Source organism: Veillonella sp. (assembly GCF_041333735.1).
Taxonomy (GTDB): Bacteria; Bacillota; Negativicutes; order Veillonellales; family Veillonellaceae; genus Veillonella.
Genome location: NZ_JBGKFB010000001.1, coordinates 1370172 through 1427842, shown reverse-complemented (window position 1 = coordinate 1427842; position 57671 = coordinate 1370172). Strand labels below are relative to the sequence as shown.

The 57671-nt window shown below is 39.0% G+C and carries 48 protein-coding genes (2 of these 48 cut by a window edge); 2 read left to right on the top strand and 46 right to left on the bottom strand.

Features of this window, described 5'->3' with window-relative positions; all coding sequences use genetic code 11:
• Positions 1-377 carry the 5' portion of an ECF transporter S component gene (locus ACDF53_RS06515; RefSeq protein WP_119208505.1) on the bottom strand. Its footprint begins 151 nt before the window's first position, so 377 of the gene's 528 nt are visible here — the first part of the coding sequence; it begins with the start codon at positions 375-377; its stop codon lies off the left edge, out of view.
• A 191-nt stretch (positions 378-568) separates the two neighbouring features.
• Positions 569-2743, bottom strand: a complete 2175-nt coding sequence (locus tag ACDF53_RS06510) for a heavy metal translocating P-type ATPase (RefSeq protein WP_370816197.1) — start codon at positions 2741-2743, stop codon at positions 569-571.
• 342 nt (positions 2744-3085) lie between these two features.
• Between ACDF53_RS06510 and ACDF53_RS06505 the strand changes: the two genes are divergently transcribed.
• The gene (locus tag ACDF53_RS06505) at positions 3086-3739 is read left to right on the top strand and encodes a YigZ family protein (protein ID WP_370815785.1); all 654 of its coding nucleotides are present in this window, start codon (positions 3086-3088) and stop codon (positions 3737-3739) included.
• A 23-nt stretch (positions 3740-3762) separates the two neighbouring features.
• Here ACDF53_RS06505 and ACDF53_RS06500 read toward each other — a convergent pair whose 3' ends face one another.
• Complete coding sequence (locus tag ACDF53_RS06500) at positions 3763-3951, bottom strand: hypothetical protein (protein ID WP_370815784.1); 189 nt, start codon at positions 3949-3951, stop codon at positions 3763-3765.
• Positions 3952-4147: 196 nt separating this feature from the next.
• On the opposite strand from ACDF53_RS06500, the gene ACDF53_RS06495 reads away from it, so the two are divergent.
• On the top strand, positions 4148-5038 hold the full coding sequence (locus tag ACDF53_RS06495; protein WP_156719924.1) for a LysR family transcriptional regulator: 891 nt from the start codon (positions 4148-4150) through the stop codon (positions 5036-5038).
• Positions 5039-5255: 217 nt separating this feature from the next.
• On the opposite strand, the gene ACDF53_RS06490 is transcribed toward ACDF53_RS06495, so the two are convergent.
• The 43 genes from ACDF53_RS06490 to ACDF53_RS06280 form a co-directional block, all read right to left on the bottom strand.
• Positions 5256-6209: a dihydroorotate dehydrogenase gene (locus ACDF53_RS06490; RefSeq protein ID WP_370815783.1), complete on the bottom strand. Its 954-nt coding sequence runs from the start codon at positions 6207-6209 to the stop codon at positions 5256-5258.
• Positions 6209-6976, bottom strand: a complete 768-nt coding sequence (locus tag ACDF53_RS06485; RefSeq protein ID WP_370815782.1) for a dihydroorotate dehydrogenase electron transfer subunit — start codon at positions 6974-6976, stop codon at positions 6209-6211. The genes ACDF53_RS06490 and ACDF53_RS06485 overlap by 1 nt, the downstream gene beginning before the upstream one ends.
• A 4-nt stretch (positions 6977-6980) precedes the next feature.
• Complete coding sequence (gene carB / locus ACDF53_RS06480) at positions 6981-10181, bottom strand: carbamoyl-phosphate synthase large subunit (RefSeq protein ID WP_370815781.1); 3201 nt, start codon at positions 10179-10181, stop codon at positions 6981-6983.
• A gap of 1 nt (position 10182) precedes the next feature.
• Positions 10183-11250 (bottom strand): glutamine-hydrolyzing carbamoyl-phosphate synthase small subunit, encoded by a 1068-nt coding sequence (gene carA / locus ACDF53_RS06475; protein ID WP_005387324.1) that lies wholly within the window; start codon positions 11248-11250, stop codon positions 10183-10185.
• Complete coding sequence (locus tag ACDF53_RS06470) at positions 11250-12536, bottom strand: dihydroorotase (RefSeq protein ID WP_039969456.1); 1287 nt, start codon at positions 12534-12536, stop codon at positions 11250-11252. Before ACDF53_RS06470 ends, carA begins: the two co-directional genes overlap by 1 nt.
• Positions 12520-13470, bottom strand: coding sequence for an aspartate carbamoyltransferase catalytic subunit (locus tag ACDF53_RS06465; protein ID WP_105090313.1), 951 nt, complete (start codon positions 13468-13470; stop codon positions 12520-12522). Before ACDF53_RS06465 ends, ACDF53_RS06470 begins: the two co-directional genes overlap by 17 nt.
• A gap of 353 nt (positions 13471-13823) precedes the next feature.
• Positions 13824-17111, bottom strand: a complete 3288-nt coding sequence (locus ACDF53_RS06460; protein WP_370815780.1) for an ATPase — start codon at positions 17109-17111, stop codon at positions 13824-13826.
• A 12-nt stretch (positions 17112-17123) separates the two neighbouring features.
• Positions 17124-18071, bottom strand: a complete 948-nt coding sequence (gene whiA, locus ACDF53_RS06455; protein WP_105086207.1) for a DNA-binding protein WhiA — start codon at positions 18069-18071, stop codon at positions 17124-17126.
• Positions 18072-18086: 15 nt separating this feature from the next.
• Entirely contained in the window at positions 18087-19436 is a 1350-nt protein-coding gene (gene yvcK, locus ACDF53_RS06450; protein WP_370815779.1) for a uridine diphosphate-N-acetylglucosamine-binding protein YvcK, read from the bottom strand.
• Positions 19437-19448: 12 nt separating this feature from the next.
• Positions 19449-20363: an RNase adapter RapZ gene (gene rapZ, locus ACDF53_RS06445; protein WP_213467077.1), complete on the bottom strand. Its 915-nt coding sequence runs from the start codon at positions 20361-20363 to the stop codon at positions 19449-19451.
• Between the two features lie 12 nt (positions 20364-20375).
• Complete coding sequence (locus ACDF53_RS06440; RefSeq protein WP_370815778.1) at positions 20376-21188, bottom strand: Cof-type HAD-IIB family hydrolase; 813 nt, start codon at positions 21186-21188, stop codon at positions 20376-20378.
• A 165-nt stretch (positions 21189-21353) separates the two neighbouring features.
• Positions 21354-22604, bottom strand: coding sequence for an S-layer homology domain-containing protein (locus ACDF53_RS06435; RefSeq protein WP_370815777.1), 1251 nt, complete (start codon positions 22602-22604; stop codon positions 21354-21356).
• Between the two features lie 610 nt (positions 22605-23214).
• Positions 23215-24483 carry an S-layer homology domain-containing protein gene (locus ACDF53_RS06430; protein ID WP_370815776.1) on the bottom strand — a complete coding sequence of 423 codons (1269 nt, stop codon included), beginning with the start codon at positions 24481-24483 and terminating at the stop codon, positions 23215-23217.
• A gap of 470 nt (positions 24484-24953) precedes the next feature.
• Positions 24954-25526: a signal peptidase I gene (gene lepB, locus ACDF53_RS06425; protein WP_370815775.1), complete on the bottom strand. Its 573-nt coding sequence runs from the start codon at positions 25524-25526 to the stop codon at positions 24954-24956.
• Positions 25527-25535: 9 nt separating this feature from the next.
• Positions 25536-26405 (bottom strand): YitT family protein, encoded by an 870-nt coding sequence (locus ACDF53_RS06420; protein ID WP_370815774.1) that lies wholly within the window; start codon positions 26403-26405, stop codon positions 25536-25538.
• A complete protein-coding gene (locus tag ACDF53_RS06415) occupies positions 26395-26922 on the bottom strand; it encodes a hypothetical protein (protein ID WP_370815773.1) in 528 nt (175 codons plus the stop codon). The genes ACDF53_RS06420 and ACDF53_RS06415 overlap by 11 nt, the downstream gene beginning before the upstream one ends.
• A 115-nt stretch (positions 26923-27037) precedes the next feature.
• Complete coding sequence (locus ACDF53_RS06410; protein ID WP_119207014.1) at positions 27038-28252, bottom strand: DUF3084 domain-containing protein; 1215 nt, start codon at positions 28250-28252, stop codon at positions 27038-27040.
• A gap of 86 nt (positions 28253-28338) precedes the next feature.
• Complete coding sequence (locus tag ACDF53_RS06405) at positions 28339-29430, bottom strand: LptF/LptG family permease (protein WP_005387304.1); 1092 nt, start codon at positions 29428-29430, stop codon at positions 28339-28341.
• Positions 29431-29439: 9 nt separating this feature from the next.
• The gene (gene lptB, locus ACDF53_RS06400; protein ID WP_370815772.1) at positions 29440-30159 is read right to left on the bottom strand and encodes an LPS export ABC transporter ATP-binding protein; all 720 of its coding nucleotides are present in this window, start codon (positions 30157-30159) and stop codon (positions 29440-29442) included.
• 9 nt (positions 30160-30168) lie between these two features.
• Positions 30169-30888 (bottom strand): LptA/OstA family protein, encoded by a 720-nt coding sequence (locus ACDF53_RS06395; protein ID WP_296006441.1) that lies wholly within the window; start codon positions 30886-30888, stop codon positions 30169-30171.
• Between the two features lie 14 nt (positions 30889-30902).
• The gene (gene lptC, locus ACDF53_RS06390; protein ID WP_005387299.1) at positions 30903-31439 is read right to left on the bottom strand and encodes an LPS export ABC transporter periplasmic protein LptC; all 537 of its coding nucleotides are present in this window, start codon (positions 31437-31439) and stop codon (positions 30903-30905) included.
• Positions 31426-32358 carry a lysophospholipid acyltransferase family protein gene (locus ACDF53_RS06385; protein WP_039969452.1) on the bottom strand — a complete coding sequence of 311 codons (933 nt, stop codon included), beginning with the start codon at positions 32356-32358 and terminating at the stop codon, positions 31426-31428. The genes lptC and ACDF53_RS06385 overlap by 14 nt, the downstream gene beginning before the upstream one ends.
• Before the next feature lie 13 nt (positions 32359-32371).
• Positions 32372-32893: an HAD family hydrolase gene (locus ACDF53_RS06380; RefSeq protein WP_227720977.1), complete on the bottom strand. Its 522-nt coding sequence runs from the start codon at positions 32891-32893 to the stop codon at positions 32372-32374.
• On the bottom strand, positions 32893-33864 hold the full coding sequence (locus tag ACDF53_RS06375; protein ID WP_370815771.1) for an SIS domain-containing protein: 972 nt from the start codon (positions 33862-33864) through the stop codon (positions 32893-32895). The genes ACDF53_RS06380 and ACDF53_RS06375 overlap by 1 nt, the downstream gene beginning before the upstream one ends.
• Before the next feature lie 12 nt (positions 33865-33876).
• Entirely contained in the window at positions 33877-34695 is an 819-nt protein-coding gene (gene kdsA, locus ACDF53_RS06370; protein ID WP_370815770.1) for a 3-deoxy-8-phosphooctulonate synthase, read from the bottom strand.
• Positions 34696-35427: a 3-deoxy-manno-octulosonate cytidylyltransferase gene (kdsB, locus tag ACDF53_RS06365; protein WP_370815769.1), complete on the bottom strand. Its 732-nt coding sequence runs from the start codon at positions 35425-35427 to the stop codon at positions 34696-34698.
• A 44-nt stretch (positions 35428-35471) separates the two neighbouring features.
• Positions 35472-36584, bottom strand: coding sequence for a tetraacyldisaccharide 4'-kinase (lpxK, locus tag ACDF53_RS06360; protein WP_370815768.1), 1113 nt, complete (start codon positions 36582-36584; stop codon positions 35472-35474).
• Between the two features lie 56 nt (positions 36585-36640).
• A complete protein-coding gene (locus ACDF53_RS06355) occupies positions 36641-37945 on the bottom strand; it encodes a 3-deoxy-D-manno-octulosonic acid transferase (protein WP_370815767.1) in 1305 nt (434 codons plus the stop codon).
• Between the two features lie 2 nt (positions 37946-37947).
• Positions 37948-39678: a lipid A export permease/ATP-binding protein MsbA gene (gene msbA, locus ACDF53_RS06350; RefSeq protein ID WP_370815766.1), complete on the bottom strand. Its 1731-nt coding sequence runs from the start codon at positions 39676-39678 to the stop codon at positions 37948-37950.
• Entirely contained in the window at positions 39671-40813 is a 1143-nt protein-coding gene (lpxB, locus tag ACDF53_RS06345) for a lipid-A-disaccharide synthase (RefSeq protein WP_370815765.1), read from the bottom strand. Before lpxB ends, msbA begins: the two co-directional genes overlap by 8 nt.
• Positions 40813-41649 (bottom strand): LpxI family protein, encoded by an 837-nt coding sequence (locus ACDF53_RS06340; RefSeq protein WP_370815764.1) that lies wholly within the window; start codon positions 41647-41649, stop codon positions 40813-40815. Before ACDF53_RS06340 ends, lpxB begins: the two co-directional genes overlap by 1 nt.
• A 339-nt stretch (positions 41650-41988) precedes the next feature.
• Entirely contained in the window at positions 41989-42801 is an 813-nt protein-coding gene (gene lpxA / locus ACDF53_RS06335) for an acyl-ACP--UDP-N-acetylglucosamine O-acyltransferase (RefSeq protein ID WP_295204813.1), read from the bottom strand.
• A gap of 19 nt (positions 42802-42820) precedes the next feature.
• A complete protein-coding gene (gene fabZ / locus ACDF53_RS06330) occupies positions 42821-43246 on the bottom strand; it encodes a 3-hydroxyacyl-ACP dehydratase FabZ (RefSeq protein WP_004695477.1) in 426 nt (141 codons plus the stop codon).
• A complete protein-coding gene (lpxC, locus tag ACDF53_RS06325; protein WP_370815763.1) occupies positions 43243-44082 on the bottom strand; it encodes a UDP-3-O-acyl-N-acetylglucosamine deacetylase in 840 nt (279 codons plus the stop codon). Before lpxC ends, fabZ begins: the two co-directional genes overlap by 4 nt.
• Before the next feature lie 262 nt (positions 44083-44344).
• Positions 44345-45247, bottom strand: a complete 903-nt coding sequence (locus ACDF53_RS06320; RefSeq protein ID WP_370815762.1) for a lysophospholipid acyltransferase family protein — start codon at positions 45245-45247, stop codon at positions 44345-44347.
• A 6-nt stretch (positions 45248-45253) separates the two neighbouring features.
• Positions 45254-46285: a UDP-3-O-(3-hydroxymyristoyl)glucosamine N-acyltransferase gene (lpxD, locus tag ACDF53_RS06315; RefSeq protein ID WP_227720984.1), complete on the bottom strand. Its 1032-nt coding sequence runs from the start codon at positions 46283-46285 to the stop codon at positions 45254-45256.
• 31 nt (positions 46286-46316) lie between these two features.
• Positions 46317-46847: a hypothetical protein gene (locus tag ACDF53_RS06310; RefSeq protein ID WP_370815761.1), complete on the bottom strand. Its 531-nt coding sequence runs from the start codon at positions 46845-46847 to the stop codon at positions 46317-46319.
• Positions 46848-46858: 11 nt separating this feature from the next.
• The gene (locus ACDF53_RS06305; RefSeq protein WP_370815760.1) at positions 46859-47830 is read right to left on the bottom strand and encodes a hypothetical protein; all 972 of its coding nucleotides are present in this window, start codon (positions 47828-47830) and stop codon (positions 46859-46861) included.
• A gap of 29 nt (positions 47831-47859) precedes the next feature.
• Entirely contained in the window at positions 47860-48348 is a 489-nt protein-coding gene (locus tag ACDF53_RS06300) for an OmpH family outer membrane protein (RefSeq protein WP_295792582.1), read from the bottom strand.
• 107 nt (positions 48349-48455) lie between these two features.
• Entirely contained in the window at positions 48456-50660 is a 2205-nt protein-coding gene (locus tag ACDF53_RS06295) for an outer membrane protein assembly factor (protein WP_370815759.1), read from the bottom strand.
• Between the two features lie 177 nt (positions 50661-50837).
• On the bottom strand, positions 50838-55124 hold the full coding sequence (locus ACDF53_RS06290) for a translocation/assembly module TamB domain-containing protein (RefSeq protein ID WP_370815758.1): 4287 nt from the start codon (positions 55122-55124) through the stop codon (positions 50838-50840).
• A 254-nt stretch (positions 55125-55378) separates the two neighbouring features.
• Entirely contained in the window at positions 55379-56857 is a 1479-nt protein-coding gene (locus ACDF53_RS06285; protein ID WP_370815757.1) for a TolC family protein, read from the bottom strand.
• Between the two features lie 42 nt (positions 56858-56899).
• Positions 56900-57671, bottom strand: partial view of an MlaD family protein gene (locus ACDF53_RS06280; RefSeq protein ID WP_370815756.1) — the 3' portion only. The gene runs 488 nt beyond the window's last position; the window shows 772 of its 1260 coding nt (coding positions 489-1260); its start codon lies beyond the right edge, outside the window; the stop codon is at positions 56900-56902.

Here is a 57671-nt window from a genome sequence, read left to right as displayed (position 1 = left end):
AAATAACCAAATGCAGTCCAAATTGTACCAATAATAAGAGCAATCAAAATACGTGTAAAGGATGCTGTGGGCTTTGTAATGGATGGTGGCAAGTAACCTGCTGTCATACCACCTACAATAAGACCCGCAATACCTTTAATAAAGAAAGAGAATACAATGTATTGCGTATGTCCACCAAAGAGATCAAATAATGCGGAACCAATAGCCGCACCTAAACCACCATATAAACCGCCAAAAAGAATGGATGATGTAAATAATGCAGCAGATCCTAAGTGAACCATTGCACCACCCGGTATTTCGATGCGAATTGTTGTTGCTACTGCACATAAGGCAGCAATAAATCCGATATATACAATATCGCGCGTCTTTAATTTCATAATCTAGCTCCTCTCTTTTAGCTGAATAACTATATTTAGTATAACAAATCTCACTCTGTCTAAAAACACTAATTTCATAGGATTTAAATATATAGTCAGATTTAAAATAAAGCACCTATACCATGGTATAGGTGCTTTATAAACTTTAATCAACTCTATCAAATATTATATGTTATAAGATACAAATTAAATTAAATCTTAGCTCGTTTCAAACGAAGAGAGTTACCCACAACGGTTACAGAGCTAAATGCCATTGCTGTGCCTGCAATCATAGGATTTAATGCACCGATAGCAGCCAATGGAATACCAATGCAGTTAAAGATCAATGCCCAGAATAGATTTTGTTTAATATTTGTCATTGTCTTACAACTGAGGCGTACAGCTTGTACTAATGTATGCAAGTCATTTCTTACAAGAACAATATCTGCTGCTTCTACAGCAATATCAGTACCACTACCGATAGCAAAACCAATATCTGCAGTTACGAGAGCTGGCGCATCGTTGATACCGTCACCAACCATACCAACTACAAGGCCTTTATCTTGCAACTCTATTACCTTGCTAGCCTTATCTTGAGGTAATACTTCAGCAATTACATGAGTAATACCCGCTTGTTTTGCAATATATTGAGCAGTACGACGATTATCACCTGTGAGCATCCATACATCAATACCTTGAGCATGTAATTCTTTGACAACATCAATGGTTTCTGGACGTAATTCATCTTCTACAGCCCATAAGGCACTGATAATGCCATCTACAGCGAGAACAGATACAGATGCACCTTGTTCTTCATAGTGTAAAATATCATCTTGGACGGCACTTAAATCATAACCTAATTCAGACATCCAGCGACTATGACCAAGTTGTACCGACACGCCTTGATAAGCGCCTTGCAAACCTTTACCAGGTACATCACCAAAGCTTTCAAGTTCTACAGCTTTACCTTTATAACCATGATCTTCGCCATAATAAACCATGGCCTTTGCAATTGGATGCGATGTACCACTTTCAAGGGCCATCATTAGGGACATATTTATACTTTCATCACCATTATAATTTTTGAAAGCCGTTACATCGAGAACACCTTGTGTAAGAGTGCCAGTTTTATCCATAACGATGGCATCGAGTTTACCAGCTTTTTCAAGATATTCTGCACTCTTGATGAGAACACCATGCTCCGCACCTAAGCCAGAGCCTACCATAATAGATGTTGGTGTAGCGAGACCAAGTGCACAAGGACAAGCGATAACAAGCACTGCTGTAGCATTAATGAGAGCTACATTAATAGAGTCGCCCATAATGAAGTACCATACGAGGCCGGTCAAAACAGCAAGGCCAATAACGGCAGGCACAAAATATTGAGCAACAATATCTGCAATACGTTGAATGCTTGCTTTAGAGGTTTGCGCTTCCTCTACGACCTTGATGATTTGAGAGAGCATTGTATCAGAGCCGATACGTTTTGCTTCCATTGTGAAAGCACCGCTCAAGTTAATAGTCGCACCGATAACATCAGATCCCACTTGTTTTTCTACAGGCAAACTTTCACCGGTAAGCATAGCTTCATCTACAGTAGAATAGCCTTCAGTAATAGTACCATCTACTGGAATTTTTTCGCCTGCACGAACTTGTAAAATATCACCTGCTACAACCTTAGATGTAGGAATATCTACGAACTCACCGTCACGCAATACATGAGCTGTTGCTGGTTGCAAGGCAATCAATTTTTGAAGTGCTTCAGAGGTACGCCCCTTGGCAATTTCTTCTAAAAGTTTGCCAAGAAGAATGAATGTAATGAGCCAAGCTGAGGTTTCAAAGTAAATGCCATGAGGCCCAAGTTCTGGATGGAACTGCCAATTATAAATACTGAATAGATAAGCAACAGTCGTACCCATTACAACGAGAACATCCATGGTAAGGGCGCCATTCTTTACCGCACTCCACGCACTCTTATAGAACATAAGGCCAGGGCCGAACTGAGCAATGGTAGCAAGAATGAACTCTACCCATACTGGCAAGGCTTGAATGCCAAAACGATGTAATGTCATGTTAATCATCATCGGTACGGCCATACAAGCAGCAATGATAAGACGCGTAATATGAGGTTTTAAATTAACCTTTTCTATTTCTTGCTTCGTTTCATCTGCCTCTTTAGCACCGAAACCAATATTTGTAATGGCATCAATAACTTGTTGTGATTCTACATTAGAACCGTCTTTGTAGTCAACGCTGCCTTTACGAGTGAGTAGATTAACCTTTACAGATTCTACACCATCGATCTTAGAAACAACATTTTCAACACGCTTTACACAAGCAGCACAGTGCATACCTGTAATATCAAACTCTTGTTTCTTCTTACTCATCATATCACTTCTTTCTACTAGAATTTCAAAAATATATGTCCTATATATCTATATAAGTCAGAAACTCATAGTAGACATATCATACATCGGTAATAGAGTATTTATAAACACGTATAGTTTATTATATGAACACCTTTACATGAGTATTCATTCATGCGACTCTCTTCCATAATAACATAAATTCTCATTACGTCAATATCCTACCAAATCTAGAGGGTTATTTCCTTTTTCTAAGGGAATTAATCTCCTGCCACCTATACACCTATACATAGTATAAAAAAATAGATTATAATAAAGTGATGATGAATAAACATAAACTTTGATTCCAAAGGAGGTGAATCTATGTGTGAATCAATAAGCCCTATTGTAGAATTCACTTCGGTAGCGAAGGAATTTCGCCATGAATATGTTGTGGAGAAATCGCGTTTTATCACAACTGTATACCCTTGTTCTACAGAAGAGGATGCGCAGGCTTTTATTAACCGCATCAACAAAGAATTTTGGGATGCCCGTCATAATTGTACAGCCTTTGCATTAGGACCAAAGCAAGAGCAACAGCGCTCTTCTGACAATGGTGAACCATCTGGTACGGCAGGCAAACCTATGTTAGAAGTACTCAAAAAAACTGGTATTACCAATGTAGCAGTCGTAGTAACGCGCTATTTTGGAGGTATCAAATTAGGTGCAGGTGGTTTGATTCGTGCATATTCACACTCTGTTGCGGAAACCTTACGTCTTGCCCCTAAAGAACTACACACAACACGAACTCAGTTGCAGGCTACCATCGACTATTCCTTATATGGAGCCATTGAAAGATACGTGCAAGATCAAAAATTACATTATGAAGCAAACTTTGGCGAGCATGTAGATATAACCATCTTAGTACCACCAGCTGATGTAGAGCGTATACAAAAAGAGCTCCAAGACATGAGTCATGGAGCTGCTACTTGTACTATATTAGATTCTATTGAAGTGGTGCTACCGCTAGAACAATAATCTAACTGATACACACATAGTAATTAGTTTTCGCTATGAACTAAGCCACTTACGCCTTGAGCAAGTTCATGACGTTTTTCTGTAGTTAATGGATGAGGCCATACGCGTTCAATTTGTTTTTTACGACTAACACCTGCATTATGTGCAGTCATTAATCTACGTGCTTCCCAGTTACGAATTGCTTTACTTAATGTTCTTTTTACTACGCCCATGATAGTACCTACTTTCTCAATCACTGTTATTATATTAAAAATTGTGATAAGGATAGAAAGTTTATTTTAAACACATTATTCTTTCTCTTTCCTTGATGAATATAGTATATACGCTATTTTATCAAAAGTGAAATTACTGTTACTTAGTTCGTTATAATTTTTATTTATCTTATTTTGTGTATAATAGGGAGATTCTATGGATACATCTTACTACCACAATTTTATTACCCTCGTTCAAACGGGCAATATGACGCAGGCCGCAGAGATTCTTCATATTACACAACCAGCTTTAAGTAAACAATTAAAGTATTTAGAAGCTGAATTTGGAGCTCAACTCATCAATATCAAGCGCGGCCAACGAGGATCAAACTTACAACTGACTGATGCTGGTAAAATTTTCTATGAAAAAGCCCAACAACTATGCTCCATTGAAGAATCTACATATAATGCAGTACAACAGTTGAACTCACGTATTGAAGGTACATTGCGAATCGCTACGTCTGCATCGCGCTCCACACCAATCGTACAACAATACTTACCAGCCTTTTCCATGAAATACCCATCAGTTCACTTCGAAATCTACGAAGGACTAATGACTAATGTGGTCAATCAACTTATTAATGGTAATGCAGAGCTGGGAATTGCAAACATTCAAATGGTAGACACTGATAAATTTGATATCCTTCTTACTCAAGAGGAACATTTATACGCTATTTTCCGCCGTGATGTATTCTGGATAGATCGTGAACATGATACCATCACATGGGATGATATCAAAAAGTGTCCTTTATCCCTCTCTGGTGGATCTGTGCGAATGATTATGCAGTCTAGCTTAACTGACATGGATCAACTGAATGCTGTTGCCATCACTACAACTAAGAGCTCTGCCATCGAATGGGCATCCTCTGGGAGAACTGTGTCTTTAGTTCCTATGGATGCAAAAGAGCTCATTAACCATCGTAAAATGGCCCGTATCAAGTTGCCAGAATTCTCAGGCGATTTTAAAAAAGCATTTATTACGCTTAAAGGCCATGCTTTATCCCCTGTAGCACAGCAATTTATTGATTTCTACAAAGCATATGTTTAAACCATGTGATAGAAATTCATATGATATGGGATTTATAACTTATGATATTGTATTTATAACTTATCGTATAAGATTTTGTACAGTTATGAACATTAATACAATACATAAAAGAAGACCTAGTACATAATGTACTAGGTCTTTTTATCTTTATATGTTGTAAACCATCTAGTCTATAAATATAAACATATAGTATTAAAGGTCTATCAAATATAAACTATTATTTCTCTTGATGTACAGCACCTACTATATCAGTAATGCTGTTAAGATTATATTGTTCCACATAATCGCCCATTTCTCGAGCAATACGAGAAATAGCTGTTGGATCTACCATCGTAGCAACCCCAACTTGAACTGCTTGAGCACCAGCCATCATAAATTCAATAGCATCAGTACCTGTCATAATGCCACCAAGGCCCATAATAGGAATATTAACCCCTTTATACACTTGGTGCACCATGCGAAGTGCTACCGGTTTCACAGCTGGCCCAGATAAACCACCATAAATATTACCCAAAACAGGTTTACGACGATGGATATCTATGGCCATACCAAGAATTGTATTGATGAGACTTACCCCATCACCGCCACCAGCTTCTACAGCCTTTGCGATTTCCACAATGTCAGTTACATTCGGTGAAAGTTTTACAATAACAGGCTTATCTGTTACCTTACGAACAGCTTTAGTTACTTGTTCTACTACCTTAGGATCTACACCAAACGCCATGCCTTCACAAGCAACATTTGGACAAGATACATTAACCTCGAGGCCCGCAATACCATCTACAGATAGAGTTTCTGCCATCCATGCAAATTCCTCTACCGTGCCAGCAGACATATTCGCTAACAATGGTACATCGTATTTCTTGAGGTCTGGCAAAATATCTGTTACAAAATGTTCTGCCCCAGGATTTTCAAGGCCAATACAGTTTAAGACACCAGACGGTGTTTCTGCGATACGAGTTCCTGGATTGCCATGACGACCTTTAGGTGTTAAACCTTTTACGGAAATAGCACCTACCTCATTACTAAGGTCTAAATAACCAGCATACTCAGGACCATTACCAAAGGTGCCAGATGCAGCAATAATAGGATTTTTCATCTTAATACCGCAGTAATCAACGGCAAGCTTTGGATTAGGCGTAACGGTGTTATTTAAATCGCGTTCACTCATTAAAAGAACACCTCCTCAGCTGGGAATACAGGACCATCTTTACAAACTTTGTAACGTTTGCCACCTGCACCATCACAAGCACAACCTAAACAACCACCAGTGCCACAGCCCATACGTTCTTCAAGAGATACTTGGCAAGGTACGTTGAGCTCTTTCGCTACTTGTGCCACACCTTTCATCATCGGTGTAGGACCGCAAGTCATAACAGATGTGAAAGTATTAGCATTAATCAGCTCAGGCATGATTGCTGTAGGGAACCCTTTCGTACCTACGCTACCATCATCAGTTGTGATGTGCACTTTAACAGGCGTATCTTTGAATAGATCTGCCCAGAAGGTTTCGCTTTCATTTCTAAAACCAAGAATAACTTGTGCCTCTTCCCCTTCTTTCAAATGGGATGCGATACATAGCATTGGTGCAATGCCAACGCCACCGCCAACGAGAAGCATATTCTTAGATGTTACAAATGGTTCACCTAAAGGTCCTAAACAATCTAGTGTATCGCCAGGTACGAGACGTGTCATAATTTCAGTCCCCTTACCTACGACGCGATACAAAAGGGTAATAATACCCTTTTGTGCATCGAATCCAGCATAGCTAATAGGGCGACGCAATAACGGCGCCGTAGAGTCCGCTACGCGAACATTACAAAACTGTCCTACCTTTACTTCTGCTGCTTGTTTTGGTGCGTGAATATCCATAATCCACACATCAGAGCCTATTTGCTCATTGCGAACGACTTCGCCCTGTTCTACATAGCCACTCATGGTTTTACTCCAATTCAAAATCTTGTAATGCTTCTACATTGTAGTTAGCATCATCTTTACGATTAGCTACAACGCGCAATACTTCACGAGCTGTATCAAGGCTTGTTAAGCATGGTGTACCCATTTCTACAGCGAGACGACGCAATTGGAAGCCTTCACGTTCTGGGCGTTTACCTGCAGTCAATGTGTTAAGTACAAGATCGACTTTATCTTGGCGAATGTGGTCAGCACAGTTGTCATCACCTTCAGAAATTTTGTTAACTACCTTGCAGTCAACGCCATGTTCTTTGAAGTATTTACCAGTACCACCAGTTGCTTCGATGTGATAGCCCAATTCGATGAAGCCTTTTGCCAATTGGCTAGCTTCCTCTTTATCGCGGTCTGCTACGGTCATAAGAATTGTACCATCTTCTGGGATACGCATATTGGCACCATTGATAGCTTTAAACAATGCTTCAGAATAAGTACGACCAATACCCATAACTTCACCAGTAGATTTCATTTCAGGTCCAAGAGCGATTTCTACAAGGCCCATTTTGGAGAAGGAGAATACAGGTGCTTTTACAGCTACATATGGTTTATTAGGCACAAGACCAAGTGGCAAGCCCAAATCTTTTAAGCTTTCACCAAGAGCAATGCGCGTTGCACATTCTACCATATTGATGCCTGTAACCTTAGAAATGAATGGTACAGTACGGCTAGAACGAGGGTTAACTTCGATTACGTTAAGTTCACCGTCAGCCACGATATATTGAATATTAAGTACACCTTTAACATTAAGGCCTACTGCAATACGACGTGTATAGTCCACAATTTGATCAATCAATTCTTGGCTCAAATGTTGAGCAGGATAAACGGCCATGGAGTCACCAGAGTGAACACCGGCGCGTTCGATTTGTTCCATAATACCAGGGATACATACGTCAGTACCATCGGAAATAGCGTCAACCTCTACCTCCATACCAACCATATAACGGTCGATAAGAACAGGATGTTCCTTGGATGCAACTACGGCTTCCTTCATGTATACATCAAGCTCTTTATCGTTGTATACGATTTCCATAGCACGGCCGCCCAATACATAAGAAGGACGTACAATCAATGGATATTTCAAGTTTTTAGCTGCTGCTTGTGCTTCTTCATCAGAGGTTACAAGCGCACCTACTGGACGTGGAATACCAAGTTTTGCCAACAATTCATCAAAGCGTTCACGATCTTCTGCCATATCGATGCTATCTACGGATGTACCAAGGATTTTTACACCGCGCTTAGCTAATGGACCTGCCAAGTTAATTGCTGTTTGACCACCAAACTGAGCAATAACGCCAGCTGGTTTTTCTTTATCGATAATTTCCATTACATCGTCCACTGTTAATGGTTCGAAGTACAAGGAATCAGAAATATCAAAGTCAGTAGACACTGTTTCTGGGTTATTGTTGATCATAATGGATTGGTAACCCGCTTTACGAAGTGCCCAAGAGGAATGTACGGAGCAGTAGTCAAACTCTACGCCTTGACCGATACGAATCGGACCGGAACCAAGTACGACAACGGATTTTTCACCGAGTGGTTTAACTTCGTCTTCTTGTGCATAAGCACTGTAGTAGTACGGTGTTTTAGATTCGAATTCGGCAGCACATGTATCTACATATTTATATGTTGGAAGTATGTTCCATTCTTTACGTTTTGCACGAACTTCATCTACCGTTGTATTAGCATAACGAGCGATAACAGAATCAGTGAAGGAATAACGTTTTGCTTTGCGCAATACTTCTTCTGTTAAGCCATGTTCAGCCAATGCTTTTTCTACATTAACAATATTTTTAATTTTTTCAATAAAGAATGTATCAATTTTTGTAATGTAATGAATTTTCTCTACACTAATGCCCTTACGAAGTGCTTCTGCTACAACATAGATACGTTCATCATCTACTAAATGCAAACGTTCAATCAATTGTTCCATGGACTCATGAGAGATTTTCTTAAGCTCAATATGGTCTAAACCAATTTCCAAGGAACGAATTGCTTTAAGCAAGGAGCCTTCCAAGGAGCGGTCGATAGCCATAACTTCGCCAGTAGCCTTCATTTGAGTGCCCAATGTGCGGTCTGCCAAATTGAATTTTTCAAATGGCCAACGTGGGAACTTAGTTACTACATAGTCCAGAGTAGGCTCGAAGCATGCTTTTGTTTCGCCTGTTACAGCATTTGTAATTTGATCCAATGTCATGCCTACTGCAATTTTTGCAGCTACCTTCGCAATTGGATAACCAGTTGCTTTAGATGCTAATGCAGAGGAACGGGATACACGAGGGTTTACTTCGATAACGATATATTCATTGCTATTTGGATTCAAAGCGTATTGTACGTTACAACCACCTTCGATTTTCAAGTAACGAATGATTTCTACAGATGCAGTACGAAGCATTTGGTATTGAATATCGTTCAATGTTTGGCTAGGTGCTACAACGATGGAGTCACCAGTATGTACGCCTACAGGGTCGATATTTTCCATATTACATACGATGATACAGTTATCTGCACTATCGCGCATTACTTCGTATTCGATTTCTTTCCAGCCTGCTACAGAACGTTCTGCTAGGATTTGGTGAATTGGTGAAAGTTTCAAACCACGACGTGTGATTTCATACATTTCATCTTCGTTATGCGCAATACCGCCCCCAGTACCGCCCAATGTGTAAGCAGGACGGATGATGATAGGATAACCAATGCGATTAGCAAAGGCTACGGCTTCTTCAAGATCGTTAAAGATATCAGATTCAGGAACTGGTTGATTGATTTCCTTCATCGCTTCTTTGAAGAGCTCACGGTCTTCAGCTTGTTTAATAGCTTCCAGAGTTGTACCTAGAAGTTTTACACCGTATTCTTCTAATACGCCAGCTTCAGACAATTGTACGGCCATATTAAGACCTACTTGGCCACCCAATGTAGCCAATAAGCCCCAAGGACGTTCTTTTTTAATTACTTCTGTTACGAATTCAAGACTAATCGGTTCTACATATACGCGGTCTGCAATATCTGTATCGGTCATAATTGTAGCAGGATTGGAGTTAACCAATACTACTTTATAACCTTCTTCACGAAGGGAACGGCATGCTTGTGTACCAGCATAGTCAAACTCTGCAGCTTGGCCGATAATAATTGGACCAGAACCAATTACAAGTACTTTTTTTGCTTCTGTGGTCATATTATTTTCCCTTTCTCATTAAGTCTTCAAATTCGTCAAATAAATATAGATTATCAGTAGGTCCTGGGGATGCTTCTGGATGATATTGTACAGAGAAGATAGGTAATTCTTTATGACGCATACCTTCTACAGTACCATCATTTACACTGCGATGTGTAATTTCTACAAAGTCTGGCAAGGAAGTATCATCTACTGCATAGCCATGATTTTGAGATGTAATATATACGCGGCCTGTACGTAAATCTTGTACTGGATGGTTAGAGCCCCGGTGACCAAATTTTAATTTAAATGTTGTACCACCATAGGCTTGAGCCAATACTTGATGGCCCATGCAAATGCCGAAGATAGGCTTTTTACCGAATAATTTCTTTACTTCTTCTACAGCATAGCCAAGATCTTGAGGATCTCCAGGGCCGTTAGATAAGAATACACCATCTGGATTTGCTGCCAATACATCTTCAGCCTTAGCATCTGCAGGGAATACTGTTAGGCGACAACCAGCTGCTTCTAAAGAGCGAAGGATATTTTCCTTTACACCATAGTCCATTACAGCTACATGGAACTCTGCATTTTTATCGCCACGCATACCTTGCCATTTTGTAGTTACACGCATAACTTGATCTGTTGGCAAGTCTTGTTTAAATAATTTTTGAATATCTTCCATAGGGTAATCAGAACGTACAAGTACGCCTTTCATTACGCCATGGTTACGAAGTACACGTGTAATAGCACGTGTATCTACATCATAAAGGCAAGGGATGCCGTGTAAACGAAGATACTCGCTAAATAAGCCTTCATTTTGCCAGTTAGATGGGAAATCACACAGTTCTCCTACGATAAAGCCTTTACAATATGGTTTAGGGCCTTGAGTAATAGCATTCAATGTACCATAATTACCGATCAAAGGATATGTTAATGTAATAATTTGATCCGCATAGGATGGATCAGTCAAGATTTCTTGATACCCTGTCATACCTGTGTTAAATACAACTTCGCCTACTGTTGGAGCGCCACCTAATAAGGAACCTTCAAACACGGAACCATCTTCAAGAACTAACTTGCCTTTCATTATAAGACTACGCCCTCCTTCATAACTACTTTGCCATCAACTACTGTGAGTTTGGCCTTACCTGTAACAGTCATACCATCAAATGGGCTGACTTTGCCTTTTGTATAGAATTTATTTCGATCTACTGTCCATTCTTCAGTTGTAGAGAATACAGTAATATCTGCTGGTTTACCAACTTCAAGAACGCCTGCATCAAGACGCATTAATTCAGCTGGACGTGTACTCATATAGTACACAACTTGGTCAATGCTGAGTTTATCTGGACCATATGCATTGGTAATAACCGCTGCTAAAGATGTTTCGAGACCACTGAAACCATTAGGAGCACAGCAGAACTCATGGTCTTTTTCTTCATATGCATGCGGTGCATGGTCTGTAATAATTGCATCGATTGTGCCATCTTTCAAGCCTTCTAATAATGCTTGGCGATGGTCTTCGGAGCGAATTGGAGGCGCCATTTTGAACGCTGGATTATATTCGCGTAAATATTCATCTGTGAAAGATAAATGTTGGCTTGTAACTTCACATGTTACATTAAGACCTTTTGCTTTTGCGCGACGAACCATGTCCACTGTATTTTTACTACTTACGTGTGCAATATGAATGTGACCGCCTGTCATTTCAGATAACAAGATATCACGAGCAACTGCCAAATCTTCAGCTACTGCAGGACGACCAATAACACCTAGTTCATAGGAAACGATACCTTCATGCATATGACCATTTTTAGTTAATGTAATGTCTTCTGCATGATCGATAACCATTTTATTAAACATGGAGGAGTATTCTAAGGCACGACGCATAAATGCAGCATTTTCTACATAATGGCCATCATCGGAGAATGCTACTACACCAGCTTCAGCCATATCGCCCATTTCAGCAAGTTCCTTACCTTCTAGGCCTTTGGATACAGCACCAATAAATTCTACTTTCACAACGCCAGTGAGTTCAGCCTGTTTTTGTAAACCTCTTACAAGTGCAGCATTATCTACAACTGGGTTTGTATTAGCCATAGTAACAACACGTGTGAAACCACCAGCAGCAGCCGCTTGTGTACCAGAGTGGAAATCTTCTTTAGCTTCTTGGCCTGGTTCACGCAAATGTGTGTGAATATCGATAAGACCAGGTGCTACGATAAGACCTGTTGCATCATATACTTCAGCGCCTTCAGCACTTAAGTTTTGACCGATGGCTGCAATTTTACCATCTTTTACGAGAACGTCTGCTACTTCGTTTTGTTTTTTTGCCGGATTAACTACCGTACCATTTTTAATAAGCAAGCTCACTACCGTCACCTCCGATAATAGTTAAGTACAATACAGCCATACGTACAGCTACGCCATTACGTACCTGTTCTTGAATTACGGATTGATCAGAATATGCTACATCTGGTGCAATTTCAAGACCGCGGTTCATAGGACCTGGATGCATTACCATTACATCATCTTTAGCCAATTTTAATACATCATTGTTAATACCAAAGATACGAGCATATTCTCTATTTGTAGGATACAATGCAGAATGAATACGTTCTAATTGAATGCGAAGTACGTTAACTACATCTGCATCAGCCACTGCTTCACGAATATCATGGTGAACGGTAACACCTAATTTTTCGAGTTCTGGATATACCATAGTACGAGGACCTGCCAAATGTACTTTAGCACCCATTTTTGTAAGGCCATAAATATTAGATCTTGCTACACGGCTATGCATAATATCGCCTAAGATAACAATTTTTAAGCCTTCAATAGATTCTTTTTTCTCTAAGATGGAATACATATCTAGCAAAGCTTGTGTAGGATGTTCATGAGCACCATCACCAGCATTGATGATGATAGGATCTACTGCTTTTGTGGCGTATAGAGGAGCCCCTTCTGCACTATGACGCATTACGATAGCATCTGTGCCCATATAGGACATAGTTAGCAAGGTATCGCGGAAGCTTTCACCTTTCCCCATGGAAGAACCGCTTGGAGAAAGATTAATAACGTCAGCCCCTAAATATTTACCGGCCAATTCAAAGGAACTACGGGTACGAGTACTAGGCTCCATAAAAAGGTTAATAATGGATTTCCCCTTTAAAAGTGGAACCTTCTTATCATCAGAAAGAACGATTTTCTTCATTTTCTTTGCCACATTCAAAATCAATTTGATTTCTTCAGGTGACACATTTTGCAAACCCAATAAATGTTTGCCTTTTAGGCTAACTTGTCCCATGATTTCCTCCTAACTCACGTAACAAAAAAGACCTTTTGCCCAGGGCAAAAGGTCAAATAGTTTGCACAAAGAAGCCCTTACGGGGGCGCTTCAACTATATTCCTTTCTCAGCCTCTCTGGACTAAATTAAAAGGTTTTGTACTATGCAATGGTCTCTCGTACCATAGGTGCATTTTCTTTATTTATTGTACTGAATCTGCCCTTGAAAGTCAATGTAAAAGCGAAAGTTCATAAGTATTTTAAAAAGAGGACAAGCCCAGTAAAGTGGCTTGTCCTCTCTATACTTACATCATTATCCGAATCCCCAAAACCTATAATTAGACATTACTAGTTTTTATTATTATGATCATGGATTATCGATTCATAGGATATAATCTTGGTGGATTTTGATCATCATTTTGTTGATCTTGCTGTGAACCATATGGAGCTTGACCTTGTTGATCATAAGTCATTGGATTCTGTTGTGCATATTGTTGATTATGCTGAGGTTGACGTTGATCACGACGACGTGTATTTTGAGATGCAGTCGGTCTTGGTTTAGTCAATTCATCAATAGATACAGCATTCGGAATCGTTACGGAAGGAGTATCTTCGTGGACGTCATCAAGTTCACTGAAGGAAGGTCCTGTCTTAGCCGCTTGAGCAGCCTTACGTTCTGCCTCAATTTGTTGACGTGCAAGCTCTGCACGACGACGAGCATTTTCTTGCTGTTCTTTGACACGTTGAATTGCTTCAGCTCGTTCTTTTGCTTTACGTTCCACTTCAGCTTGTGCAAGTGCTTGTTGACGAGCTTCTTCTGCTTTGCGTTCCGCTTCTAAATGAGCTTGGTAGCGTTCTTCAGCAATACGTTTTGCCTCTGCTGCTTGACGTTCAGCTTCTGCTCGTTCTGCAGCCAATCTAGCTTGTTCAGCCTTACGTGCCTCAGCAGCTATACGAGCTTCTTCGGCTTTACGCGCTTCTTCTGCTCGTCTAGCTTCTTCTATGCGACGAGCTTCCTCTGCTCTACGAGCTTCTTCTGCACGTTTCGCTTCGGCTGCGATTCGAGCTTCCTCAGCCTTACGAAGTTCTTCTGCCCGTTTTGCTTCAGCTGCGATTCGAGCTTCCTCGGCCTTACGCAATTCTTCCTGACGTTTTGCTTCAGCAGAAACGCGAGCTTCTTCAGCTTTACGAGCCGCTTCAAGTCGTTCTTGTTCAGCCTTGCGTTGTGCCTCAAGTTTAGCTACTTCTAAGCGACGTGCTTCTTCTGCGCGGCGTGCTTCTTCTGCCTTACGCGCTTCTTCTGCTTTACGGGCCGCTTCAATTCTTGCCTCTTCAGCCTTACGCGCTTCTTCTGCACGTTTAGCCTCTGCTGCAACACGAGCTTCCTCTGCTTTACGGGCCGCTTCGATTCTTGCCTCCTCAGCCTTTCTCGCTTCTTCTGCACGACGTGCTTCTTCAGCTTTTCTTGCCGCTTCAATACGTTGTGCTTCTAAGGCTGCTTTTGCTTCTGCCGCTTTACGAGCATCTTCTTGACGTTTTGCTTCTAACGCAGCCTGTTCAGCTGCACGTTGGGCTTCTAATGCAGCTTTCGCTTCGGCCGCTTTACGTGCTTCTTCGGCACGACGAGCTTCCAATGCTTCTTGTTCTGCTTTTCGTTGTGCTTCTAAACGTGCTTTTGCTTCAGCAGCTAAGCGTTCTTCTTCAGCTTTTTTCGCTTCTAATGCTGCCTTTTCTGCTGCCTGTTGGGCTTCAAAACGAGCCTTAGCTTCAGCGGCTTGTCTAGCTTCTTCTGCCTTGCGGGCTGCTTCAATACGAGCCGCTTCAATTCTCCGTTCTTCTTCAAGACGTTTTGCTTCGGCCGCTACACGAGCTTCCTCCGCTTTACGTTGTGCTTCTAAACGATCGGCTTCGGCCTTTCTAGCAGCTTCAATACGCGCCATTTCAGCTTTACGTTCTTCTTCCGCCTTACGGGCTTCAGCTACCTTTCGATCAAGCTCAGCTTTTCTTTCTGCCTCTAAGCGTTTAGCCTCTTCTGCTTGTCGCATTTCCTCAGCTTTTTTGGCTTCTAAGGCCGCTTTGTCTTTAGCAGCTTGCGCCTCTTGAGCAGCCTTTAACTCCGCAGCCTTACGATCAGCTTCGGCTTTTTCTACCATCTTACGTTCAACTTCAGCATGTTTTGCTTCGGCCGCTTTACGTGCCAATTCAGCCTTTTCTGCTGCTAAACGAGCTTCTTCAGCCTTCTTACGAGCTAATGCTTCTTCTGCATCTTTCGCTTTTTTAAGCTGTGCCTCTTTTTTTGCATCAGCTGCAGCTTTATCGCTCAATTTTTTTGTTTCTTCGTGAGCAATTGTTTCTGCCTGTTTTGCAGGAGTCATAGTAGATTTAGATGTATCTACAGTTCCCTTATTGGTATCTTTACCATTTATAGGCCCTACAGGAATTTGTGTACCACTTTGAGTTGGATGACCCAAACTGTCTGTTACATCTTTTGGTACATTGACCGCAATAGTCTGATGTTTTTGCGGATTTGCAAGAGATTCAGGAATCAATAAGAATCGTATTGGCAAGTTAGATGCACCTGCCGGCATGAAGTTTAATGTTAACAAATCGCCTGCATTGTAATTACCCATAAGACGGCTATCTAATATAGTACCGTCCCCTAGTGCAGTAATCCCATCGGCACCACCGATATGATAAGTCCGCGTATCAGTTTGACCTCTACGGGCACCTTGTTGGTGAAGTGCTTTTACCGTAAAAGAGCCAGAATATGGCCCACCAAGAGGGTTAAAATACAATCTAAACGGTTCATTACCCTTTGTAGGAATTTTTAAAGTGTATGAAACACCATAGTTACCACGGTCACGAACAAATGCTTTATTTTGCATTTCATCTACACCATTGATAAAGGCATCCTCACGGTCGTTACCAACTTCAACAAAAGCACCGCCTAAGGCAGTATCAAAAGGTGTGGTAACCTCCATATTACGCTTAGAACCAGTATATGTACCGCGCAATTGAATTTCATCAATAGGTAAGTTCTTAGCCCAATGTGATGCATCAACGGCGTCCATGCCCATAGGTAGCATCATAACGCGAGCAAAGATTGGCGCCTCTGTTTTAATATCTACAATGCCTGTAAATAATGCATCTTGATATACCGGTGTATTTTCTAAATCAGTAAAGATTAATTGTCGACCTTGGGGCGGAATGCTTAGCGAATATAAAGGTCTCGCATTAGGACTTTCATCTAAAGGGTGCTCCAAATCCTTGCGGGATAAATCGCGACCAGCAGCAAAATAATCTGGCGTTGCCACAGACTTTAACTGTCTCATTACATGAACAGTATTAAGATACGCCGTTTGATTTTCTAGTACGATAGCAATCTTATGGGGCTGATCCATTTCATTTACGTGATAAAAATAGATACGTCCATTCCCATTAATGGTACCAGCACTAAGTGTACCACCTACTGGTCCTACATATTCAGGACTATCCGATAATAGCAATGTATCCGTTTGAGATACCAAGCTTGGTGGCAACGGAGAAAACTGAAAATATCCAATTGATTGTAAATCTATATCACGAGCCTCTACATGGCCTGTAAGCGCAGCCATGGCGGCCATGGTCGCAGCTACACAATATTTTGATTTATAAGAAAACATATATTAATACCTCTATATTTCTTCAAGCCCCATAGGGTCATACGTAAGTGCTAATGCTTCGATTTTCTTTAAACGATGACCAATACCCGACTTGGATAATTCGCCATCCATCAATTCTTCTAGCTCTTTTAAGCTCGCTTCTGGATTGTCCCATCTCAATCTGGCTACAATCCTCAACTTGTCAGGCAATGCATCAATACCAATTTCCCTATCGATGATTCGAATTGCTTTTACCTGACGTACTGCAGCATCTACAACCTTTTGTAAATTGGCGGTCTCACAGTTTACTTGTCGATTAATTTGATTTCGCACAGTCTTCATAATGCGCACATTTTCAAACTCCATCAAGGCTGATTGAGCACCCATAATCTGCAAGCAATTCGTTACTGCGTCGCCTTCTTTAAGGTATACCACATATTCTTCTTTACGCTCCGTCAATCCTGCATGAATGTGAAAGAGCCGCAATACGTGGATAATTTCCTTTGCAAAATTCTCATTACCGGTCATAAACTCAAGATGATAATCACTTTGTGGCTTATTAACAGAGCCACCACCTAAAAAGGCACCTCGTAAAAAGGCACGTCGTGCCTCCATAGATTTAAGCCAACTACGAGGGATTTGTTCAGTTACAGGCCATAAAGCAAGATCTTCTAAAGCTTGTCGCCCTTCTATGGATGGTTCCACAGATAGGGTGTACATATTTTTCTTACGCAAGTTTAGCCCTTGTCGTACTAATACATTAGTAGGCAATTCATATTGTTTCTTTAAAATGCCTAACAAGCGACGAGCTACTGCATTATTTGCAGTAGCTAATCTAATACCAACAGCGCCCTTCATCCCCAGAATGATAGATCCACCCATGCGCAATAAGCAAGACGCTTCAATTTTCATGGCCACATCTGCATCACTAGAGGATTCATATTGGCATAATTCATTTTTTACATCTTCAGCAAATGACATAGGTATCCCTTCTCATTAATGATCATCTCGTTGGAGATAATACTCTAAGATATGTGGTTCAGTATCCGATTGCATGGCGTGAACAATATCCATAATTACTTTACCTAACCGTTCAGGATCATGAACAGCAGGCTTTTTCGGACTAATTAAAGTAGCCCGAATCGTGCGAATCCCTTTAGCTTGTAGTTTCTTAGTATCTAATGCTACAGGCTCAGAACCTACTGCACTATATTGTTCTACCATTTGAATTGGTAGTGGCCCATCGTTTGCCAGTACAGTATCTACGATGCCTTCCCCACCATGAGCGATAAGAGCCTCCACATGATCACTAAGTGAATAGCCCGATGTTTCTCCAGGTTGAGTCATAACATTAGCAATATAAATCTTATTTGCCTTACTAGCACATATATGAGATGCAATTTTATCAGTTAACAAGTTTGGAATGATACTTGTATATAAGCTACCAGGTCCAAAAATGATAACATCTGCTTCATCGATAGCACGTAAAGCAGCACCTTCCGGCTTTGGTTGCGCCGGTTCGCTATACATATGGCGAATGGTTTTACCAGCGTTTGGAATATTACTTTCACCTTCTACAATGGTACCATCGGTCATCTCTGCAACCAATTTAATGAACTCTGTAGATGAAGGAATTACACGACCTCGGACACGTAGTAATTTACTAGCCGCTTCAAGTGCTTCCTCCACATCTCCATCATATACTTGAGCAAGTGCAGTAATAAAGAGATTACCAAAGCTATGACCAGATAATTCATTTTCCCCTTCAAAACGGTAGCGGAAAAGATTTTCCATAACCCCTTCTTGTTCTGCTAATGCTACTAAGCAGTTTCGCAAATCACCAGGGGCAATCATTTTAAAATCTTCCCGTAAACGACCTGATGAACCACCATCATCAGCTACCGTAACAATAGCTGATAAATTAGATGTGTGTGTTTTCAATCCACGTAATAGATTAGATAATCCTGTACCACCGCCGATAACAACGATTTTAGGACCTTTATCAAGGCGTATATTTTGGAAGATAATATCTGATACCTTACTATCAGGATTAGGCAATACAGCACGAATAATCGTTTTAATAACCTTACTAGTACCAATTAGCATTAAAATAGCGCCAATCGATAATATAACTGCGCCCACAGCAATGAGCACATTATAATTGTAAAAGCCCGTCATATTATAGGAAAAGGCCAGTACAACATCTTCAAGAACGGCAAGCCATTGATAGTTAAATATCAATGATATGCCAATGATTAAAAGACCTACACCACAACTAAATAGGGCAAGCCAACGTTTTATATTTAGGCCCGGTATAAGCCACCGAAACCATCTTTTTCGCAACATAAGAACCCCTATCTAGTTACCAAGTGTTTTAATTTCATGAGGATTATAATCTTCTTCTACATTATTTTTCATCATATCTCTATGCTCTACAGAAACGCGATAACCTTTCTCTAAGAGATGAGAATATAATGCTTCTGCCATGGCCACAGATCTATGCATACCGCCAGTACAGCCAACAGCAACGATAAATTGAGATTTACCTTCTTGTTCATAATTAGGCACAAGGAAATCTATAGTGTCAAAATAACGTTTTTTAAATTCTTCTGTAACCTCAAAGGAGTGAATATATTCATTAACGGCTTTCACACGTCCTGTTTTATGACGAAAATCTGGAATGTAGAATGGATTTGGTAAGAATCGTACATCCCAAACCATATCAGCATCTAAAGGCAGACCATATTTAAAGCCAAAGCTTACAACTGTAATAGACATACCATGACCTTCGTCTACCTGAGTAAAGCGAGTTTTTAAATACTCTTTTAAGCTAGCTGTCTTCATATTTGTTGTATCAATAATAAAGTCTGCTTTATGACGTACAGAATTTAAAATTTGACGCTCTTCTTTTAATCCTGTAGTAATCATTCCATCTGGAGCTAACGGATGGCTACGACGACTTTCTTTATATCGTCTAATTAAAGTCTCATCGGTAGCATCCATAAAGACGATTTCATAATCCACCTTCATTTCTCTCAATGTTTCAAGAGAGGAAGAAAGAGCTTCAAAGAATTCACCGCCCCGGATATCTACAACCAAAGCCACACGATTTGTACGCTCCCCACCTTGTCGACAAATCTCACTTAACTTAGGAATAAGTACAGGAGGAATATTATCAATACATAGATAACCCATGTCCTCTAATGCTTGAAGTACCTGCGTTTTACCGGCACCAGACATACCTGTAACAATTAATAAACGAAATGCTTCCATAGTTTTACTCCATTATAAAAGATTCTTTTCTATCCAGTGAGCTACACCATCTTCATTATGATGACCACATACCTCATGAGCCACAGCTTTTACATGTTCCGCAGCATTTGAAACTGCTACTGAATACCCCGTTTCACTAAGCATAGAAATATCATTTTCTGCATTACCAAAAGAAATTATATTTTCTAAACCAATGTTATTATCCATGGCTAATTGAGCTAATGCACGTCCTTTAGATACATTAGGGGCAGTGATTTCAAGAAAATCTCGTTGACTGCGTACCAATGTAACTTCATTACCAACTAAAGGCGTTAAGATATCAATAATTCGATCAATGCCCTCTTCAGTATCGATAGCAATAAGCTTGTTAGGTTCCGAGGTGAGCGTATAGATTCTATCGCCTAAAAATTCAGCTACAGCTCCAGTTTGCTGCTCATAACGATCAGATTGCCAATTTCTATGATGACATAGTAAATGATCATCTACATACGATTGTATATGCCAATCATAGTGTTGACCAAGTTCAAAAATACGATGTACTACATCGATAGGAATTGTTTGTTCAAATAGCTTATATCCCGTTTCTAACTCTTGAATTAATCCACCGGAAAATAAAATCATCGGCACATTACCTAGCTGTAATGCGGTACCAATTGGTTTTGCAGTCTGATACATGCGCCCTGTAGCAATAGTTATACCAATCCCCTTCTGCTGTAAACGCTGCAATACATTTACAGTATACTCAGAAACCGTATTATCGCTACGTACCAAAGTCTCATCACAATCTATGGCTACCATTTTTATTTGAGAAAAAGAAGGATTCATTCTTACCTCCTTCACAAGAAAATATAATACTCTTTATTATACCATCTATGGTTCTAAAATAGCATAATAAAAGGTATTCTATATCAATTTACTATGGGGTTATATGTGTTAAGCACAAAAAAAGAGACTCCCGAAGGAGTCCCTTTTATATGGTTAACTATCAAATTAGAATTTGTAGTTAAGGTCTGCACGGTAGAGGTCGCCTTTGTCGTTACCGTTTTGAGTTTTCCAATCAAAACCGTAGTAAGCAGACAAGCCAACATTATTTTGCAATGCATAGTCAACAGTTGCCATCCAACCTTTAGCATCTTTAGTATATGTTTTATCGTAACCATGATTCCATGTAGTATCAACGATAGGAGCATTAGCTTTTTGGTTGAAGTATTGAGCTTTAACATCCCAAGTACCTTGTTTAGCTTGGTTATAGTTACCATAGCCAAGACCTGCAGTCCAAGCTTGAGAGTTTTCAACGCCAGAAGCTTTCAACCATTCGCCACCAACCCAAACTTTATCGAAGTTAGCGTCAGCATTGAAGCCATAAATGTTTTTATATTGGTTAGCTGCAGTTTTGTCTTGGTTAACACGATCATAGAAACCACCTAAGTTAGTATGTTTACCAACTTTACCATTCAAACCAACATATGTATGAGATACATTTTGTTCTTTTGTTAAATCATTACCATGAGTGTTTCCGGAGATAAGGCTACCATTTTCGCCAGAAACCATATAACCATAAGCGGCTTGGAAGTTAACTTTATCATTACCAGCGTTGAATTGAGCACCGTCGAAAGTACCATCAAACATTAAGCCACCACCAAATGCTTGACCGAAACGACCAGCTTTAACAGATACGCGTTCGCCGAATTTATGGTTAACATAAGCGCGATCAACTTTTACACCAACATCTTTTGTATTACCTAATTCAAAGTTGTCAGAAGCTACACGAACTACTGCATCTGTACGATCGTTAACTTTTGCGTTGAATTGCAAACGTGCACGAGCGTCGAATTTGGATTTAGCGTGTTCAGCATCACGGTAACGAAGACGAGCATCACCAGTAACTTTTACGTTACCTACGCGGTCTTCCAAGCGAGCTACACGAACGCCCAAGTTGTTCAATTCGTTGGAGAATTCATCAGCCAAACGGTTGATCATAGCTTGTTGTTCAGCGTTAGCGCGGTCTTGGTTAGCCATAGCTTTAGCTACCATTTGAGCCATTTCGTAACGAGTGATGTTGTTTTGGCCTTTGAAAGTGCCATCTGGGTAACCATTTACGATACCAGCGTTAGCCAATTGGGAAACTGCTTGGTATGCCCAAGAATCTGGAGTTACATCGGAGAATGGGTTAGCTGCGAATGCAGTAGTTACACCCAAAACTGCTGTTGCTGCAAAGATTGCTGCGAATTGTTTTTTCATAGTTGAATTCCTTCTTTCTGAAAAAAATAGAAATACAAAATGTTACAAGTCATAACATTCACATTCTACTCTGTTCTTCAGATAAGAATTTCTGGGAGTGTCCACGTTTCCTCGCCACATTCTACATCGAAGTTCTTCGTTTCATGTGTTTGTTACTTCTTGTAGGGTGATATTAGCATAACCAAATTTTCGTGTAAACCCTTTTTTCTCAATTTCATTCTCATTATAAAAATTTTATAATTTAAAATGACCTCAAATTCAGATTTTATCTGGTTTTATAAGGCCTATTTTTTTTTAGTAAAAATATCAAATTTATCTTTTTTTACATTAAATGAGACTTATTATCATATATATTATTAAGTTTTGCTAATTAATTAAACCATCATTAATTAGTTGACGCCTATTTTATGCATAAATGGTTCATAAACACCTCATACAATATATTGTGTGATAGATCTATATATATATACTAATCAAATTAATTTTTAAGGTTCACTTAATATAGATTTATTTTACTATATATATACTATTATATACAAAAGTAAATATTATCTATCTGTATATAACAAAAAAAGACTTCCGAAGAAGTCTTTTTTTGTTTGTAAGGGAATTAGAATTTGTAATTTAATTCTGCACGGTAGAAATCGGAAAGATCATTACCTTTTTGGTCTTTAGAATTAAAACCATAACCTGCGGATAAGCCTACGTTATCTTGTACTGCGTAGTTTACGCTAGCCATGTAACCTTTGTACCCATTAGATGTATTTGTTAAGTCATATGCTTGGTCCCAAGTGGAGCTTACGATTGGAGCGTTAGCTTTTTGGTTGAAGTATTGACCTTTCACATCCCATGTACCTTTTTTAGCGATCTCGTAGTTACCATAACCAACACCAGCTGTCCAAGCTTGGGAATCATTTACGTTGGAAGCTTTTAACCATTCACCACCAACCCAAACTTTATCTTTACGGAAGTCTGCATTGAAGCCGTATACGTCTTGACCATCAGAGCTTACTGTGGAACCGTTATGGTTCAAGTTACCGCTAGATAATTTAGAGTAGAAGCCACCAACTGTGGATTCTTGACCAACTTTACCTTTAACACCTACATAAGCTACAGAAGGATTATCGGATTTAGAATTTCCATTTGTTGCTCCTGTATCAGATGTCATGTAACCATAAGCACCTTGTACTTGAACTTTGTCATTACCTACGTTCAATTGAGCACCATCAAATGTATCATCGTACATTAAACCGCCACCAATTGTTTGTTGGAAACGACCACCTTTAGCAGATACGTGGTTACCAAATTTATGATCTACATAAGCACGATCGATTGTTGCATCAGCACCTTTTGTAGAATCACCGAATTCGTAATTACCTTTTACACGAACAACAGCTTCAGTTTTATCATTTACTTTACCGTTGAATTGAACACGTGCACGGCCATCTGTTAAGGACTTACTGTTATTTTTATAAACGCCTTTATCTTCAGAACCTTGGTAACGGATACGAGCATCACCAGTTACTTTTACATTACCTACGCGGTCTTCCAAACGAGATACGCGAACGCCCAAGCTGTTCAACTCATTGGAGAACTCATCAGCCAAGCGATTAATCATTGCTTGTTGTTCTGCATTAGCGCGATCTTGGTTAGCCATTGCTTTAGCTACCATTTGAGCCATTTCATAACGAGTGATATTGTTTTGGCCTTTGAAAGTGCCATCTGGGTAACCATTAACGATACCAGATTGTGCTAATTGGGATACAGCTTGGTATGCCCAGCTATCTGGAGTTACATCGGAGAATGGGTTTGCAGCGAATGCTGTTGTTACACCTAATACTGCTGTTGCTGCAAAAATTGTTGCAAATTGTTTTTTCATAATGAATTCCTTCTTTCTTATAAATAAGAATTTATATTATCAGAAGACATTCACTGTATAAGCGGTATAACTATGAAAGATATATTAGGAGTGTCCACGTTTCCTCGACTATATTTTCTATCACAGTCTCACCTCTTTATTAGTGGTGCCTTGCTGTGATTAGAATATATCACCGTCCAATTTTTTTGTAAAGAATTTTATACAACTAAATTTGATGAAATTTCTTTCATGAATAAAAATGAGCTTATAAACATAGATTTTATCTACATTTCTCAAAATTAAATTTTACACAATTTCACTTTGTTTCTTAAATTTATTACTAAATTAGACACAAAATTCATAATCTTTAATCACCATTATTAATATAATATAAAAGCACTAATATATTACACTAATATATCGTTTTCAATACCTAATATTAAATAGAAAAAGCCTCCCTATAGTAAACTATAGGAAGGCTTTTATAAGCATTAAATTGCATAGGATACAAAACCTAGCACGTGATCAACTGGAACAGGACCGATAAAACGACTATCGCTAGAGTGATTTCGATTATCCCCCATCACAAATACATGCCCTTCTGGAATAGTAACAGGTGTAGAGCGTGTATAATTCATTATTGTATCTTTAGTATATGGTTCTTGTAATTGCTCACCATTACGCCATACATGACCATCTTTAAACTCTAATACATCGCCTGGACGACCAATAACGCGCTTAACCCAAACATCATTTGTTTGTGCTGCTTTATTGAATACAGATGCATAGTTCATCAATGGTTCTTCTACATCATCCACCCAAGTACGAGCGCGATTAACACGACTATCAATGATTACAATTTGTCCATAATTCGGCATTTCATTCATAATATGATGCCACTTTGTTACAATTAAATATTGGCCATTGTGTAGTGTATCCTCCATTGATTCACCAGATACACGTGTTGGTTGAATCAAGAAGATATGAATAACCATGGCAATAATTAAGGCCAATACAATGGCATAAATCCAATCTAATATTTCTTTTACTATTTTATTACTCATATTAACCCCTTAATGACCATTTTTAGTAAATCTACCGCCAAATACATCATGTACGTCTTGAATCGTAATAAATGCCGATGGATCTACTTCATAAACAGTATTTTTTAACCTCATAATTTCAAGTCTTGTTACTACAGAATACAATACATGCTTAGGTTGCTTTAAATAGCCCCCTTCACCATACATGATGGTAACACCACGATTGAGGTTAGCATTTAATGCATCTGCAATATTCTTAGAATTCTCTGCATCGGTAATAATCATGACCCCTTTAGATTCATCAAGGCCTGTAATCGTAATATCAATCATCTTATAGGCAATGAAATAAGCAATTAAGGAATACATTGCACTATTCCAGCTGTATACAAAACCTGCAGCGCCTAGAATAACAAGGTTCATGGCCATTACAATTTCACCAACTGAGAAACTTGAGCGTTTATCAAAGATGATAGCTACAATTTCAGAACCATCTAAAGAACCACCATTACGTATTATGAGACCTACCCCAATACCTAAGATGATGCCACCAAAAATAGCCCCTAAGAAAGGATCTGATGTGATAGGCGCGAAATCATGAGCAAAGCCTGAAAAAATAGCCATCCATACGATAGAAAATAGTGTAGAGAATGTAAAGTTTTTACCATTAGCTCTATAACCAAGATATAAGAACGGCAAGTTAAAGAGTACCACGAAAATACTAAAAGAGATTCCTGAAAGCTCTGCAGCCATCAAGGATATACCAACTACACCACCATCAATAATATTATTTGGCACTAAAAACAAATCTAAGCCTACAGTATAAATTAGGGCCCCTAAAGTCATCATTACACAACGCATAATAAAGTTTGACCAGTTATGCGTTGAAGTTTCAGTTTTCATGCACATCTCCTTTACCGTACAACTGCTCCATAGCATGTAATCTCTTTTCTTCTAACTCACTAGCGTCTATGATGTCCCCTTGTATATCATTAGCAGCTTGGCGTAACTGTTTTGTATACCGTAAGCCAATAACAAAGGCTGTTAAATCGTCTACTGGCTCCGGTGGGAATTGCATAGATGTAGGGATTAACTTACGCCACCCTGTAGGAGGATTATATTTCCAATATAATTTACGAGCCTCCTCTGTGCTATGGGATTCATCAATTAAGCTAGTAGTAATCCTGTGATTTCGTCCAATTTGTTGAAGAGATGGATACAAATATTTATGATTTGTACCATTTCCACATACGATATGAACAATACCATAATATTCAGTTAATGTACGTTCAATTTCATCATTGAACTGTTTTGTCATAATAATTTTACGACACACCATAGTACCAGACGGTGTTACAATTGCTACACCAGTTTTCTCATTTCCTGGATCTACAGCTAAAATGTATGTAGTATCAGTCATATTACTATCCTCGCTTTAAATACAGCAGTTATATTTTAACACAAAATAAAGGTCTTATGTAAAAAATTACATAAGACCTTTATTTAAAGTATATAAAACCAAAATACTATTTCTATTAATAAGCTGGCATTTTTGCCTTATCATTAAAGACAGGCATTTGAGTAATACGCAACTTAAGATGTACAGGACCAGATGAATATGTATCACCGTCAACATATGCTTCTACATGAACCTTGCCATGTATAGTAGCAACACGTCTAATAGCAGTAAATAAATCATCCCCTGGTATCGTTCCAATATCACCAGATAAGGAGTCTGGAATTATGCCTTTCGCTCTCGCCTTTTCATTTACTTGCTTCAAGAATTGAAGCATAGCTGATTGAGCATTAGGCCCACCATCCATTACGGCAGAATGGATTACTTCTCCATTTTTATAAATAAATTGTTGTGGATATACTTGGATAATAGCCACTGCTGGTTCGCCAGCAATGATATTGCCAGCCGCTACAACTTGAACTACCATAGGAGTCTTTGCACTATTAAGCTTTTGTGTAGCCACCTCAATATTTTGACGCTCTACATATACAACAGCTTGCCCTTGATCTTCGATACCAAGGCGGCGTAGAACCAATTTATTGGTATCATCAATAATATTTTTGATGGCTGCTTGGCTATCTTCTTCACTTAAACCAGGTCGAACAACAGCTTGTGCCAATAATTGATCAACTTGGAAAAGAATAGTTCCTTCACGTAAATGAATAATGCCATTTTGCAATTGTTCTTGTGTTGTTTGTAGCTCCTTAATATGAGCTTCCATCTTAGCTCTTGTAGCTTCTAAGTCAGCTAACTTTTTAGATACTTCGTCATATGAGGCTTGAAGTGTTGCTAACTCAGCTTCAGTTGCATCTTTAGCAGCTTGTGCACTAGCTAATTCCGCTTTTGTAGCTTCAACCTCACTGCGAATTTGCTCTATTTCAGCCATGCGTTCTGCTAATTCTTGCTTATTTTGCTCAAGCAATGCTTGACCACGAATAAGCTCTTGCGTCTTAGCAGCCACCTCATCATTGAGTTGCTTCATATCCGCTCGCAACTGATCCATTCCAAAGAGTGCTGTTCTTACACTTTGAGAAGTAATGGTTAATACCCCTACTGTAGCAGCAGCAACTAATAAACCTGTTACGATAGTAACAATAATCGATGTATGCTTAGGCCTTAATCCAAAGAGGGACATGCGACGCTTACCAACTTTGGTGCCTAACTTATCCCCCATGTAGGCAATAAGTCCACCCATAAGGGCGATAATAACTAATATTTTAACACCTACTAACATCGAGTCCCTCCTTTCCTAAGATTACACAATTATTTTATTCAAAATACGATATTTCGTAAGTCAAATTTATTTCTTTATACGCTAAGTTACTTGGATACACGCCAATTTAAATATAAACCGGCAATGATACCTAATGTATCTGGAATTAATGCGGCAAATACAGTCGGCAATGCCCCACCTTTACCTAATGCACCAGCAAATGTCATCACACCATAGTAGATAAAGATGATTAAAATACTGATACCAAAGCCAATAGATGAGCTAGAGCGTTGTTTTTGAAGGCCTAATGGAGCACCTACAAGAGCAAATACAAAGCTAGCTAATGGAATTGTAAAGCGTTGGTACATTTCCATTTCTAGTTTATTTGCATTCGTATACGCCGCCTTATACGCTTTAATTTGATGACGTAATTCTTTGATTGTTAATTCTTCTGGTTTACGTTGATCTTGTTGAATGTCTTTTGGTGCAGATTTAATTGGCAAGGATTGCTCCTTGAATTTCATTGTACGTTCTACACCATCACCGGCGGAAATATCATAAATGATGCCGTTTTGCATCACCCAATATTGACCATTCCAAACGGCAGTATCTGCATTTTCAACCTGTTGTAACTTGCCACCTTCACCAAATTGTTGCACCGTAATCATGCTTAACTTTTTAGTTTCTGCATTGTAGCTTTTAGCATACATCAATGTACCTAAATCATTACCATTCATCGTTTTTAAAACGATATGATTTTGTGTTTGAGGTGATGCATTTTTCATAATCTGTTCCCGTACAATTGTTTGATACATATTATTTGTACGTGGTACAACAAATTCATTAAATGCGACAGCCCCAATTGAGATGATGAGAGCGATGATGTATACCGGCATCGCTAAGCGTAAAAAGCTAAGACCACCAGCACGCATAACAACAATTTCACTAGTACTACTCAAACGACTAAATGTCATAAGAGAAGCCAATAACACTGACATAGGAAATGTTAAGATAACAATGCTTGGTAAAGCCAATACAAAGGCTTTCATAACAAGCAATAATGGAGCCCCATATTCAGTAATATATTGAGCAATTCTAAACAATGTACCGGTACCAATAAAGATACTGGTAAAAGCAAATACCCCAAATAGGAACGGGCCTACAAAGGCTTTTAGTATATATTTATCTAATAATCTCATAGTCCCCTCCTATAATCTAAAGTTATCCCCTAAGTAATGCTCACGAGCAATTGGATTGTTCGCGATTTCTTCTGGGGTACCTTCTAGGAGGATTTTACCACTACTCAAAATATAAGCCTTGTCTACAATCCCCAATGTTTCACGTACATTGTGGTCTGTAATCAAGATGCCAATACCTCGATTTTTAACATGCAAAATAATTTGTTGAATGTCAGCAACTGCTATAGGATCGACACCAGCAAAAGGTTCATCGAGAAGAATAAAATTTGGTTCTAATGCAAGACAACGAGCAATTTCTACACGACGACGTTCACCGCCAGATAGTTGCATGCCCATACGATCCCGAACGTGACCAATATGAAATTCTTCAATGAGGGATTCCACAATCGCTTCAATTTCATCAGACTTCTTTGATGTTGTTTGTAACATTGAGCGAATATTATCCTCAACGGTCATAGAACGAAAGATTGATGCCTCTTGTGGAAGATACCCAATACCTTCAGCAGCGCGTTTATACATTGGAATATTCGTAATATCCTTGCCATCAACGGTAATGATACCAGAACTAGGTCGTTCAATGCCTACAATCATATAGAATGATGTAGTTTTCCCTGCCCCATTAGGACCTAGGAGCCCAACGACTTGCCCCTTATCAACGCGTAGACTGACCCCGTCTACTACATTGCGCCCGTTAAAGGTTTTGACTAAGTTTTTGGTTTCTATATACATATTTAATCCTTATTGATTTGGAACAATGATAAGTGTACTACGACCACCTAATGTTTCAGCAGAATCATCGGCAAGACGGATTTTAAGCTCTGGTGCATTGAGCACATTACCATTTTGAACAGCATGAGCAGAACCAGATAAAAGTACAACGCCATCATTTTGATTTGGAGTTTGTGTATAGGTAGCACGTTCTGCAGAGCCAGATACGTTTCGTTCTGGGTTAGAGAATGTTACATCCCCTTGTGCCACTGCACGAATTTCTTTTAGCCAACCTTCTACTTGATTACCTGTCAATGTAGTACCTTCTGCAATCAAACGAGCATTGCCAGATACAAGGCCATATTCTGTATCTGTGTTATATTCAACTTTATCGCCAAAAATTTGACGATCACTACGTTGTAAATGAACACCACCATTAGCAGTGAACTTATTGTTATTGTAGCTATGCACTGATTGTGCAGACATAGCCATATCAGTACCAATCATGGATACGCCACCATCAAGATTTGCTTCTTGAGTTTTTGTATTGTACCAACCATTGGCACCAGTCATTGTTTTATCAGCTTGTGTAATTACCACATTACCTTTTGCATCCGCACGCCCCGTATTGCCATCATAAGATAATGTATCCGCGCTAATAGTCAAAGGATCATTTGCGGCCCAAGCTGTAACAGATGCTGTCATAAGCATAGCTAAGATAGCCATACCAATCTGTTTTTTCTTATTCATTATATTTCCTCGCATTACTTCTTCGTTAACTTCGCATTACCAATAGCTTTAATTTTCTTCAAGGACATGTTGCCTTCAAGTTTATCACCAGTTAATGTTATATCTTTACTGTTATAGGTAAAAGCAGATTTAGATGTCAACGTTTTTGTTTTATTATCAAAATGAAGTGCATCGGTTTTAAACTCAGCACCATCGGTATTTGTAGCTGTAACACCTTGATCAATATCGAGGGAATTACGATCGCCAGTCAATACGGCATGAGGTGCTGTAATTGTTGTCGTTACATCATCTTGATAGAAAAGACCTTTTAAATTAGTCAGGACAATAGCTTTTGTACGTGGGTCATATTCAATCTTTTCAGCTGATAAAGCCCACACTAGCTTGCCATCTTTTTCCTCTTGTAAGTCAGCTCCTTGGAAGTTAACAAGTTGTCCATTCTGATTTTGAGTGGTACTAACATCACCAGAGTCTTTCATAATATATACGATAAGACCAATCAGAGCCAACACTATAGCGGCCACAATGGCAATTAATTTTTTATTGTTTTTCATGTGCCCTCTCCCGTGCAGCTACCTTCTTATCATAATCAATAATTTGATCCATCTTAGTCATCCAGCGATGTTGGAACCATAGCCACTCATCTGGATGTTCCTTAATAAATTCTTCTGTAACGCGTACACATTCTTCAGTCAAGCGGTACATATCTACATCTTCATCACCTGTATCAACATAATGTAAGGCCGGTAAAATATGTACAATATGACCACCTTCAGGCTTACGAGATGCAAAAATTGGAACTACTGGAGAGCCAAATTTTTTTGCAAATGTAGCTGGTCCTATAACCGCTGAAGAGTCCTGCCCCAAAAACGGAACAGGTAGACCATTAATATAACCATCTTGGTCAGCTAAAAAACCAAGTAATTTTTTCTTTTTTAAAGCCTTAGCAGCAGAAACGATTTCGTTGCCACCACTAGCAAATACATCAAGCCCTACCATCTCGCGATATTCATTCATGAGACGTGTAAATTGTGCATTAGGTTGTTTCTTAACAATTGTAGTAGATGGATATCCATGTGCAGCCATGGCAGCCCCCATCCATTCCCAGTTGCCAACATGTCCAGTAAGAACAATGACACCTTTATCTTCAGCGATGGCTTTCTCTAAATGTTCTACACCTCGCATTTCAATATGTTTATTGATAAAGGACTTTGTCAGATTTGGCATATATAAGACTTCCATAACACTGCGGCCAAGATTCTTGAACAATTTTTCAATTAATTGTTCTGCCTCTTGATCATTCATGTTCATGCCAATCTTTATATTTTTTATACCTCTAAGTTTTTGCTTCTTCGCTATGAGGCCATATACTGGCCCTAGGCTAGCGCCTATGAGCAAAATGAGCTTGTATGGCAGTCGGCAAACAAGCCAGCTAATACCTTTAACTAAATGGTATTGCCATTCGTTATTCATTCTGCCCACCTCCTTATTGTCCATGAGCATGGGCCTCTCGTGCATAATCTGCTACAACAGTTTCCCATAGTCCTTGTTTTTTCAAGATATATTCTACAGCCTCTCTAACGGCACCGTGGCCACCATTGACGGTAGATATAAATTTAGCTAATTGTTTGACCTCCGGTACCGCATTATTGGGTGCCATCGGTAGTCCTACAATTTGAAGAGCCCCTAAATCATTTAAGTCATCCCCCATATAGGCAATTTCCTCTAAATTGATTTGATGCTCTTTACAGAGATTTCTTAATGCTTCTGTTTTATTGGCATGCCCCATAAGCAGTGCATCAAAATGAAGCTCTTTAGCACGGCGCTCAACCATAGGAGATATCCGTGCTGTAATGATTGCAAGCTTAAGTCCTGCTTTTCGAGCTGCCGTTAATCCGAGGCCATCTTTCACAGAAAAAGACTTAAGCTCTTCTCCACTCGATGTATAGATTAGAGTTCCATCAGATAGTACGCCATCAACATCAAGAACAATCCATTGAATATTCATTATACAATGCCTCTACGCAATAAATCCGTAATATGAACAATGCCTAGACATTTATTATCTGTATCTACAACTGGTAATACAGTAATAGGGCGCGGTTGATTTTTCTCCATTAAATGAAGAGCTTCCGCCGCTAATTTATCCTTTGTAATCGTACGAGGCATAGATGTCATCATATCCTCTACAGGCCATTCTAGGAAATTACTGCCAGAATCTAGGCCGCGACGAACATCACCATCAGTAACAAGGCCTAACAAATGACCGTCTTCATCAATAACATTGGTAGCACCCAATCCTTTTTCTGTCATTACAAAGAGTGCATCTCGAACGGTTGCACCTTTGAATACCGTTGGATTATCTTCACCACCATGCATAATGTTTTCTACGGTCAACAATAATTTGCGACCAAGAGAACCACCTGGATGGAATACGGCAAAGTTTTCCGGTGTAAAGTGATGGCGTTCTAATAAGCAAACAGCTAATGCATCGCCAAGTGCCAATGCAACTGTAGTACTTGTAGTCGGCGCCAACCCTAATGGGCAAGCTTCACGTTCTACTTCAGCTAGCAATACAATATCAGAATTCTTAGCTAAGGTAGACTCTGGTTTCCCTACAACACAGATTAATTTAGCACCAATGCGACGTAAGGATGGCAAAATACTGATGATTTCGCTTGTTTCACCACTATTGGAGAATGCTAATACTACATCATCTTCTGTAATCATACCTAGATCACCATGCACACCTTCTCCAGGATGCATGAAGAGTGCTGGTGTACCAGTACTAGCCAAAGTAGCCGCAATTTTACGACCAATATGACCAGATTTACCCATCCCTGTACATACTACACGGCCCTTACAAGCCAAAATCATATTTACAGCATTTACAAAATTGTGATCCAAACGAGAACTTAATTCTTCAATAGCACGTGCTTCCTCATGAAGCACCTGTGCCGCTTGTTCTAAAATAGTCACAAATAACCGCCCCTAACCTTTTACGATTTTATCAATAGCTACTAAATCTTTTAGCAACGCTTCAAAATTATCTAAGTATAACATGTTTGGACCATCGGATAATGCTTCCTCTGGATTATCATGTACTTCAAAGAACAGACCATCTACACCACTAGCAACAGCAGCACGTGCCAAGTTTGGTACGAACTCGCGATTACCACTGGATTTTGTACCTGCACCACCTGGTAATTGAACACTATGTGTAGCATCAAATACTACAGGATAGTCGAAGGAACGCATAATTGGGAAGGATCTCATATCTACAACGAGATTATTATAGCCAAAGCTAAATCCACGCTCTGTAAGCATAAGATTTTCATTGCCTGTTTCTTTCATTTTATTTAGGACATTTTCCATATCCTTAGGCGCCATAAATTGACCTTTTTTTACATTTACGCATTTACCAGTTTTAGCGGCACCGTATACAAGGTCAGTTTGACGACATAAGAAAGCTGGAATTTGTAAAACATCCAATACTTCAGCAGCTGGTTCAATTTGCTCAATGGAGTGAATATCACTTACCACCGGTACATTGAGTTCCTTTTTAATAGAAGCAAGGATTTTTAGACCTTCTTCAAGGCCTGGTCCGCGGAAAGAGCCGTAGCTAGAACGATTGGCCTTATCAAAAGAAGCTTTGAAGATATATGGAATACCTAAGCGCTCACAAATTTCTTTTGCTCGTTTGCCAATAGCCAATGTGCGCTCATAATCTTCAATAACACATGGCCCAGCAAGGACAAAAAGACCTTTGCCGCCACCAACTGTAATATCTTTAATTTGAACTGTTTTCATTTATTTCTCCTCTTGCTCGTAGATTGCATTTACACGAGCTAAGTCTTCCGGTGTATCAACACCGATAAATCGTTTATCTGTAAGAATAACACGAATAGTATAGCCATTTTCAAGAGCGCGCAATTGCTCTAACGATTCTGTTTGCTCTGCTGGTGTTGGTTCCATCTTTGCATAATTTAGCAAGAAATCTCTACGATATGCATAGATACCAATATGTTTTAGTGGAGCACGTACAAAATCATGACGTGGATACGGGATTAAGGACCGAGAAAAATACATCGCATCATTGCGATTATTTAAAATAACCTTTACTGCAGATGGCTCATCGTATTCATCCTCTAATAAAGGAGTCGCAACAGTTGCCATCTGTAAGTTTGGATCTTCTTCAAAAAGTTGGGCCAAGTCATCAATGAGTTTTGGCTCAATCATAGGTTCATCACCTTGAACATTAATAATGACATCTAAGTCTGTATAATGACTAGCAACCTCGGCTAATCGGTCAGTTCCGGTAGGGTGATTAGGATCTGTCATCATAACAGCTCCCCCAAAGTTTTGAACAGCAGAATAAACACAATCATCATCGGTAGCAACAATAGTACATTCTGTTTTTGTCGCTTGTGACACCCTTGCATAAACCCGTTCAATCATTGGTTTACCTGCAATATCCGCTAATGGTTTCCCTGGTAATCTTGTAGAACCATAACGAGCAGGAATAACGCATCCAAACTTCACAATAAAACCCCATTTCTGTCATTCGTGTATCTTATTATTATACACTAAATCTCTAAATTTTCTATGAATTCTTGCTTTCCAGAGACAAATTCAATTCCAATAGATAGCACTAGAATCGGTATTTTTAAGTCTTCAATTGCATGCAATTGACTTAGCTTCACCGCATCTTTTTCAGTTATACAAATAGCATCCGCTTGATGAGCAAATGCCTCTTTCCAAATATCTACAACATCATCATTTTCAAAATTATGATGATCACCAAAAGGCATTGTATGAACAACATTATACCCAATGTCGGTCATCGTTTGTGTAAAGGATTGAGGATTCCCAATACCACTAACAGCCATAATACGATGCTCTTGATACGCGTCAACAGAAGAACCAGGTTCTCCATTAGCCCACTCTTCTAAGGTATACATACAGTGAGGCTTGTGGATTGTTTCATATACAGGTGTATTAGGTAACATATGCGCTAAACGCTTACGAATTCCGGAAACAACACCAGGAGCCACTTGATCAACCTTTGTGAGAACAATAATATTAGCTCGCTCTAACCCACTAAGAGGCTCGCGCAATAAACCGCGAGGCAATACATGGTCATAACCAAATGGATTAGATGCATCAATAAGAACGATATCAATATCTCGAGCTAATGCACGATGTTGAAAACCATCATCCATAACTAAACAATCTGCTCCGAGCTCATCTATAGCAATTTTTGCCGATAGAGCCCGTTCGCGACCGATAATTACATTGGACTTTTGTAATACCTTAGCCAATAGCCAAGCTTCATCACCACTGATAGATGGCTCTACTAACATTGCTCCATCTTTGGAAATAATTATATTTTTCTTGTTATCTTCAGCTCGATAGCCACGGCTAAGCACTGTAGGATGAAGACCTTTTTGGGCGAGTACATCACATATAAATCTCACCATTGGCGTTTTACCAGTACCACCTGCAGTAATATTACCAACACTGATAACAGGTACAGTAACTTTAGTAACCCCTTTCCCCGCATCAAAGCGATCGTTTCGTATTGATACAGCCTTTTCGTAACCTTTACTTAGAAAGCCTAAGCTAGAACGAGCTATATCACCTAGTATGGATTGATTTTCACCACTAACAATGGATTTGAATAATGATTCCCCACTCATAGGTGACTCCTCCTATTATGCAACATCATAGATGAATGTAATAAATCATATCGATCTTATGGAACAATATGGTGTTTTTCAAAGAGTTGACGTAACTCTTGTGTATTGCGTTGTGTTGCGCCGCGATTTTCTCTAATAATATCAAGGCAGTTTTGCCCCATTTCCATCGCCAAACCCTTATCTTTACATAAGCGCAATACCATAGCAGTTAACTCTTTGCCATTCTTCACTTGCTCACAAGCATGACGAGAGTTTAATAAACCAAAAATCTCTTTGAAGTTAAACATATATGGTCCCACAAGAATTGGTTTCCCATGTGCGGCAGGCTCGAGAATATTATGGCCCCCAGTCTTAACAAGAGAACCGCCTACAAAAATGATATCCCCTAAACTATATAAACGACCAAGTTCACCGATAGTATCTAAAACAACTACAGGTATTCCTTCATGAACTGGCTCTGTCATATCACTACGACAAATAGCATTCAATTCATAACGTTTCGCTAGCGTTTGTACATCATGACCACGATATATCTCACGAGGTGCAATTAATAAACGAGCTTGAGGATATTCTTGTAAGACTTGTTTAAATGTCGCAAAGATTGTTTCTTCCTCACCCTTATGTGTACTACCAGCAATGATGATTGGATGATTATTACCAAAGCCAAACTCTTCAAGAAGAGATTGTTTTTCTTCAGCTGATACAGTGGCATACGTTTGGTCATATTTCATATTACCTGTTACGGTAATATCAGATGTTTGGGCACCTAGCACTTCAATATGTGCTGCATCAAATTTTGATTGCATACAGAAACGCTCAATGGAACGCAACATTTCTTTTGTGAATGCACTAATATATTTATAGCGTTTCATACTACGATCAGAAATACGACCATTAACCATCATAACAGGAATATTTTCTGATTGAGCGATACGCAAGAAGTTAGGCCAAATTTCTGTTTCTACAAGCAAGATAGCAATTGGCTTAATAATATGCAAAATCTTACGTGTCAAATACGGCAAATCAAGAGGGAAGAAAATAATTCCTTCTGCCTCAGGAATAATGCGATGGGCCATTGCGTGACCTGTAGCAGTTACAACAGATACTACAACAACCGCTTCTGGAAATTCCTTTTTTACCTCTTTTACTAATGGACTAGTAGCTACAATTTCCCCTACAGAAGCCGCATGAATCCAAATAGCACGACGTCCTTCAATTTTCTTTAGTAGTGAGGCTGGCATATAGCCTGCACTCTGTTTGATACGCTCATAAAAACCTTCTTCAAAGGCGAGACGGTATAGAATAACCGGTATCAAGCCGATCCAATAGATTATGAGCAATACATTATATATCCAGTACATGGTTATCCTTTGTTGGAGAATTGAACGGAATAGAGATGATTGTACAATCCGCCATCAACAGCTAATAGCTCTTGGTGAGTCCCCTGCTCTACCAAGTGGCCTTGATTAAGTACAACAATTTGATGAGCATTTTGAACTGTGCTCAATCGATGGGCAATTACAAATGCAGTACGCCCTTTCATAAGGCGATCTAGCGCCTCTTGTACAAGCTTTTCACTTTCTGTATCTAATGCAGATGTTGCTTCATCAAGAATTAGAATACGTGGGTCTTTCAAAATAGCACGTGCAATAGCCACACGTTGACGTTGACCACCAGATAAGGAACTGCCTCGCTCGCCCACCACTGTGTCAAGACCATCAGGCATCTTCTCTACGAATTCAAGTACATTAGCAGCCTTAGCAGCTTCATATACTTCTTCATCAGTAGCATCTAATCGACCATACAAGATGTTCTCTTTAATTGTAGCATTAAACAACACAGTTTCTTGTGGTACAAGGCCAATTTGTTCACGTAACGATTTAAATGTAACGTCTTTTACATCATAACCATCTATCGTGATAGCACCGCCTGTTACATCGTAGAAGCGAGGTAACAAATTCGCAAGAGTCGTTTTACCTGCGCCAGATGGACCAACAAGAGCTACACTTTCACCAGCCTTAACAGACAAAGTAAAGTTTTCGAGCGCTGTTTTTTCACCATCATAAGAGAATGAAACATCTTTAAACTCTACATTACCTTTAATGGATGGCAATGTAATAGCATCTTGTTTTTCCACAACATCAGTTTTAGTATCTAAGATTTCAAATACACGATCAGCTGCAGCCAATGCTTTTTGAATATTGCCGTATACTTGGCTTAAACGTTTAACAGGGTTAGACAAGTTGATTGCATAAATTAGGAACGCAATCAAAGAACCTGCTGTAATAGTTCCTGTTACTACAGAATAGCCACCATACCAAAGGATGACTGCTACAGCAATAGCTGCAGAAAACTCAACCATTGGACTTAATAAGCTAGTCAACTTAGTAGCTTTAATAACAGCTTTAAAGTTGCGATCATTTTCATCTTCAAAACGCTTCCGTTCAAAATCTTCACGGGCGAAAGATTTTACTACACGAATAGCGCTGATGACCTCTTGTAAAAGTGCCGTAATATCAGCTATACGGCCTTGTACATCATGACCTGCTACACGAAGCTTTTTACCGAATACATTGATAATTACTAGCACTACAGGAACTGTAATAAAGGTAACAAGTGTCAATTTCCAATCAATAAGTAGCATAGACACAAGAGAACCGATAAGTGTTACAGATTCCGTAATAAAGGAAATTAAGTTATCAACTACTGCAGACTGAAGAGCAGCAACGTCATTTGTAAGATTACTCATGATAACGCCAGTCTTACGGCGATCAAAATAAGATAAGCTTAATTTTTGTAGATGATTAAAGATGGCCTCCCGTACATCAATGATGACACGCTGACCAATGTAAGACATATTATAGGTTTGACCATATGTAGCGAAACCACGAATTAAGAATATAAGAATGATAGCCCCTACAATGAGGTTCAACATGAACATATTCTTTTCATCTAATACTTGGTCTACTACATTTTTAATAAGCCAAGGCACTACCAAGTATGCCGCAGCCGCGACGATCATGCAGAACACTGCAAAAATCATGCGCTTATAATAAGGCTTTACAAAATATAAGAGCCTAGAATAACTATTCATTACATTTCTCCTTACCGAGGTTATATACCAGTTCTGCTACACGCTTTACAGCACCTGGTTCACCTAATTTATGATGTACTTCACGCAATTCGCTACGCATCGCTTCATTGCGCTCAACATCAGTTAGAAGAGGTTCCACAAGGGATACAATAGCCTCAGGTGTCACTGCATCTTGTAATAACTCAGGAATTACTTCTTTGCCTGCTACAATGTTTGGCAAACCTACATGCGTCACATTGACGACCATCTTACCAATGCCATATGTAATTGGAGATACTCGATACAATAAAACAGTTGGTAACTCCATCATAGCTGTTTCTAATGTAGCTGTACCTGATGCAGCGAGACACACATCACAAATCTGCATCAAATCATAGGTATGATCTTCTGTAATCGTCACCGGAACTTTGTGAGCATCGATGAAAGTTTCTAATTCACTACGATCGATGGTATGTGCGCGAGGCAAGAAGAATTGAATATCCTCATGGTTCGCCATCAATTGCTCACCACTTTTTAACATCGTATCTAGCAAGGATAGCACCTCTTGCTTACGGCTACCTGGCATGAGCAATACTTTTTTAGCATCTTTACGAGCTCCAAAATATTCCTCAGCCTCTTCTTTGCTCATCGTAGGATGTACGATATCCAATAGTGGATGGCCTACAAATTCTACATTGCATTTATATTTACGATACGCTTCAGCTTCAAAAGGAAAGATAGATGCTACCTTAGTGACATACTTGCGAATTGTATTACCACGGCTACTATGCCATGCCCAAATCGTAGGAGCAATATAATAAAGAACGGGAATTCCCAATTCATGAGCTACAGCTGCTAGTTTCATATTAAAACCAGGGTAATCTACACAGACGAGAATATCTGGTTTTTCCTTCATCATGACACGTTTTAAGTAGGTGCGAAGTTTAAAGAATTTCGGTAGTGATTTTACAATCTCTACAAGCCCAATAACGCCTAAATTTTTAATATCATATACGATGCGAACACCAGCGCGTTCCATCAAGGTACCGCCCATGCCAAACATGTCAACCGAAGGATCTATTTCTTTCAGTGCATTAGCAACACTGGCTGCATGAGTATCACCGGATGCTTCACCGGCAGAAAACATGACTTTCATTATGCATCCTTTCTGGAATCTACAAACTCTTGGTCAACAGCACAGATAACAATACCATGACGGTTTGCCAAATCTAGTACATCTTGTTGTTGAACAAAAATAGTCTTTTCAGCCTCTACAGCAAGGACTTTACATCCACTATCAATCATGGACATTAATGTTTTTATCCCTACAGCAGGAACATCAAAACGAACATCTTGATTTGGCTTTTCCGTTTTAACGACAACTGCATCGCCACGGCCTAATTCACCGCCACGCAAAATGCATTTATCAGTGCCCTCAATAGCTTCAATAGCCATAGCCGCTTTATGTTTTACAACTACTGTTTGACCAATATCAAGTCCACCCATTTGCTTAGCTAGTTCAAAGCCAAAGCAAATATCTGCCCATTGTTCATCAGTAGGCTGTGTTTTTGAAAGCACCCCCACCTTTGGCATAAATGGTTTAAGGTATACGGTTTGATCTAACACTTTAAACCCTTCTCGTTCGATTTCATCTACGATGGCGAGCATGATAGTGTCATCTTTACGATTTTTAAGGCGATTAAGAATACCTAATGTTTTTAAATCAGGGAATGTAAGACCTTTGAAGAGAATTTCCTTAGTCACTTTACCTAACATAGTTAATTCTTCAACGCCTTCTTTTTTCAAGGTTTTAAAAATCTTACCTAATTTGGCAACACCAATATCATAGAAGGCATCGGCCTCAGCCTTTAAAGCCGGGTCTACATCTGGAACTACACCGATAACCACTACCTCATGACCTAATACATGAGCAGCGCGCATGAATTCTACAGGCAAAACGCCAATGCCTGCAATCAATCCTACCTTTGCCAAGACTATACCTCCTAGATGACCTACGGCCTATATATCAATAAGTGATTACAAATTTACAATACTTAATGCCTCAAAAAAGACATAATCATATACAATATATTGTACTATAAATAGGCACTTTTTACCATTAAAACACCATGTTTTACGCCTATTTCTTCAACATTTTAGTAGAATTTTTTCATTCCTCATTTTACGTCTTATGAACGTAAAAAAACTTCAAATATTTTATCAAAATATTTTATATTTATGACCTAATGTTATAAATTTCACATCCCATTAAAAGCATGATATTTATAAAGTACATAAAAAGACCTCGTACTTAGTACGAGGTCTTTGGAATTAGTCGCGACGTGTACGCATAATACCACGATCGGCATTGCGTAAGAAGCGTAATAAATTTTCAATTTCTACAGAAGAATCAAGTTGCATTTCCATTTCTTCAATAGCCTTAGATAAACTAAAGCCTGAACGATAAATAATACGGAATGCTTGTTTTAAATCTCGGCGTACGTCTTCTGAAATGCCCGCACGAGACAAACCAACAGAGTTAAGGCCAATAACACGTGCTGGTTGACCATCAGCAATGACATATGGTGGAATATCTTGAACCACCTTCGCCATACCGCCAACCATTGCATTACGACCAATTTTAACAAACTGATGGATACCTGCAAGGCCACCAATAACAACGCGATCTTCAACGATAGCGTGACCAGCAAGGCCTGCACAGTTACTCATAATTACATTATTGCCAACGATACAGTTATGAGCCACATGTGTACATGCTTGAAGCAAGCAATTATTGCCCACACGTGTTTCTTCACCTTCTCCAGTAGCGCGGCTAATAGTTACGAATTCACGGATAACCGTTTCATCGCCAATATTACAATAGCTTTTTTCGCCTTTAAATTTTAAATCTTGCGGTTCCAACCCAATAGATGCGTTAGGATAAATCTCGCAACGCTTACCAATGGTTGTCCAACCACCAATTACAACATGTGCACCGATTTGTGTGCCATCGCCAATCTCGACGTGTTCGCCGATTACAGCGCCAGGACCTACGATTACATCTTTGCCCAATTTAGCATTTGGATGGACTATGGCTGTACTATGGATGTTGGATTCTGCATTTTCCATGCCTACAACTATCACTACAATCACTCCTCAATCATTATACAAGGGCAAACATGTATTCACCGCTAGCACACAATTTGTCGCCAACATAGGCACGGCCTTCAACCTTACCCATTTTACCTTTGATTTTAACAATATCCACTTCCATGCGCACTTGGTCACCAGGTTTTACAGGGTGACGGAAACGTACTTTATCAATACCTGTAAACATAGGTGTAAGACCGCGATTTTCTTCAGGATATAGTAATGCAATACCACCAACTTGAGCAATAGCCTCAGTCAATAGTACACCTGGCATTACTGGATTACCTGGGAAGTGTCCTTGGAAGAACAATTCGTTGAATGTAGCATTTTTAATGCCCACAGCACGTTTCATTGGTTCTAACTCAACGATGCGATCTACCAAAAGCATAGGATAACGATGAGGTAAAATTTCTAAAATGTCTTCGTGATTAAGAATCATGGCTGTGTCTCCCTTATTTCTTCCATTATACTGCGAGCCAATCTTGAATTTAATTCATGACTCGATTTTAAAGCAATTACATGACCTTCAATTGGTCCCAATAAGAATAAGTCGCCCATTACATCTAATGCTTTGTGACGAACTAATTCGTCGTCAAAGCGAGGTACAGACAAACACTTCTCATCATCATAGACTAATGCATTATCTAGGTTACCACCTTTTGCAAGGCCCATAGCCTGTAATTGTTCTAATTCCTTCATAAATCCGATAGTTCTAGCAGCACCGATGTGTTCTTTAAAGTATTCTGGCGAAACTTCAAAATCACAATGTTGCGTACCAAGTAACGGATGGCTGTTAATCGATGTAAATGTAATGCGATAGCCGTCATATGGCAAAATAACTACAAAACGATCACCATCATATATAGCGTGAGAACGTGTCACTTTATATACTTGACGTGGCGCTGTTTGTTCTTGAATGCCTGCCTCTTCTATGAGACCTATAAAAACTGCACTACTGCCATCACCTACAGGAGGTTCAGGAGAATCCATCTCGATATAACAGTTATCAATATTCATAGCACTGAACGCAGCCATCACATGTTCTACAGTGAAAACCTTCGCTTCACCATTTTCCAATGTAGTAGCGCGCATAGTGTTCGTCACATTATCAATGTGTGCTCGCACAGAAGGATGACCTTCAATGTCCGTGCGGACAAACACAATTCCTGTATTTTCAGGTGCAGGTTTAAAAACCATATTTACTGGTTCACCGCTATGAAGGCCAATCCCTTGATATGAAACAGCCTGTTTTATTGTTTGTTGTGGCTTACTCATAAGAAAGTCCTTTCATAATCTGAATTCACGTTTACTATACACCAATATGTATTATACCCTATTTGCATAGGTGATACAAGAAATTTACCATATATTCAGTGATTTTGAAAGCATTTTTCACATAATTAAATTTATATAAATTTAATTATAAATACTGTATTATACACCATAAAAATAAAAGAGACTCTACTATGCTTAATTTATGCGGTATTTAAATCAATACTACATAAGTAGGCATGTAAAATCTCTTTATATTTATTAACTAGTGAAATACATCTGGAGGTGTTTCAATTTGTTCGCCATAGAAACGACGTGTCCACTTCCAACGATTGTGAAGCCAGAACCAATCTTCAGGATATCGACGAATATAATCTTCAATAAACTCATTTAAAAGAGTTGTAGTTACAGCTATATCACGCTTTTTATCGTCTGTACGTTCCACATAAATTGGAGGATGTACTTCAATCTCATGTTTCTCAGAAAACGGACTATAATGTATAGTCACAAAAATGATAGGTATATCTTGCATACGAGCCAGTACTGCTGGACCTGCAGCCGTTAATGTTTCATAACCAAAGAAGGGTACAAGCACGCCATCATCTCCAGGATCCTGATCCATAATAAGGCCTAAAAAAGCACCTTTTTTAAGCTCATTAATCATTTCTCGTACACCAGTTTTATAGGTTACATGTTGGTGCATAATACGACGATATTCGTTGATAAACTTGTCCGCATCACCATTCTGTTTCATCGCCACAGAAATCAATGGATACCCTTCCGAAGCAAGAACACCGCCAAGGAGCTCCCAGTTACCACTGTGAACAGCGGCTAAGATGGCACCTCGACCATTTTCCAAGGCATCATCTAGGTATTCTCGATTAATAAACTCCACCATATCTTTGTATGCGCCATCCTTAATTTCTGGATAGCGTAGTACATCAATAATCATGCGACCAAAGCGTGTAGTACTAGCTTTCGCAATACGTCGAGCTTCTTTGGGATCATCTGTAATATTACAGAATAGAATTTGGCCTATTGCTAGGCGCTTGCGTTTAGGCGGCACCGCTAACCACGCAATTTCGCCAAACAATGTACCAATAGCATATTGCAAACCTTTAGGTAATAAGCAAATAAAGGCACTAAAGATTTTCATAAACCTATACATGGATTATTAGCTCTCCTTAAGCTGTGCTTTCAAAGCGTCAATTTCTTTTTGTAATTGTTTTACAGTTTTCACCATATCTGGCAAACGATTTTCATAAGCAGCCAATTTTAACCATTCTTTATGAGGTCTCATTGGATAGCCCGCCATAATAGAGTTGGATGGTACATTACCCGTAATACCAGTTTTACCAGCAAACTGTACATTATCACCAATCGTAATATGACCAGTACAACCAGTTTGTCCAGCAAAGATAACATGATTACCACATTTAGTACTTCCTGCAATACCAACTTGAGCAATCAAGAAGCAATCTTCACCAATTTCAACATTGTGACCAAGATGAACAAGATTGTCAATCTTCGTACCACGACGTACTAAAGTCGATCCCATTGTAGCATTGTCGATAGTTGTACAAGAACCAACTTCAACATCATCTTCGAGAATAACATTACCAACTTGTGGAATATGTGTATGTACACCATTTTCTGTAGCAAAGCCGAAGCCTTCGCCACCAATTACGGCCTTAGCACGTAATACAACGCGTTTGCCTAAAATACAATTTTCATGAACAATAGCGCCAGCGTAAATATCAGAACCTTCGCCAATACGCACATTATGTCCAATATAAACATATGGACGTATTGTTACATCATCACCAATGACTGCATTATCATTAATTACACAATAGGCACCAATAGCTACATTTTTGCCTATTGTTACATTGTTACCAATAATAGCTGTGCTATGCACCTCTCTAGGAACAACAACAGGTGGATGGAAGAGTTCTAACACTTGTGCAAATGCTGCTTTTGCATTATCGACTACGATTTGTGCCATCGGTGCATCTTTCACTTCAGATTCAACGATCACAGCACCCGCTTGGCATAACGCAATATGTTCAACATATTCACCTACTGCAAAAGTTATGGATTGTTTTACTGCTTGTTCAAAGCTACGTGTTTCAGTAATAACAATAGAGCCATCACCTACAACACGACCGCCTACTAATGTTGCGAGTTCCTGTAAAGTTTTTTCCAAGGTAAACTCCTCCCCCTGTGATAATTCTTAATTATTGTGCACTTTCTTCAGTATTAACTGCTGTAGCTTGACCTGATTGTTGAGCATTTTGTTGAGCATCTTGTTGTTCTTGCGCTTTAGCTGCATTTTCAGCTTCTTTAATTTGGTCATCAGAAGCTTTACCCATCTTCGCGATCAAGTCGTCAGTTACATCAGAACCTCCGCCTACAACAGCACCTTTTTCAATAACTACATCAAGTTTTTTCTCTTTTACGAGTTCACCAACTTTTTGTTCTTGATATTGACGATATTCTTGAGCTTTTGCATTTGCAAAGGCATTTAATTCTTGATTAGCTTGGTTAAATACATTTTGTTTAGATGCTTCATCAGCAGAAGCAATTTTAGCATCTAGCTCAGCTTTTTTAGCGTTAATTTCTTTAGTAATTTCAATACCTTTTTCAGTACTATTTGCTACTTTCACGCTATCAACGTAACCAACATTATTAGAACCACAACCACCTAAAATAGCCATGGAAGCTACTAAAGATGCACCTAATACTAAAGATTTAATACGTTTATTCATAATATAACTCCTTATTGAACTCGATAGGACGCCTTCACTGCATCAGTAATATCAAGCCCCTTAATATTACCACCATCGTCGATGATGACTAAATCCAAATGTTGTTCCTCTGCAATAATTGCTACGCGCATACGAACATCTTCTAAAATGGCTTCATGAAGTGCACTCACTTCAGCTTCCTTATCTGAAAGCTTTTTAGCCCAAGAATCATTCCAATCCTGTGCTACAGGTAAGTTATTATTAGCAATGATCGATTGAGCTTGTTGTTGAACCATAGTATCACGTTTAGCCGCCAATTCCTTTTGCAAGGATGCAGCATATTGGTTAAGTTCTTCTTGACCTTTTTGTTGCATAGGCGCAAGTTCTGCCTGTACTTTAGCCTTAATAGAGTCTACATCAAGATTCGATGGTTTTCTCTTAGCTAATAATTCCTTTAGTCGCTCCTCTTTCTTAGCCTTTTCTGCCATAGCTGCTTGCTTTTGTGCATCATCAATATATACACGAGCATCATAAGCATATAAATCTAATTGGAGATTGACGATTTCAAGATCATATTCATTGGAACTAACCTTTAATTCCGCCAAATATTTTTGAGTAAGTTCGTTTCGTTTTGCATTCAATTGCTGATTCAATTCATTTTCTTTTGTTGCAATACGAGTTTGCAATTCCACCGTAAGAGCATCTGACAAGGTTGTATCTAACGCAAGAGATTTCAACTGTTCCTCTTGTGTCTCTGACTTGGCATTTAGAGCTTGTTGTTCTAATTCATATTGACGTTGCAAAAGATCCAATTCATTTTTAGCTTGTTTATAATCCTCATAGGAAGGATTAAATTCTAATACATCATCAATACGTACAACACCTATTGATACCCCATCAGGACTCTGCTGACGATTTGTCACAAATCCATAGGCCCAAACCATAGCACATAATGCAACAACGAGAAATATGGCAAATCCAATATATCGTTTTTTCCCGTTCATTGTCGTTCTCCCTTACATAGAACTACAGTTTATTTTTTGGCATCAGAAGCTAGTTTTTTCAATACTTGATCTGTAATGTCTACGCCACCGTATAATACAGTATCTTTAGTCATAACAACGCTTAAACCTTTAGCATCGCCAACTGCTTTTGCAGCCTCCATAGCTTTATCTTGAACAGATTTGGCAATCTCTTGATCTTTCTTTGCTAAGTTTTGACGAGCTTCTTCAGCAAGTTTTTGTTTAGTCGCATCATCTTGAGCTGCATCAATTTTAGCTTGTGTTTCTTGTTGTAATTGGCTTTGATAGCTCATATATTCTTGAGCTGCAGAGATATAAATTGGATTATCTTGAGACATCATACGAGATGTATCGATAACACCAATTGTACTATTACCGCTATTACCGCTTGGCGTAGCCATTTGTGTATACGCTAATGCGCCAATACCAATAATAAAAATAGCAGCAATGACGATGGAAAAGATTTTCACATTCGCCTTGTTGTTCATCATTCGCATCATAATAGAGTGCCCTCATTTCTTTAAATTACTGCATCAAAGGATGCCATATAGAGATATTGGTGAAAGCCTCTTTAGAAAAGAGGCCTCCACCATATACATTTACTATATTAGAATTGTGTGCCGAAGCTGAAGTGGAATTTATTTTTGTGTTTACCCACGCCATAATCAAGTTTAACTGGGCCAATTGGTGTAGTAATACGAACACCAGCACCAACGCCATAGTTAAAGGTTTTCTTGCTGTTGTACCATGTTACATTTGGTGCATCCCATGCATCACCGATATCAGTGAACAATACACCACTAACCTTTTTAACGATCGGGAAGCGGAATTCCAATGTAGCATTGTACATGTACTTACCACGGAATTGATCATCTTCGTAACCACGTAAGGAGTCTGCACCACCCAATGTGAACAATTGGCTATAAGGAGCATCACCTTGGATAAAACCACCACGTGCGCGGAATGCCAATACATTCTTAGCACCTAGTTTTTTATACATACGTGCTTCAGCTGTGAATTTGTAGAAGTCGAAGTCACCGCCTAAACCATGACCAGCCCATTGCGCTGTATAAGAAATACGACGACCACGTGTTGGTTCATAAATATTATCACGGGAATCGTATACCTTTTGCCATGTAATGGAATTGATACGACCGAAGTTATTTTTTACATAGTTATTAGATGCAAAGTTCCAGCTACCACCAGTGCTAGGGTTTGTATTATTCCAATCATTCCCACTACCAGTCGTATTTGAAATAGCATCTGTATCATAACGGTAACCAGAGCTATCATCACTATCCCATTTATAGGAATCTTTACGGGATTCAAGAGTCAAATAGTCACGAGTATATTCGCCTGTTTGACGACCGAAGGAAATATTGAAACCACGAGATTTCTTGTTATATTCTGCTACTTCATTACCATCTTCGTTGTAATCAGTGTATTCATCTTCACGGTTGAAGAAGGAGAAGCCAAGAGATGTACCTTTGCTATCAATCCAAGGTTTCAAGTAAGAGATTTGGTAGTTTTTATATTTTTTCTTACCACCGATTTCCCAGTGAACTTTGAATTTATCACCAGTACCGCGGAAGTTGTCTTCACCAAATTCAATGATACCCATCAAACCATCAGATTTAGAATAACCGGCGCCTAATGTAATAGTACCTGTTTTATGTTCCAAAACATCGATTTCAATGATTACATTGTTAGGATCTTGATCGCCAGGCAACATGCGAACATTCACATCATCAAAGAAGCCTAGGTTATATACGCGTTCTACAGAACGGCGTACCAAGAATTTATTGAAAGGTTTACCTTTCTTTTGAACGAATTCGCGAGTAATAACTTTATCGCGAGTTTTCTTGTTACCAGCAGGAACGATATCTTCAACAATACCTTCTACGATATGAACATGAAGCACGCCTTGGTCATCTACGCGAATACCATCAACATGTGCCAACATATAGCCATCGCGAGCGTATGCTGCGTTGATACCTTGAACCTTTTGGCCTACGTATACAGAGTTAAGAACTTGACCTGCTTGAAGGTCCATGAATTTAGTCAATACTTCAGAAGTATAAACTGTATTACCTTCGAAAGCTACACCAGTAGTAATTGGATTTACTGTAACAGCAAAGTCCAATTTAACGCCTTCAGGTACTGTTGTAAATACAGGGTTTACTTCAGAGAAGTAACCAGTATTACCAAGGTTAGTTACGTCTTTAAATACACCATCAACAGATACAGCATCGCCGATTTTTTCTGTCAAGATAGGCAATAATTGTGCTTGTTGTTCAGCTGTTACACCAGAAATAGATAAACCAGTAATTAATTTACCTACATATGGATTAATAGACTCAGCATTAGCAGATGTAACATATTGAGCTTCTACAGTTGTAACAGCTTGAGTTTGGCCATTTTCAGCAGCCTTATCAAGGTCAGTACCACCAGTAGTTTTAGACACCATTTTTACTTGTTTGTCATCTGTTTTTAAAGCAGCATTATTGACTGTAACAGTTCCGTCAGAACCTTTAACTACAGTGCCATCGCTAGATACAGTTGTATCACCACGAGCCGCTAAGATAGCTGCATCAGTTTCATCTTGTGTTGTTGCAGGTGTAGCTGCATCAGCATTGTAAACAGCTTGTGTAGTAGTAGCATCATTAGTAGTTGCTGCACTAGTTGTTGTTGTGTTATTTAAATCTGGAGTATAGCCAGCTTGTACCTCTGCAGCAAATACACTGCCTGTCCCCATGACAGCAGTCAATACAGATGCTGCAAGCATACTTTTATAGGCTTTTGGTTTAAACATAAATTCCTCCTAGAACTCATCCCCATAAAAAGTTTACATCTTGTTTTATAATGACTAATAAATCTTTATTATTATAGCATAAAATACTGGGAATGAGTACTATATTAAACAAATTTTATGAAATTAATATGACTAGAATGTGCATACCCATGGGATTTGCACACTCTAGCCATAAACTTAGAAGCTTCTTGTCCAACGACCACCTAAATAATTGTTTCCTTGCGATGTACGCCATGCAGTAAACTTGAGGTTTCGTTTTACAGAATACTCAACACCATATTTATTTTGTTTATTATTAATACCTTGAGAATAAGTAAGCATTACCTTTGGCACAATATACTTGCCAATTTCAATATTGTAATTACCTGCTGTTTCCCTATTAGTCGGTTCATCAGGATCAATGGAGCCTGTCGTAATATTAATCCTATCTAAACCTAATGTATTTTGCAATGCATCTTGCACATAGCCAAAAGCAAACATTTGAAGACCTGCTGTAGCAACAGCATTCACATCATCATTTGTCAATGTACTACTATTAGAATCTGCACCACGACCAAAGGTCAACATGGAAATAATTTGCTTTCTAGATAAGTTAGGATTGGACGACAAAGTAAGATCCATATGATCTACAGTCCCTTTTACACCAAGCATAATATTGTAGTTGCTTACATTCGTTTCAGCTTCTAATTGTAAATTTGGTAAATAGGAGCCTCCTACAAAGTGTGCATTCCCCTTCGTAATATTAAATACATGACTTAAGTATTTGAACGTACCAGATTTAACATCGAACTGGCCACTAGCAGTAGGATTTTGCAATGTACCACCGAAATGAACATCACCACCTATGAACATATTGTATAGAGTACGATCATATAGGCGCACACCCTTGCCAGCATGAATATTAACATCTACGCCCATGTTGGTGTTGCTTTCACTAGACTGCAAGGAAAGAGGAATCTTAAATTGGATGTTTTCTAGATCCAAATTACCTATCAAGGTAGGTAATCCATCACGTTCCGCAATGTAAAGTTCGCCATTTAATGGGCCTCTCACATATTCACTACGAACATCGAGTCCATCAAGTTGAAGGGCAGCCTTATAGTTGGTAAGCTCATGACCAGACCAATTTACCTTAGCCACTAAACCAGCACTACCTTTCCCCATATTGATACGAGATTGGAAATCCCCTTGTTGTCCAGAGAAAATTAAGTCTCCGTCAATACTAGTAATTTCATTATCTACATTGGCCAATTTCATAGTACCATTACGTACAGATACTGTGCCGTATGCCTCAGGTTGATCTATAGTCCCTGTAAGCCTAATTGCACCCTTTAACGGCCCCGTTGCATCTTTAACGCTAGTAGTAACAAGAGGAATAACAGCCATATCAGCTTCGTTAAAGTCAATTGTTACATCCATAGATTTAGCATCACTAGCGTCTAAATAACCAGATGTATAAATAGCTGCCAATGGAATTTTGCCATAAATACTGAGTTTATAGCCTCCTTTAGCGCCTTGAATACGTTGGATTTGAATGACATGATCTTGCATTGTAGCCAACGCAAAGCCTTCATCAATACCAATTCCATTGAACGAACCGGACTCTACTGCACCAGATAATTCCACCTTAGGATTTTTCGTTTCTCCAGTAACATTCACAACACCTGTTACCCAGCCTGTTGCTTGAATATCCTTACCTATGAGTGGTAAGAATGGCACTATGTCGACATCCTTTAAGGCTACTTGTAAATCAGCTTGCCCATCTAGATCCAATGTACCACCCATGGCGATGAGACCTTCATCAACAGGTAGTTTTAAGGTAGTAATTTTAAACTTCCGATTAGCTAAGCTAGCATCAATCGTTGCATCACCGACAACCTTATCATCAATACTAACATCATTAATTTTACCGTTAACAGTAACGCTTGGATTATCCTTTGTGCCACCAATTTCAACGGAACCATTCAATTGACCATCAAGATGCTCATCAGCTTGATCTAGTAATGCCAACAAATTCTTTACACTACCATTGGTAACATCTAAAACGCCAAATAACTGTTTACTATCATCGAGCTTCATGCCACCTTTGGCAACATAACGACCACCATTTGATTCAGCAAACGAAAAATCTTGTACATTTACGACGGATTTATCTGCATACACGTGGCCATGAATATCAGTCAATAATTGCCCATTTATAGATAAAGCATCAGATAAAATGTAACCATTAAACTGAGGGTTATCCATAGAACCTGTTATAGTACCACGGCCTGCTAGTAAACCATCCACCTTATAGTCGGTATTGATGAGCAATCTACCCATATCGATTTTCTTACCTTCAAAATCAATATTAATAGCCTCTTTTGATACAGTACCGCCACCTGTAATAGTCGCTCCGTAGCCTTCAATATCAAAGCGATATAATTCTAATCTTTCATTTTTATAGTTATACTTTGCAAAAGCATTAGTTATAAGCTTGCCATAGGCAGACCCATCCCATAAATGAGCTCGGCCTTCTACAATAGGATTGGCCACGGTCCCAGTTATATGGTTATCAGTTTCAAACCATCCTGTAATAGGAATATCGGTTATAGGACGAATTAGATTTTCAATACGTACAGCACGAGCTTTAGCATTTAAATCTAAGGCGTCAGTATTGATATTATACCAACCAGTAATATCATAGCCACCACTACCGTCACCGATATGACCATTTGTAATGGTTAGAACGTGATTGTCCAAAGTAATATCACTATGAATATCATTAAAATGAGCACCCTTATAGAGAACCTCTTGTCCCCATACAGTACCAGTCACATTCGGATTATCTAAGGAGCCTTTTACATTAATAGACGTGCTGACTGTACCAGCAACATCTTCACCTATGATTGAACTAAGTGATGTTAGCGGTAACGCATTACCAGAAATTGTAGCATCCACTTGACCATTTTGAATCGAACCATATCCACTAAAGGATCCAGTTCCCATATTCCCAACCATAGTTATATTGGTAAGATTGTCACTATGGGTTAAATCCGCTTTTACAGAATCCAACACTACACCACGGACCCCAATCTGATGGCCCTGAACAGCGCCTACAAGATCTGTAACTTGATTATTCTTACCCAAAACATGGATTTCTCCATCAACTGTCCCTGTAATAGGCATCGTCAAATCCTGTGTAAAAGCATCTAACGATAAGGCATGAACGTTAGCAACAGCGTCGAAATCATCTGTGTCTACGACGTATTGACCTTTAACTTTAGCATTACCAGTGCCAATAGACAATTGAGCATCATCGATACGAACTAATCCATTATCGTATACTACATTTCCCTGTACGCGGTCCACATGGTACCCTTTATAAGAAATACCATCACTGCCTATGGTTGCATCCACCCGCGGCGCTACAGTAGTGCCTCCAATATGCGCACGACCACCGACAATACCAGTAACCCCCACATCTGTAATGGCTTCTAGTTTTACCTTATCCGCTACAACATTAAGATTGAGATATTCTTCGTCTTTCCCCAATGTAATAAGACCATTAAGCTTCGCTACTTGATCATTGATACGCCAAGAGCTATGGCTAATAACAATTTGGTCATGATTGAGCATAATACGACCTTCACCATCAGTAATGGTATACATCGTATTGCCCCGCTTATAAGTGCCTGTTAAACCTTTAAAGCCTACATTGCCACTCATAATATATTGTCCATCTTCACTTTTAACATTGAGATGTAAATCTTGTAATTTCCCCTTCGTAACAACAAGATCTTTGCGTAACGGAATAAAGCTCATAATACCAGCAGTATCAATTTCATCGGCTTGTACAAAGACATCAAAATTAGATACATCGTCCATATCTATTTTGCCATTTACAAGGACAGATGAACCATCTACGTCAGCAGTAAATGCCCCTTTGGACATACCACTCATATTAAGAGCAACGGTGCCATCAAGGTTTTCAACATTGCGTTTAACGCCATCTTTAGTGCGCAGCGCTACATGACCATTATTAATGGCAATATCACCATCAAAACTACCCGATTTATTCGGATCAGATGGTTTAACTAACTTTTCTATACTCCAAGACCCATCGTTCAATTGCCATATGTGAAGATCAGGTGCATCCACGGTAACATTGGATATAGCTGTCGCCCCTGATGTGTTACCCCCAATTATACTTGGTAATGCAGATAGTTTAACCCCAACAGCTACATCTTGTGCCGTCCCTACTAAGTGACCATCCTGATCTTTAATCACCACATCTGATAAAACTACATCACCATTCCAATTGATACGAAGAGAATCATAGTCCACAGATCCGTTTATGGTATTATTTACTTGTTCTTTAACCATAGGTTCTACATAGGTCTTAGCTATAGGGTTTATACTAGCACCAACTGCAGATAATCCTAAAATTGCAGCCCCTATGAGACACCACTTTTTACGGGTCATAATGATCTCCCATACACATTATGAATAAAATAAATATATATACTAATCTTACCACACACACAGTAATAACTATAGTATTTTAAAGGTAAATTTTATAAAACTAATATATTTTTTTACTAATCATTTTCTACAATAACTACAGATAAAATTATTTACACATTACCATAACATAAAAATGAAAATATACAATGAATCTACGCTTTATAAATCTATAACAAAAAAAGACGACCGAAGTCGTCTTTTTTAGTATCCAATTATTGATTACCACCAAGTTGTGCTAATTGTTCAGTTGCACCACTGTTTGCAATAATTTCTGCACCTTGTCCAACTGGAGTATTCAATGGAACACCTGTCAATTGTTCAAGAGCTGCAATGCTAATATTGTAATTATAAAGAGCTTGTACATAGTTATTACGAGCATCTGTTAATTTAGTTTCCGCATCGAGTACATCAAGGTTTGTACCAACCCCTGCGCGATAGCGAAGTGTAGCAATACGGAAGCTTTCTTGACCTTGAGCAACTGCAGTTTGAGTGCTTTGGATTGTTTGCTCTGCAGAACGCAAGTTCAAGTATGCTTTTTGTACGGCTAATAACACATTATCTACAGCGGCTAAGTTGGCTTCTTTAGCTTTTTCTAAAGTATCAGTAGCCACTTTTACTTTATTTTGTGTTGCACCGCCATCCCATAGACTCCAAGAAGCCTTTGCTCCAATATGCCAAGATTTGTTACTTGTACCAAAGTAACCATCTGGATCAGCATAACCACGACCGGCTTCTACACCAACTGTAGGCAAGTAGCCGGACTTAGCCTTTTTCAAAGCTTCTTCAGCCTCTTTTACAGCCATAGCAGATTTTACAAGGGCTGAGCGATGAAGCAACGCATAGGCTTTAGCTTGTTCTAATGTCACATTATAAGGTTTATATTGTAAGTCATGTTCTGCTGTATTAATAGCTGTTTGTACAGGATATGCAATAACTTGATTCAAGCTAGCCTCTGATAAATTTGCAGAGTTTTGTGCTTTTACAAGATTCGTTTCAGAATCAGCGAGATTTGTTTTAGCAGCCAACACATCAGAACTAGCAACCAAACCAACATTATATTGAGCTTGTACATTTGTTACATGACCTTGGTAATCTTTCACAGATTGCTGAGCCACATCAACAAGATTGCGGTTCATGATCAAAGTATAGTAACCACTGATCGCATCGTATTTTGCTTGTTGAAGTGATTCTTCATAACTTGCACCAGCCCCTTCTCGTGCATAACGAGATGCATCAATGGACGCATCTAATTCAGGACTAAATACAGGTGCACTAATCGTAAAACTATGACTACCAGTCTTGCTTGTTACATTTCGTCCAGTCATAGCGTTCACACCATTACTTCTAGCCCCTTGCCACGTATAAGAAATACTAGGATTTTTACCAGCTGCGGTAGCACTTACAGTATCTTTTGCAGCTTGATAGTCCCATTTAGTTTGTTTTGCAGTACGGTTATTCGCCAATGCCAACTCTATGGTACGAGACTCATCGAGGTCCAATTTGCTCTCATATGTTTTGCTATCTTGAACAGATTTTTCAGCTAATTGCTTTTGTGTTAATTGAATCGCTTCTTTTTGATATTTGCTTAATTGGTCTCCATTATTAACGGAAGTTGTAACTACATCAGCAGCCATTGCACCTGTAGTAGCTAAGGAGAGCATTACACCTAAGGATAAAACCTTTTTATTCATAATATGTACCTCCATACTCACCTAAAGTGAATGTATTAGTCTTTAAAATACTTGTTTGATACCAAAGTAGGTACCACCATTCGTGGAACCGAACGGTCTGGTCATTTGAATAACCCCATAAGTATCTTTATGTAAACGTATGTCACTACGAATACGATATTTACGATTGTTAAGGTCATATACCGCTGCGGATAATGAAACAGGACCACGTAAATTATAGTCAACGCCAAGTCCTAATTCACTTTCAAAAATACCGCCACGTACTAGCCATTTAGAGCTAACGAATCGACCTGCATTTAAATCGAATTTAGTGCCATCACCGATATTGGAAAGGCCAAGCTCAGCCATACCTTTATCATTATAAGCACGAACGCGACCATTGATGCGGAATTCATCATCTGTTGTGTTATATAACAAATCTACAGAAGGCTCAACTTTAGTAGATGACTTTTTTTCAACATTATTTCCATCTACTACATTTCCACTTGCATCAGTTTGATATGCTTTACCACCCATCAATTTGTTGATGCGAGCCGAAATTTGTGCCGTATTATGTAATGTTTCCTTAATATTTTCCTGTGCTTTAGGATCAGTTACAGTAGACTCCATAGAACGAGCCATATTATCTACACGATCCGTAGTTTGTTTTAAGTTAGTCAAAATAGCACGCATATCATTGCCTGCATTACCATCTGCATTAAATTGTTGAGCAGCTTGATTTAGCTGTGCCGTTACATCAGCCATATTTTGTGTAATCGCTACAGCATTATCAGCCATCGTCGCAGTAGATTGCAATGAATGTTTAAGTGCATTT

What these genes read in the sequence shown, in the direction of transcription:
- ACDF53_RS06510 (WP_370816197.1), bottom strand. Translation starts at nt 2,743, where the DNA reads ATGAGTAAGAAGAAACAAGAGTTTGATATTACAGGTATGCACTGTGCT.
- ACDF53_RS06505 (WP_370815785.1), top strand. Translation starts at nt 3,086, where the DNA reads ATGTGTGAATCAATAAGCCCTATTGTAGAATTCACTTCGGTAGCGAAG.
- ACDF53_RS06500 (WP_370815784.1), bottom strand. Translation starts at nt 3,951, where the DNA reads ATGGGCGTAGTAAAAAGAACATTAAGTAAAGCAATTCGTAACTGGGAA.
- ACDF53_RS06495 (WP_156719924.1), top strand. Translation starts at nt 4,148, where the DNA reads ATGGATACATCTTACTACCACAATTTTATTACCCTCGTTCAAACGGGC.
- ACDF53_RS06490 (WP_370815783.1), bottom strand. Translation starts at nt 6,209, where the DNA reads ATGAGTGAACGCGATTTAAATAACACCGTTACGCCTAATCCAAAGCTT.
- ACDF53_RS06485 (WP_370815782.1), bottom strand. Translation starts at nt 6,976, where the DNA reads ATGAGTGGCTATGTAGAACAGGGCGAAGTCGTTCGCAATGAGCAAATA.
- carB (WP_370815781.1), bottom strand. Translation starts at nt 10,181, where the DNA reads ATGACCACAGAAGCAAAAAAAGTACTTGTAATTGGTTCTGGTCCAATT.
- carA (WP_005387324.1), bottom strand. Translation starts at nt 11,250, where the DNA reads ATGAAAGGCAAGTTAGTTCTTGAAGATGGTTCCGTGTTTGAAGGTTCC.
- ACDF53_RS06465 (WP_105090313.1), bottom strand. Translation starts at nt 13,470, where the DNA reads ATGGGACAAGTTAGCCTAAAAGGCAAACATTTATTGGGTTTGCAAAAT.
- ACDF53_RS06460 (WP_370815780.1), bottom strand. Translation starts at nt 17,111, where the DNA reads ATGTTTTCTTATAAATCAAAATATTGTGTAGCTGCGACCATGGCCGCC.
- whiA (WP_105086207.1), bottom strand. Translation starts at nt 18,071, where the DNA reads ATGTCATTTGCTGAAGATGTAAAAAATGAATTATGCCAATATGAATCC.
- yvcK (WP_370815779.1), bottom strand. Translation starts at nt 19,436, where the DNA reads ATGTTGCGAAAAAGATGGTTTCGGTGGCTTATACCGGGCCTAAATATA.
- rapZ (WP_213467077.1), bottom strand. Translation starts at nt 20,363, where the DNA reads ATGGAAGCATTTCGTTTATTAATTGTTACAGGTATGTCTGGTGCCGGT.
- ACDF53_RS06440 (WP_370815778.1), bottom strand. Translation starts at nt 21,188, where the DNA reads ATGAATCCTTCTTTTTCTCAAATAAAAATGGTAGCCATAGATTGTGAT.
- ACDF53_RS06435 (WP_370815777.1), bottom strand. Translation starts at nt 22,604, where the DNA reads ATGAAAAAACAATTCGCAGCAATCTTTGCAGCAACAGCAGTTTTGGGT.
- ACDF53_RS06430 (WP_370815776.1), bottom strand. Translation starts at nt 24,483, where the DNA reads ATGAAAAAACAATTTGCAACAATTTTTGCAGCAACAGCAGTATTAGGT.
- lepB (WP_370815775.1), bottom strand. Translation starts at nt 25,526, where the DNA reads ATGAGTAATAAAATAGTAAAAGAAATATTAGATTGGATTTATGCCATT.
- ACDF53_RS06420 (WP_370815774.1), bottom strand. Translation starts at nt 26,405, where the DNA reads ATGAAAACTGAAACTTCAACGCATAACTGGTCAAACTTTATTATGCGT.
- ACDF53_RS06415 (WP_370815773.1), bottom strand. Translation starts at nt 26,922, where the DNA reads ATGACTGATACTACATACATTTTAGCTGTAGATCCAGGAAATGAGAAA.
- ACDF53_RS06410 (WP_119207014.1), bottom strand. Translation starts at nt 28,252, where the DNA reads ATGTTAGTAGGTGTTAAAATATTAGTTATTATCGCCCTTATGGGTGGA.
- ACDF53_RS06405 (WP_005387304.1), bottom strand. Translation starts at nt 29,430, where the DNA reads ATGAGATTATTAGATAAATATATACTAAAAGCCTTTGTAGGCCCGTTC.
- lptB (WP_370815772.1), bottom strand. Translation starts at nt 30,159, where the DNA reads ATGTATATAGAAACCAAAAACTTAGTCAAAACCTTTAACGGGCGCAAT.
- ACDF53_RS06395 (WP_296006441.1), bottom strand. Translation starts at nt 30,888, where the DNA reads ATGAATAAGAAAAAACAGATTGGTATGGCTATCTTAGCTATGCTTATG.
- lptC (WP_005387299.1), bottom strand. Translation starts at nt 31,439, where the DNA reads ATGAAAAACAATAAAAAATTAATTGCCATTGTGGCCGCTATAGTGTTG.
- ACDF53_RS06385 (WP_039969452.1), bottom strand. Translation starts at nt 32,358, where the DNA reads ATGAATAACGAATGGCAATACCATTTAGTTAAAGGTATTAGCTGGCTT.
- ACDF53_RS06380 (WP_227720977.1), bottom strand. Translation starts at nt 32,893, where the DNA reads ATGAATATTCAATGGATTGTTCTTGATGTTGATGGCGTACTATCTGAT.
- kdsA (WP_370815770.1), bottom strand. Translation starts at nt 34,695, where the DNA reads ATGAAAACAGTTCAAATTAAAGATATTACAGTTGGTGGCGGCAAAGGT.
- lpxK (WP_370815768.1), bottom strand. Translation starts at nt 36,584, where the DNA reads ATGAGTGGGGAATCATTATTCAAATCCATTGTTAGTGGTGAAAATCAA.
- ACDF53_RS06355 (WP_370815767.1), bottom strand. Translation starts at nt 37,945, where the DNA reads ATGTACTGGATATATAATGTATTGCTCATAATCTATTGGATCGGCTTG.
- msbA (WP_370815766.1), bottom strand. Translation starts at nt 39,678, where the DNA reads ATGAATAGTTATTCTAGGCTCTTATATTTTGTAAAGCCTTATTATAAG.
- lpxB (WP_370815765.1), bottom strand. Translation starts at nt 40,813, where the DNA reads ATGAAAGTCATGTTTTCTGCCGGTGAAGCATCCGGTGATACTCATGCA.
- fabZ (WP_004695477.1), bottom strand. Translation starts at nt 43,246, where the DNA reads ATGATTCTTAATCACGAAGACATTTTAGAAATTTTACCTCATCGTTAT.
- lpxC (WP_370815763.1), bottom strand. Translation starts at nt 44,082, where the DNA reads ATGAGTAAGCCACAACAAACAATAAAACAGGCTGTTTCATATCAAGGG.
- ACDF53_RS06320 (WP_370815762.1), bottom strand. Translation starts at nt 45,247, where the DNA reads ATGTATAGGTTTATGAAAATCTTTAGTGCCTTTATTTGCTTATTACCT.
- ACDF53_RS06310 (WP_370815761.1), bottom strand. Translation starts at nt 46,847, where the DNA reads ATGAATAAACGTATTAAATCTTTAGTATTAGGTGCATCTTTAGTAGCT.
- ACDF53_RS06305 (WP_370815760.1), bottom strand. Translation starts at nt 47,830, where the DNA reads ATGAACGGGAAAAAACGATATATTGGATTTGCCATATTTCTCGTTGTT.
- ACDF53_RS06300 (WP_295792582.1), bottom strand. Translation starts at nt 48,348, where the DNA reads ATGATGCGAATGATGAACAACAAGGCGAATGTGAAAATCTTTTCCATC.
- ACDF53_RS06295 (WP_370815759.1), bottom strand. Translation starts at nt 50,660, where the DNA reads ATGTTTAAACCAAAAGCCTATAAAAGTATGCTTGCAGCATCTGTATTG.
- ACDF53_RS06290 (WP_370815758.1), bottom strand. Translation starts at nt 55,124, where the DNA reads ATGACCCGTAAAAAGTGGTGTCTCATAGGGGCTGCAATTTTAGGATTA.
- ACDF53_RS06285 (WP_370815757.1), bottom strand. Translation starts at nt 56,857, where the DNA reads ATGAATAAAAAGGTTTTATCCTTAGGTGTAATGCTCTCCTTAGCTACT.